At 52.1% G+C, this 57671-nt stretch carries 59 protein-coding genes (2 of these 59 running past the window's edge); 7 read left to right on the top strand and 52 right to left on the bottom strand.

Annotated features, from left to right (window positions below; all coding sequences use genetic code 11):
- The 5 genes from L2W48_RS08740 to L2W48_RS08720 all read right to left on the bottom strand — a co-directional run.
- On the bottom strand, positions 1-169 hold the 5' portion of the coding sequence (locus L2W48_RS08740) for a tripartite tricarboxylate transporter permease (RefSeq protein ID WP_236099623.1). It extends 1310 nt beyond the left edge of the window; 169 of the gene's 1479 nt are visible here — the first part of the coding sequence; it begins with the start codon at positions 167-169; the stop codon falls past the left edge of the window.
- 3 nt (positions 170-172) lie between these two features.
- On the bottom strand, positions 173-619 hold the full coding sequence (locus tag L2W48_RS08735; RefSeq protein ID WP_236099624.1) for a tripartite tricarboxylate transporter TctB family protein: 447 nt from the start codon (positions 617-619) through the stop codon (positions 173-175).
- A 17-nt stretch (positions 620-636) separates the two neighbouring features.
- Positions 637-1581 (bottom strand): tripartite tricarboxylate transporter substrate binding protein, encoded by a 945-nt coding sequence (locus tag L2W48_RS08730; RefSeq protein ID WP_236099625.1) that lies wholly within the window; start codon positions 1579-1581, stop codon positions 637-639.
- Between the two features lie 71 nt (positions 1582-1652).
- Complete coding sequence (locus tag L2W48_RS08725) at positions 1653-2573, bottom strand: Ppx/GppA phosphatase family protein (RefSeq protein WP_236099626.1); 921 nt, start codon at positions 2571-2573, stop codon at positions 1653-1655.
- Positions 2570-4267: a DEAD/DEAH box helicase gene (locus tag L2W48_RS08720; protein ID WP_236099717.1), complete on the bottom strand. Its 1698-nt coding sequence runs from the start codon at positions 4265-4267 to the stop codon at positions 2570-2572. The genes L2W48_RS08725 and L2W48_RS08720 overlap by 4 nt, the downstream gene beginning before the upstream one ends.
- A 203-nt stretch (positions 4268-4470) precedes the next feature.
- On the opposite strand from L2W48_RS08720, the gene L2W48_RS08715 reads away from it, so the two are divergent.
- Entirely contained in the window at positions 4471-5658 is a 1188-nt protein-coding gene (locus tag L2W48_RS08715) for a type III PLP-dependent enzyme (RefSeq protein ID WP_236099627.1), read from the top strand.
- 74 nt (positions 5659-5732) lie between these two features.
- On the opposite strand, the gene L2W48_RS08710 is transcribed toward L2W48_RS08715, so the two are convergent.
- The 3 genes from L2W48_RS08710 to L2W48_RS08700 form a co-directional block, all read right to left on the bottom strand.
- Positions 5733-6182, bottom strand: a complete 450-nt coding sequence (locus tag L2W48_RS08710; RefSeq protein ID WP_236099628.1) for a hypothetical protein — start codon at positions 6180-6182, stop codon at positions 5733-5735.
- Positions 6183-6237: 55 nt separating this feature from the next.
- Positions 6238-7680 carry a proline--tRNA ligase gene (gene proS, locus L2W48_RS08705; RefSeq protein ID WP_236099629.1) on the bottom strand — a complete coding sequence of 481 codons (1443 nt, stop codon included), beginning with the start codon at positions 7678-7680 and terminating at the stop codon, positions 6238-6240.
- 78 nt (positions 7681-7758) lie between these two features.
- Positions 7759-9840 carry a patatin-like phospholipase family protein gene (locus tag L2W48_RS08700; protein ID WP_236099630.1) on the bottom strand — a complete coding sequence of 694 codons (2082 nt, stop codon included), beginning with the start codon at positions 9838-9840 and terminating at the stop codon, positions 7759-7761.
- A 163-nt stretch (positions 9841-10003) separates the two neighbouring features.
- Between L2W48_RS08700 and L2W48_RS08695 the strand changes: the two genes are divergently transcribed.
- Entirely contained in the window at positions 10004-11209 is a 1206-nt protein-coding gene (locus L2W48_RS08695) for a dicarboxylate/amino acid:cation symporter (RefSeq protein ID WP_236099631.1), read from the top strand.
- Between the two features lie 43 nt (positions 11210-11252).
- Here L2W48_RS08695 and L2W48_RS08690 read toward each other — a convergent pair whose 3' ends face one another.
- The 4 genes from L2W48_RS08690 to L2W48_RS08675 all read right to left on the bottom strand — a co-directional run bounded on the left by L2W48_RS08690 (position 11253) and on the right by L2W48_RS08675 (position 14626).
- The gene (locus tag L2W48_RS08690; protein WP_236099632.1) at positions 11253-12680 is read right to left on the bottom strand and encodes a chloride channel protein; all 1428 of its coding nucleotides are present in this window, start codon (positions 12678-12680) and stop codon (positions 11253-11255) included.
- A gap of 115 nt (positions 12681-12795) precedes the next feature.
- Positions 12796-13284, bottom strand: coding sequence for a chemotaxis protein CheX (locus tag L2W48_RS08685; protein ID WP_236099633.1), 489 nt, complete (start codon positions 13282-13284; stop codon positions 12796-12798).
- Positions 13284-13661, bottom strand: a complete 378-nt coding sequence (locus tag L2W48_RS08680; protein ID WP_236099634.1) for a hypothetical protein — start codon at positions 13659-13661, stop codon at positions 13284-13286. Before L2W48_RS08680 ends, L2W48_RS08685 begins: the two co-directional genes overlap by 1 nt.
- A gap of 86 nt (positions 13662-13747) precedes the next feature.
- A complete protein-coding gene (locus L2W48_RS08675) occupies positions 13748-14626 on the bottom strand; it encodes a lysophospholipid acyltransferase family protein (protein ID WP_236099635.1) in 879 nt (292 codons plus the stop codon).
- 103 nt (positions 14627-14729) lie between these two features.
- Between L2W48_RS08675 and L2W48_RS08670 the strand changes: the two genes are divergently transcribed.
- A complete protein-coding gene (locus tag L2W48_RS08670; RefSeq protein WP_236099636.1) occupies positions 14730-15536 on the top strand; it encodes a universal stress protein in 807 nt (268 codons plus the stop codon).
- Positions 15537-15561: 25 nt separating this feature from the next.
- Here L2W48_RS08670 and L2W48_RS08665 read toward each other — a convergent pair whose 3' ends face one another.
- The 18 genes from L2W48_RS08665 to L2W48_RS08580 all read right to left on the bottom strand — a co-directional run bounded on the left by L2W48_RS08665 (position 15562) and on the right by L2W48_RS08580 (position 32907).
- Entirely contained in the window at positions 15562-16182 is a 621-nt protein-coding gene (locus tag L2W48_RS08665) for a lysozyme family protein (RefSeq protein WP_236099637.1), read from the bottom strand.
- Positions 16183-16187: 5 nt separating this feature from the next.
- Entirely contained in the window at positions 16188-16934 is a 747-nt protein-coding gene (gpmA, locus tag L2W48_RS08660; protein ID WP_236099638.1) for a 2,3-diphosphoglycerate-dependent phosphoglycerate mutase, read from the bottom strand.
- Positions 16935-16991: 57 nt separating this feature from the next.
- Positions 16992-17807 (bottom strand): ATP-dependent sacrificial sulfur transferase LarE, encoded by an 816-nt coding sequence (gene larE / locus L2W48_RS08655; protein ID WP_236099639.1) that lies wholly within the window; start codon positions 17805-17807, stop codon positions 16992-16994.
- Entirely contained in the window at positions 17804-18559 is a 756-nt protein-coding gene (larB, locus tag L2W48_RS08650) for a nickel pincer cofactor biosynthesis protein LarB (protein WP_236099640.1), read from the bottom strand. Before larB ends, larE begins: the two co-directional genes overlap by 4 nt.
- A gap of 105 nt (positions 18560-18664) precedes the next feature.
- Positions 18665-19282 carry a 30S ribosomal protein S4 gene (gene rpsD, locus L2W48_RS08645; RefSeq protein ID WP_236099641.1) on the bottom strand — a complete coding sequence of 206 codons (618 nt, stop codon included), beginning with the start codon at positions 19280-19282 and terminating at the stop codon, positions 18665-18667.
- 96 nt (positions 19283-19378) lie between these two features.
- A complete protein-coding gene (locus L2W48_RS08640; protein WP_236099642.1) occupies positions 19379-19939 on the bottom strand; it encodes a hypothetical protein in 561 nt (186 codons plus the stop codon).
- 88 nt (positions 19940-20027) lie between these two features.
- Positions 20028-20807, bottom strand: a complete 780-nt coding sequence (locus tag L2W48_RS08635) for a ParA family protein (RefSeq protein WP_236099643.1) — start codon at positions 20805-20807, stop codon at positions 20028-20030.
- A gap of 7 nt (positions 20808-20814) precedes the next feature.
- On the bottom strand, positions 20815-21600 hold the full coding sequence (locus L2W48_RS08630) for a hypothetical protein (protein WP_236099644.1): 786 nt from the start codon (positions 21598-21600) through the stop codon (positions 20815-20817).
- 103 nt (positions 21601-21703) lie between these two features.
- Positions 21704-22093: a DUF6672 family protein gene (locus tag L2W48_RS08625; protein ID WP_236099645.1), complete on the bottom strand. Its 390-nt coding sequence runs from the start codon at positions 22091-22093 to the stop codon at positions 21704-21706.
- A gap of 14 nt (positions 22094-22107) precedes the next feature.
- A complete protein-coding gene (locus L2W48_RS08620; protein WP_236099646.1) occupies positions 22108-23208 on the bottom strand; it encodes an ABC transporter permease in 1101 nt (366 codons plus the stop codon).
- A complete protein-coding gene (locus L2W48_RS08615; RefSeq protein ID WP_005661192.1) occupies positions 23205-24248 on the bottom strand; it encodes an ABC transporter permease subunit in 1044 nt (347 codons plus the stop codon). Before L2W48_RS08615 ends, L2W48_RS08620 begins: the two co-directional genes overlap by 4 nt.
- Complete coding sequence (locus L2W48_RS08610) at positions 24248-25852, bottom strand: sugar ABC transporter ATP-binding protein (RefSeq protein WP_236099647.1); 1605 nt, start codon at positions 25850-25852, stop codon at positions 24248-24250. Before L2W48_RS08610 ends, L2W48_RS08615 begins: the two co-directional genes overlap by 1 nt.
- Positions 25853-26020: 168 nt before the next feature.
- A complete protein-coding gene (locus tag L2W48_RS08605; RefSeq protein ID WP_236099648.1) occupies positions 26021-27229 on the bottom strand; it encodes a DUF3798 domain-containing protein in 1209 nt (402 codons plus the stop codon).
- 206 nt (positions 27230-27435) lie between these two features.
- Positions 27436-27978 carry a biotin transporter BioY gene (locus L2W48_RS08600; protein WP_236099649.1) on the bottom strand — a complete coding sequence of 181 codons (543 nt, stop codon included), beginning with the start codon at positions 27976-27978 and terminating at the stop codon, positions 27436-27438.
- Positions 27979-28070: 92 nt separating this feature from the next.
- Positions 28071-28925: an ABC transporter permease gene (locus tag L2W48_RS08595; protein ID WP_236099650.1), complete on the bottom strand. Its 855-nt coding sequence runs from the start codon at positions 28923-28925 to the stop codon at positions 28071-28073.
- A complete protein-coding gene (locus L2W48_RS08590) occupies positions 28915-29784 on the bottom strand; it encodes a betaine/proline/choline family ABC transporter ATP-binding protein (RefSeq protein WP_236099651.1) in 870 nt (289 codons plus the stop codon). Before L2W48_RS08590 ends, L2W48_RS08595 begins: the two co-directional genes overlap by 11 nt.
- 104 nt (positions 29785-29888) lie before the next feature.
- Positions 29889-31415 carry a flagellar assembly protein A gene (locus tag L2W48_RS08585; protein WP_236099652.1) on the bottom strand — a complete coding sequence of 509 codons (1527 nt, stop codon included), beginning with the start codon at positions 31413-31415 and terminating at the stop codon, positions 29889-29891.
- A complete protein-coding gene (locus tag L2W48_RS08580) occupies positions 31402-32907 on the bottom strand; it encodes a response regulator (protein ID WP_236099653.1) in 1506 nt (501 codons plus the stop codon). Before L2W48_RS08580 ends, L2W48_RS08585 begins: the two co-directional genes overlap by 14 nt.
- 159 nt (positions 32908-33066) lie before the next feature.
- On the opposite strand from L2W48_RS08580, the gene amrA reads away from it, so the two are divergent.
- From amrA to L2W48_RS08565, 3 genes are read left to right on the top strand one after another with little or no spacing between them, the layout of a single operon-like run.
- A complete protein-coding gene (amrA, locus tag L2W48_RS08575; protein ID WP_236099654.1) occupies positions 33067-34386 on the top strand; it encodes an AmmeMemoRadiSam system protein A in 1320 nt (439 codons plus the stop codon).
- The gene (gene amrS / locus L2W48_RS08570) at positions 34376-35365 is read left to right on the top strand and encodes an AmmeMemoRadiSam system radical SAM enzyme (RefSeq protein WP_236099655.1); all 990 of its coding nucleotides are present in this window, start codon (positions 34376-34378) and stop codon (positions 35363-35365) included. The genes amrA and amrS overlap by 11 nt, the downstream gene beginning before the upstream one ends.
- A 57-nt stretch (positions 35366-35422) precedes the next feature.
- Entirely contained in the window at positions 35423-36247 is an 825-nt protein-coding gene (locus L2W48_RS08565) for a MerR family transcriptional regulator (RefSeq protein WP_236099656.1), read from the top strand.
- On the opposite strand, the gene L2W48_RS08560 is transcribed toward L2W48_RS08565, so the two are convergent.
- From L2W48_RS08560 to L2W48_RS08485, 16 genes are all read right to left on the bottom strand, one after another.
- Positions 36244-37305: a M20/M25/M40 family metallo-hydrolase gene (locus L2W48_RS08560; protein ID WP_236099657.1), complete on the bottom strand. Its 1062-nt coding sequence runs from the start codon at positions 37303-37305 to the stop codon at positions 36244-36246. The two genes, L2W48_RS08565 and L2W48_RS08560, sit on opposite strands and share 4 nt — an antisense overlap.
- A complete protein-coding gene (locus L2W48_RS08555) occupies positions 37286-38410 on the bottom strand; it encodes an aspartate aminotransferase family protein (protein WP_236099658.1) in 1125 nt (374 codons plus the stop codon). The genes L2W48_RS08560 and L2W48_RS08555 overlap by 20 nt, the downstream gene beginning before the upstream one ends.
- Complete coding sequence (locus tag L2W48_RS08550) at positions 38380-39213, bottom strand: amino acid kinase family protein (RefSeq protein WP_236116534.1); 834 nt, start codon at positions 39211-39213, stop codon at positions 38380-38382. The genes L2W48_RS08555 and L2W48_RS08550 overlap by 31 nt, the downstream gene beginning before the upstream one ends.
- A 6-nt stretch (positions 39214-39219) precedes the next feature.
- On the bottom strand, positions 39220-40260 hold the full coding sequence (gene argC / locus L2W48_RS08545) for an N-acetyl-gamma-glutamyl-phosphate reductase (protein WP_236099660.1): 1041 nt from the start codon (positions 40258-40260) through the stop codon (positions 39220-39222).
- Between the two features lies 1 nt (position 40261).
- Entirely contained in the window at positions 40262-41107 is an 846-nt protein-coding gene (gene lysX, locus L2W48_RS08540; RefSeq protein WP_236099661.1) for a lysine biosynthesis protein LysX, read from the bottom strand.
- Positions 41108-41110: 3 nt separating this feature from the next.
- Complete coding sequence (gene lysW, locus L2W48_RS08535) at positions 41111-41278, bottom strand: lysine biosynthesis protein LysW (protein ID WP_005661171.1); 168 nt, start codon at positions 41276-41278, stop codon at positions 41111-41113.
- A 207-nt stretch (positions 41279-41485) separates the two neighbouring features.
- Complete coding sequence (gene rsgA / locus L2W48_RS08530; protein WP_236099662.1) at positions 41486-42565, bottom strand: ribosome small subunit-dependent GTPase A; 1080 nt, start codon at positions 42563-42565, stop codon at positions 41486-41488.
- A 352-nt stretch (positions 42566-42917) separates the two neighbouring features.
- A complete protein-coding gene (locus L2W48_RS08525) occupies positions 42918-43823 on the bottom strand; it encodes an isocitrate lyase/PEP mutase family protein (protein ID WP_236099718.1) in 906 nt (301 codons plus the stop codon).
- A 13-nt stretch (positions 43824-43836) separates the two neighbouring features.
- Positions 43837-44763 (bottom strand): hydroxymethylglutaryl-CoA lyase, encoded by a 927-nt coding sequence (locus L2W48_RS08520; protein ID WP_236099663.1) that lies wholly within the window; start codon positions 44761-44763, stop codon positions 43837-43839.
- Entirely contained in the window at positions 44763-45965 is a 1203-nt protein-coding gene (locus tag L2W48_RS08515) for a CaiB/BaiF CoA transferase family protein (RefSeq protein WP_329604257.1), read from the bottom strand. Before L2W48_RS08515 ends, L2W48_RS08520 begins: the two co-directional genes overlap by 1 nt.
- Positions 45966-46028: 63 nt before the next feature.
- A complete protein-coding gene (locus tag L2W48_RS08510) occupies positions 46029-47309 on the bottom strand; it encodes a TRAP transporter large permease (RefSeq protein ID WP_236099664.1) in 1281 nt (426 codons plus the stop codon).
- On the bottom strand, positions 47309-47836 hold the full coding sequence (locus tag L2W48_RS08505; RefSeq protein ID WP_005661162.1) for a TRAP transporter small permease subunit: 528 nt from the start codon (positions 47834-47836) through the stop codon (positions 47309-47311). The genes L2W48_RS08510 and L2W48_RS08505 overlap by 1 nt, the downstream gene beginning before the upstream one ends.
- A 69-nt stretch (positions 47837-47905) precedes the next feature.
- On the bottom strand, positions 47906-48898 hold the full coding sequence (locus L2W48_RS08500; RefSeq protein WP_236099665.1) for a DctP family TRAP transporter solute-binding subunit: 993 nt from the start codon (positions 48896-48898) through the stop codon (positions 47906-47908).
- Positions 48899-48964: 66 nt separating this feature from the next.
- The gene (locus tag L2W48_RS08495; protein ID WP_236099666.1) at positions 48965-49648 is read right to left on the bottom strand and encodes a GntR family transcriptional regulator; all 684 of its coding nucleotides are present in this window, start codon (positions 49646-49648) and stop codon (positions 48965-48967) included.
- A 154-nt stretch (positions 49649-49802) separates the two neighbouring features.
- Positions 49803-50282, bottom strand: a complete 480-nt coding sequence (locus L2W48_RS08490; protein WP_236099667.1) for a CBS domain-containing protein — start codon at positions 50280-50282, stop codon at positions 49803-49805.
- 63 nt (positions 50283-50345) lie between these two features.
- The gene (locus tag L2W48_RS08485; protein WP_236099668.1) at positions 50346-51635 is read right to left on the bottom strand and encodes an ArsB/NhaD family transporter; all 1290 of its coding nucleotides are present in this window, start codon (positions 51633-51635) and stop codon (positions 50346-50348) included.
- Between the two features lie 205 nt (positions 51636-51840).
- Between L2W48_RS08485 and L2W48_RS08480 the strand changes: the two genes are divergently transcribed.
- A complete protein-coding gene (locus L2W48_RS08480; protein ID WP_236099669.1) occupies positions 51841-52677 on the top strand; it encodes an endonuclease/exonuclease/phosphatase family protein in 837 nt (278 codons plus the stop codon).
- Here L2W48_RS08480 and L2W48_RS08475 read toward each other — a convergent pair.
- The 6 genes from L2W48_RS08475 to L2W48_RS08450 all read right to left on the bottom strand — a co-directional run.
- Positions 52649-54580, bottom strand: coding sequence for a SpoIIE family protein phosphatase (locus L2W48_RS08475; RefSeq protein WP_236099670.1), 1932 nt, complete (start codon positions 54578-54580; stop codon positions 52649-52651). The two genes, L2W48_RS08480 and L2W48_RS08475, sit on opposite strands and share 29 nt — an antisense overlap.
- A complete protein-coding gene (locus L2W48_RS08470; RefSeq protein WP_236099671.1) occupies positions 54570-55556 on the bottom strand; it encodes an ABC transporter substrate-binding protein in 987 nt (328 codons plus the stop codon). Before L2W48_RS08470 ends, L2W48_RS08475 begins: the two co-directional genes overlap by 11 nt.
- Entirely contained in the window at positions 55553-55957 is a 405-nt protein-coding gene (locus tag L2W48_RS08465) for an ATP-binding protein (RefSeq protein WP_236099672.1), read from the bottom strand. Before L2W48_RS08465 ends, L2W48_RS08470 begins: the two co-directional genes overlap by 4 nt.
- On the bottom strand, positions 55957-56289 hold the full coding sequence (locus tag L2W48_RS08460; protein WP_236099673.1) for an STAS domain-containing protein: 333 nt from the start codon (positions 56287-56289) through the stop codon (positions 55957-55959). The genes L2W48_RS08465 and L2W48_RS08460 overlap by 1 nt, the downstream gene beginning before the upstream one ends.
- A gap of 214 nt (positions 56290-56503) precedes the next feature.
- The gene (locus L2W48_RS08455; RefSeq protein WP_236099674.1) at positions 56504-56671 is read right to left on the bottom strand and encodes a hypothetical protein; all 168 of its coding nucleotides are present in this window, start codon (positions 56669-56671) and stop codon (positions 56504-56506) included.
- Positions 56668-57671 carry the 3' portion of an alanine racemase gene (locus L2W48_RS08450; RefSeq protein ID WP_236099675.1) on the bottom strand. The gene runs 118 nt beyond the window's last position, so only the last 1004 of its 1122 coding nucleotides appear in the window; its start codon lies off the right edge, out of view; its stop codon occupies positions 56668-56670. The genes L2W48_RS08455 and L2W48_RS08450 overlap by 4 nt, the downstream gene beginning before the upstream one ends.

Below are 57671 nucleotides of genomic sequence, written 5' to 3'. Positions count from 1 at the left end.
CCACCGGGTCCATGCCGAACGTGACCGGGATCAGGAGAGCCACCGCCATGGTCGCGGTCAGGCCGGGTATAGCACCTATAACCATCCCACCAGCGGTCCCTCCCAATACAGAGAGAAGCACCTCGGGACGAGCCAAAGAGGAAGCCGCTGACAAAAGCATATCGATCATGGATCAAGCCCCCCAGAGTCCGGCTGGAACAGGTACAGCCAGGAATCGGACAAAAACGATGTAGACGAATCCAAGTAATCCCAACGTACCGATCAGAAGCCACATCTTATCTCTAAATCCCAAGATCCACCCTAGAACAAACATATAAAATCCACTGGCCAGAAAAAAGCCGACGAAATTCAGCAGGAGAACGAACAGTACGGATGCCACGACAGTAAAGAGGAAGGTCCTTCTGTTCACCACCCACCGTATCCTCTCTCCACCGCTGTCCTTAAACGCAAACTGAGCCATCAGAGCCAGGGAAAGACAGGCCAGTAGGCCGGAGAGAAAAACGACATACCTCGTGGCTGCCTCCGCCCTATCCGGAAAACTACCGGCAGAAAAAAACATGGCTGCCGCCAGGACTAACCCGGCGGCGGCACAGAGAATATTTAAGAACTTTCTATTCATGTCCTAATCCAAGTCCCTTACCAGGGAGCCACCTTGAAAGCTTCGTCGGTGGTCTTCTGGAGGTTCTTGAGGTACATCGTATATTCGTCTGCGTTCAATATATCCAGCAAAAGCTGACCTTGAGATGCTGCGATAAATTCAGGGTCGTTGAGCACCTTATCGAACACTTCCATGAGCTTAGCCATGACATCTTTGGGAACTCCCGCTGGAGCGGCGAATCCCCTGGAGGAATCGGAGTATACCTCGTAGCCCATCTCCTTAAACGTCGGTAATTCTGGAAGGTAAGAGCGTCTTTTCACCGTCATTATCCCAAGCAGTCGGAGCTCTCCGGAATCGACCTGGGCCTCGACCTGAGAGGCGTTCATGAAAGCCAGATCAACGTGTCCGCCCATAACAGCGGCTTTCTGGCCGGAAGATCCCTTGGAGGGAACGGCGTTTATCGAGATTCCCGCGGCCTTCTCAAACTGCCGAAGGGCAAAATCGTCGTCGCCTCCGGGACCAGAGGTGGAACCGTTGAGTTTTCCCGGGTTCTCCTTGGCGAAAGCTATCAACTCCTCCACCGTATTGAAGGGACTGTCGGCTTTGACAACCAGGACACCGGGATCGGTAACAACGTTCGCTATAGGAGCAAAGCTATCGAGGGTATATTTAGCCCTACCGGCCGATACGTGAGCGGCCACGTGAGGCGTGTATATACAGCCAATCGTGTAGCCGTCTTTCTTGGCCCTTGCGATGGATTCGAATCCTATCTGGCCTCCTGCGCCGGGTTTGTTGACTATTACCATGGGCTGCCCCAAGTACTCTTCAGCAAATTTGGCAACCAGCCTGGCCATGGTGTCCGTTCCCCCTCCAGCGTTGGAAGGGACTATTACAGTCACCGGTTTCTCCGGATATGCAGCCCAAGCCGTTCCTGCCAGACACAAGATCCCCAATAAAACCCCTAAAGCTATTCCGCGTTTCACGTTACACCACTCCCATCTGAGATATGAAAAGTAACGACCATGTTACAATAATCATCTTACACGAAAAATCCCTAGTCGAAAAGCGTGTTCAGAAAGCCGTGACGTAAACCGAAGGACGAGACCAACATTTCCTTGACCTCCAGAACATTGAAGATGGATCGCACTATACATGCTCCCGCCAGTATTATCGGAGCTCTGTCGAAATCCATACCCGGGATGAGTCGTCGTTCCTGGAGAGAGACGGAACCGTAGAGATCTATCTGCCTATCTAGCTCGGATAAAGAGAGCCTGACTGTTTTCGAGGACGAAAATCTCTCCGGAGCTAGACTAACGGCAGCCATGGTGATCACGTTCCCCCCGGATCCGACCAAAAAACTCCCCCCTTTTTCGGAAGGGAGACCGCCCTCCTCGAGGGATCCCTCTATCCACCGGAGGGCCGCTTCGACGCCATTTCCACAACTATCCTGGGAAAGCATGAATTTTTCCGTAACGGAAACCGCCCCGACCTCCAGGCTAAAGGCACGAACCACCCTTCCATCCTCGAAGCAAACGAACTCGGTGCTTCCTCCCCCCGTATCGAAATACCATCCGTCGCTCCCCACTGGCAAAAGGGGAGCTATGCCGTAAAAAGAGTATATGGCCTCCTCCTCACCGGATAAAACCCTCAAGGACAACCCCGTTTTCGCCTTAAGACGATCCACGAATATTCTGGAATTCGACGCTCTTCTAAGTGCCATAGTCGCCACGGCCGAAACATCTCGAACCCCGAGAGCATCTGCCTTGGCGATAAATCGTCGAACGCAATCGAGAGTCCTGTCCATCGGAGGCTCCCCCAATCGACCTGATTCAGCCAGCCCCTCTCCTATTCTGGTTATCTCGTTGCTATCCTCTATATAGATCTGCTTGCCGAGACGATCATCTTTCTCGGCAAGCAGAAATTTGACCGAGTTAGTGCCTATCTCGATCAACGCCTTTCTGCAAACCGAGCTCACCGTCTCCGCCCTCTTTTTCCTAAATCCTTCCTGCGTCGTCTCCCGCTGCGTTTTTTCCCTACTTTCGATCTATCGGTAACCCTGTGCTTAAGAGCCGGAAGTTCCACCTTGGTTGTATCCATCTCGTAAATTTTTTCCTCGAATCCAAAAACAGTAGGGTCTATCTCCATTACGGCCGCGTCGACTTCGTCCATTCGGGAGAGCTTGTAATCTTCCGGCAGAGAGTTGTTGAACCTCTTCACCTTAAGCAACGATTGCAGCTCATTCCTTTCGTGTTTGAGAAGTAGCTCCGCCGCGGTCAAGCCGTCGGGATGAACGTAATCATCTTTACCTATTCCCCAGAAAAAGAGCTCCGCCATGTCCAGATTCTGCTCCACCTCCATCTCGCCGTACCATACATCGGCCAGAATGGCTCTGAACCTGGTTTTCTCGTCCGGAACGATTTTATCGAGACTTCCGTCTATTATATCCATGGCCTGTCGTATATCGGCCGACACCCTCCTGTAGCTGAGCTCGGGCAAAGATCCGGATGCCACTATATCTGCCTCGTTCTCGACCGAACTTCGGCCTTTCAGGATAGCTCCGAAATCGGGACGAAGCTCGACCCGGGCCTCCTCGGAGGGAGAGGAGACGAGAGAGCGAAATATCTCCTCGGTTCTAACCCCGAAAGCCTCCGCCGGAGATTTATCGATCCATGTCACATAGCCCTTTTCGAACAGCCCCTTTCTGCCCGCTCTTCCCGACATCTGAAGGAAAGCGTTCTTGGAGATGGGGCAACGATCGTGAAACTTCACCAGCTGGGCGAATACGGCCCGCTCTGCCGGTAGGTTTACTCCAAGGGCTAGAGCATCTGTACCGACGACCACGTCGATGATCCTTTCCCTGTAGGCCCTCTCGACCAGAAGCTTTTCCTTCGGTAGTAAGCTTCCATGATAGACCCCTACGCCCTTGAACATACATCGTCTGATACCGGAGACCTCTAAAATCCAGGCTAGATCCTCCAGTCTGCGTTTCCTGCTGTCGTCGAATCGAAGCCTCTCGTCGGCGATCATATCGGCGACCTGCTGAGCTCCTTTCTGAGAGAACACGAAGACCAATGCATCTCTGATCTCCCTGGGAGTCACCGGTTCGTCACAAAAAACCAGATCCGTCACCCTTTCGGACGACTCGAACAATACGAAGGGACGGCCTGTGATTCTCTCGAGATAAGCCTGGACCTTAGAGGCCCCTCCGAAAGTAGCCGACATCACCAACATAGGCACATCGGCAGAAGTTTTCCTTATTCCGTCTATATAGGCCCTGCTTCTGTCGTTTTCACCGAAGATATAGTGAAATTCGTCTATTACGAGCTTGATCCCCGATCGTCCAGCGTATTTAAGAGCGTAGATCTCCTGAGTGCAGCATATAACCGAAGCCTGGGGATTTTTCTTGAAATCACCGGTCTCTATGCCTACGTCGAATCCCATGGAAATCAGGTCCATGTATCTCTCGTTGCTCAACGCCTTTATGGGAGCGGTAAAAATCACCCTCTCTCCCGACGGAATGTCAAGCTTCTCGCCCTCCAGGTCGTAGAGACCTGCCCATATATAGGCAACCCACGTCTTACCGGATCCTGTAGGGGCGGAGAGGACGGCGCTCTCGCCTCCTATGCGATCTATAGCCTTTCTCTGCCAAGGATATAGGGAATCTCCCATCATGAATTCGTCTCTTCCTACCGTAACGTCGTTTATCTCGTTATCCAAGGTATGCTCCTCCCAGTGATATATATCGTATGTTCTAGAACATCTGATTTACATTATAATGTAGTTTGGAGGGTGCTATCGTATCGAGTAGAAATAAGGTACAATACCCCGGCCACGGTGAACAGCCGCGAATTCGCAAAAAAGAGGGTGATCCGATGTTAGGCGTACCAGCCAGTTACAGTTTCGACATGGAGAGATTCGTTACAAGAGAAAGATTCGAAAAAATAAAGAATTTTTTAAAGAACAAGAAGACTCCCTGCCTCCTGCTGGACCTCAAGAGCGTGGAACGGAACTTCGACGATCTCAACAGGACCATGCCATACGCCAAGATACACTATGCGGTTAAGGCCAATCCCCACGAGGCTATACTGAAAATGTTGATCCGCAAGGGATGCAACTTCGACTTCGCCTCCATAAACGAACTCGATACAATGCTGGCTCTCGGCGCATCGCCGGATAGGCTCAGTTACGGACATACGATCAAGAAATCAGAGCATATAGCCTACGCCTACGAAAAGGGCGTTCGTCTTTTCGCCACGGATTCGGAGGACGACCTCAGACGGATAGCCAAGAACGCTCCCGGCTCGCAGGTCTTCTTCAGGCTTTTCATGGAGTGCAGCGGAGCGGACTGGTCGCTATCTCGAAAGTTCGGTGCCCATCCCGATACTATATTCAAACTTATCCAACTGTCCAAAGAACTGGACATCGTTCCTTGGGGACTGTCGTTCCACGTAGGATCCCAACAACGAGACATCGGGCAGTGGGGAAACGCCATAGCCAGTTGCCGATATCTATTCGACTCGGCAAAGGAGCTGGGAATCCAGCTTAAGCTCATCAACCTAGGGGGCGGTTTCCCTGCCAAGTACATACAGCCGACGGTCCCTCTGGAGATATACGCAAAGGAGGTAACCCGTTTTCTCACCGAAGACTTTCCCGATGGTATGCCGGATATAATCATAGAACCGGGCCGTTCTCTGGTAGGTGATTGCGGGATCCTTGCCACCCAGGTGGTGCTGAAGTCGAAGAAGGAAAGCTATAACCCTTACAGCTGGCTTTACATAGACGCCGGCAAATTCGGAGGGCTCTACGAGACCATAGACGAATCGATCAAATACCCCATATACTCGGAAAAGCAGGGCCCGGTGGAGGAATATATCATCGCCGGACCGACCTGCGACAGCTTGGACGTTCTCTATGAGAGAGATAAATATATGCTGCCGAAAAATCTGGAAGAAGGGGACAGGCTCTACTTTTTCTCCACCGGAGCTTACGTCAATTCCTGCTCTCTGGAGAGCTTCAACGGTTTCAAACCTCCCAAGGTTTACGTATACGACGAAGATTAATAGAACATCCCACGATATGGGGAAGAACAGACGAGGCACCCCTCCTAGGAAGGGCGCCTCGTCTGTTCATCCCCTCAGAAATCTAACATCTCGTCAAAGAAAGACAGAATTGATCTTAAAAAATCACGGAGATTCCAGCCGGATGTCTCCAGAGAAACAACTCTACTCTCCAGATGGAGGACCCTTCTCCTCAAAGAGGACGATTCTCGCCTCATCGAAGATAGTTGTCCCTTTAAAAAGGCAATCTCTCCCTCAAGACGTTCTATAGCCTCTTTTAGATCTTCGAGACCATGTCCCGATCCGCTTTCCAGGAGTTCGTCGAGGACCGCTCTTCCCCTCTTCCCCTGTTTTTCAAGCTCGTCCGCTCTGGATAGCACGGATGCAGCAGACTCGGAATAACGACGACTTCGTCCCTCCCCTACGAAGGGAACGGCTTTTAAGTATCGTTCCCTCAGGGTTCTAGCCCTGGACTCACTTAAACCCGCTTTGGTAGCTACCTCCTTGAAAGATAACAGTTTTTCCACCACGGAGAAATCCCTCCCCATCTAAGCGAAGAGCCGCCTTAAAGGCGGCCCTTTTTCAGTAGGACTTGGCGAATATGGCCATTCGGGCGTCGTCCTTTCCGGTAAAGAAACACTTTCCTCTGGTGTCTTTGTCCTCCAGGGGAAAGCAACGGACGGTTGCCCCGGTGGCTTCCTTTATTGCTTTTTCGTCCTCCTTGGTTCCAGCGAAGTAGGCTTTTATAAACCCGCCTTTTTTCTCCAAAGTTTTTTTAAAACCATCGAGATCGGAGACTTCGTGGGTGTTCACCTCTCGGAAGGATCTGGCCTTATTCAAGAGATCCTCCTGTATGGTCTCCAAAAGATCGTTAACCTTGGTCTCTATTCCGTCCCAAGGCAGATCGATCTTCTCTCCCGTGTCTCTTCTGACAGCCCTTACTGTGCCTTTCTCGAACTCCTTCTCGCCCAGCTCCAGTCTCAGAGGAACTCCTTTTTGAAGATGATAGAAAAACCTGTCTCCCGGCCTCATATGAAACTGATCGTCGACTGCGACCGTTCTGGCCCCTATTACCGATTCGATCTTCCCCGCCAGTTCTTTGGCCTTTGAAAGTAGCGGACCGGTCGCCATGGTTTCGTCCTTGCTTATGGACAGCAACGCCACCTTGGTGGGAGCTATTCGGGGAGGAAGAATCAAGCCATCGTCGTCGGAATGGGTCATTATCACCGCACCGATAAGTCTGGTAGAGACACCCCAGCTTGTCGTCCAGGCGTACTCCATGGCCTCTTCCTTGTTCTGAAACTGTATGTTGAAGGCCTTCGAAAAGTTCTGGCCGAGGAAATGGCTGGTTCCGGCCTGAAGGGCCTTCATGTCGCTCATCATGGTCTCGGTGGTGTAGGTCTCCTCCGCTCCGGGAAAACGCTCGCCCTCGGACTTCACCCCGGGGACGACAGGAAGAGCCAGATAATCCGTCATGATGCGACGATAGACTTCCAACATCCTCTCGGTCTCCTCGATCGCCTCTTCCTTGGAGGCATGGGCCGTATGCCCCTCCTGCCATAGAAACTCGGAGGTCCTTAAAAACAGCCTGGGGCGCTTTTCCCATCTCATAACGTTGGCCCACTGGTTTATCAGGAGAGGAAGATCCCTCCAAGACTGAATCCATTTACTGTACATATGGCCTATAACGGTCTCGGAGGTAGGACGAACAACTAGAGGTTCCTCCAGTTCCTCACCTCCGGCGTGGGTTACCACTGCACATTCGGGGGAAAATCCCTCGACGTGCTCCGCCTCTTTCTCCAGAAAGGAGTTGGGAATGAGAACCGGAAAGTATGCGTTGACGTGACCGGTTTCCTTGAAAGCCCTGTCGAAAACCTGCTGTATCTCCTCCCAGACGGAATATCCGGTGGGTCTTATGACCATACACCCTCTTACAGGAGCGTAATCGGCCAACTCGGCGACCTTGATCACGTCCAGATACCACTGAGAATAATCCTGCTGCCGTGACGTTATGTTTCTAGCCATATCTCATGCCTCCAACCGCTGCAAAAAGTGTCCCGTTTAAAAAGGATCGACTAATTCTAGCATATCCGGCCCTTTCCATCAGGGGAAGGGGTAACGAAGAGTCCACATAGGATCCCCTATGGAGAATCCGAAGGTCCAGTCGTTATCGTCATCGTAAATGGCTAAAAACCGGGCTTTCAAAAGTCTGGAAGGAACTGTCAAAGCTACGCCGACCTCCCATGGTTCGTCGAACAGTTCTCCTCCGTTGTCCCAGACATATCCTTGACCTCCAAAAAGCTCTCCTTCCCATGGAGAGTCTCCGCTCTCGCCAAGCCTTCGTCGAAATCCCAGACGCCACCAGGCGAATCTCTCACCAAGTATAGGTCGGTCAGCCAAGCTGTAAAGCTCTTCACGAGCGCCGAGATAAGCACCTTGGCCGATATAACGTCCGTCGCTGTTCCCCTCCATCAGGCCGGCTTTGAGATATCCTCTCCAGCGGGAGGAAAGAGGTTTATCCACCCCTCCCTCTATACGAAATAGCATTTCCTCTCCTTCGCTTGGATACCACGCACCGAAAGAAAGATAGGATTCGTCCTCGGGAGCATCCTGCCCCTTTATGCCCGATGAGTACCACTTTACTATAGGACCCCAGGCTTCCACGGTCTGACCCGATCCCTCCATTTGGCTGCCCAGAGCACCTACGGTGAGACTGGATCCATCCGTATCGAAGGTCCTACCGATGGAGAGGCTGAGCATATCCCATTTTCCATATGGTTTCATCGAGACTCTACCGGCCCTTAAACCCATCTCGTAGGAACCTTTATCCACGGCAAAGTGATAATCCGCTTTAGCTGCCCAGTCATCCCCTAAAATAGCGTCCACGTTGAGGTAGTCTCCATCGTAAGCAAGATCCATCATCCTGCTTCTTATCCCTATCCAGCTTCCTCCCGAAAGGTTGGTCGCATGGCCGTCGAGGGCAATACGATAGGCTGGTTGTCGCTGAATTTTAAGTACTACCTCCACCCCATCTGTCTTCTCAACGAGCTGATAATCAACTGTCTTTACGTCCTCTCTGGAACGAATCCACTCGGCAGCGGAGACGATATCCTCCGGATGAACCGGGCGACCGATCCAGTCGGAGAATTTTCCTTTTATATTATCGGCAAAATCCTCCGGTACTCCCTCGACGGAAATACGTCTAACCAGCCTTAATATAGTAGGTCTATGTTCCGGTGCCGATGGAGCCTGAGCGGCAAGAGACTTTATTGCAGCCATTTTGCTCTCGGCGGCTATGACTCCAAGCCTTACCATATCCCCTATCTCTACGTTACCCAAGGTAGCCATGTTCCCCACCTTGGGCTTTATTATCACGTCCGCCTTCGACTCCTCTCTGTCCACGTTCTGACTGGTCAATATGGTTATGGTCTGATCTATTACGTCTACCATAGTCTTCATCTCGTCCGACTTCCTGAGGTCGCTACAGACGTTTACCGCAACGATAGGATAATCGGGAAACATCTCCTTGGCGGTTGTAACAGGCATATTGGAGACCAATCCACCGTCTACAAGCAACCTTCCCTCTATCGGCCAGGGCTCGAACAGTCCAGGAATCGACATGGAGGCCCTCATCGCCGAGGCCAGAGATCCGTGTCTAAGGACTACCTTTTCACCGGTCTCCAGGTCGGTTGCGACCGCTGCGAAAGGTATAGGCAACTCGTTAAATTGAACTACTGAAACCCTGGATGTCAATTTTTGAAAGAGGTTTAACGCGCTTGCTCCTGATAGAGGTCCCTTAGGACCTATCACCTGTCCATGCGCGTTCAGTTCCAATTTGGGCATAAGAGGAGAAATCTCTCTGTTCTTTGGTTCGGAGTTTCTGTTCTCTCCGTTGCCTAGAATAACTCCTCCTATGTCGACCTTTTCCAGAACATCCTCCAACTCCTGAGGGGAATATCCAGCCGCCGAAAGCCCCCCTATAATTGCCCCCATACTGGTTCCGACTATCCCGGCTACCGGTATCCCCTCTGCCTTGAGGGCTTTCAAAACCCCGACATGTGCCAATCCCTTGGTTCCTCCACCGGAAAGAGCTAACACTATAGCTCCGGTCTTGGCCATGGAGGACGAGGACATTGAAATACAAAAACACATCGCTAAAAATAAAGCCAACCCTTTTTTCTTCATCGTAGACCTCCCTGTGCCAGCTACAATAGCCACGTAAACCTGAGATTCATTATACTAAAGATAGAGCCTATACAATAGCCCGTAGAGGAACTCATGGGGTATACTGTTACTGAGTGGCGAAAAATTCCGCCATATCAAATATTTTTTCAAGGAGGATTGTCTAATGAGTCAGACCAGGAAAAAAATACCGTTGATATGGAAGATCACCATTGGCTTTGTATTAGGTATCGTGGCAGGGGTGATGATAGGCCCCAAGGTGGCAGTCGTCGAACCGATCGGCAAAATTTTCATCACATTGTTGAAAATGTTGATAGTTCCTCTAGTATTCTCCAGTTTGGTGGTAGGAGTCTCCTCGATAGGAGATCCGAAAACCCTGGGTAGAATAGGGATAAAGACCATTCTACTCTATCTGGGGACGACTGCAGTCGCCATAGTTATCGGCCTATCCATGGGACACTTCTTTCAGCCTGGAGCAGGAATGAACATCGAAAACGTAACTGCCGTCAGCGGCAAGACCGCCCCAACACTGGCCCAGGTAGTCATCGGGATGTTCCCGAGCAACCCCGTCCAGGCTCTGGCTCAGGGACACATGCTGCAGATAATAGTTTTCTCTCTCTTCTTCGGCATAGCGGCGGTTTTGGCCGGGGAAAAGGGAAAACCGATCCTATCCGTTATGGACTCCATCGCTGAAACAATGTACAAGGTCACCGAGTTAGTCATGTCCTTGGCACCATACGGGGTATTCGCTCTAATCGCCGTAACCGTATCCAAATACGGAATTTCCGTGTTGGCTCCTTTTGCCAAGGTCATAGGAGCGGTCTATCTGGGATGTATCGCCCACGCAATAATCGTATACTCCGGATTGGTAAGCTTAGTTACGAAAAAATCACCGACATGGTTTTTCAGCGGGATCAAGGAGGCCAGTATAACGGCCTTCGTAACTAGGTCCAGCTCTGCCACTCTTCCGGTCACCATGACCTGCACTCAGGAAAACATGGGGGTTTCAGAAAAAATATCCTCCTTTGTCCTTCCTCTGGGAGCGACCATCAACATGGACGGGACAGCCCTCTATCAAGGCGTATGTGCCCTATTCATAGCTCAGGCCTTCGGTATAGACCTCTCCTTGGGAGCCCAGGTCGGAATAATAGTGACGGCCACTTTGGCCTCGATCGGAACGGCAGGAGTCCCCGGAGCGGGGCTTATAATGTTGACTCTAGTGGTCACCCAGGCGGGGCTTCCAATGGAGGGAGTTGCCCTGGTGGCGGGAATAGACGCAGTCCTAGATATGGCCCGTACCTCCTTAAACGTAACCGGCGATGCCTGTATAACGACGGTAGTAGCGAAGACAGAGGGAGAACTGTCCCTTTAAAGCTCGAAGATGGGCCGGAGTTTAAAAAAACTCCGGCCCATCTTTATTTTTCCTTTCTAGGACGATCCTTTCGGAAAGGCTTTCTGAAGCGACAAGGAGCCTTTATACCAAAAGTTCTTTGCATGGCCATAGCTATCTTTTTTATAAGAGGGGAGAAGAGAGAGTCCTCAGGTTTCGGAAGGCTCCTGGCCAAATCGACTCTGCTCGGCTTGGCACTGATCAGTATCAAGGGAGATTTGGATCTGGCCAAAATCTGACTTGGATATACGCTTCTATGCCCAACCAACAGAAAAGACGTTATGCAGGCTATGGCAGCGAAAGAAGCGACGGAGGATCCGAAAAGCTCCACCGCCATTATGCTCGCGGATATAGGAGCATTGGCACAACCGGCAAGTACCGCTACGAAACCGATGGGACCGAAAAGAGCTCCGTTAAGGCCGAAAAGAGAGGCAAAGGTTACGCCTGCAGTAGCCCCTATGAAAAAGATAGGAGTCACTACCCCTCCGCTGCCTCCGCAACTCAAGGTTATAGCGGTAAAAATAGACTTCCAGAGGAAAGCCAGTCCCGGCAGCTTTTCTCCGTGTAAAGCCCTGTCTATCACGTCGGTACCGAGACCGAAATACTCCCCTCCTACGGCTTGAGCCAAGAAAAGTATCAACACAGCTCCAAGGATAGCCTTTACGACCAAACCACCTCTGACCTTAGAAAAGACCCTCTCGAAAAAGGACATTATTTCGATATGAAGAAAAGAGACAAAACCGAAAAAAGCCCCTGCTACGACCATCCACAGAAAAATCCCCCCGGACATGGCCGGGATATCGCAAAGGGGATAATACCCGTAAGACATCCCCAAAGAGGTCGCGACAAGATGGGAGACAACCCCACTGATAAACGATGGGAACAGCACGTCGTAGAACACCTGGCCTATATAAAGTACCTCCAAACCAAAGATGGCCCCTGCCACGGGAGTTCCGAAAACCGCAGCGAAGCCGGCAGAGATACCGCATATCACGAGTTTTTTTCTGTCTAGATCGCTGAATCTCAATAGACTCGCCAAGGAGGATGTAAGACCGGCACCGATCTGAGCCGCTGGTCCTTCCTTACCGGCCGATCCTCCGGCTGCCACCGTAATGACCGTGGTTATTAGCTTTATGGGAATAACCTTCACGGAGATTTTTCCGGAATGTTCGTGAATGGCCTCTATTACCTTCTCCGTGCCGTGACCTCTGGCATCGGGAGCAAAACATCTGATTATAAGGGTACTGGCCACGATACCGAGAGGCAAAAGATACCACAAGAAGGTCGGAGGTGATTTAGCGGTCCACGATATAGCCCATTCGAGAGAATTAACGAAAAACGTAGTTACCGATCCGACCACGGCACCAGCTAGAACAGCCAGTAAAAACCACTTTGCCAGGGCATAGACAAGTATGGACTCTTCCCATACGACCCTAAATCCGCGACTCTTCACCAAAAACCACTCCAAATCGATGATAAAGTTTAAATATACGAAAAAAGAGGCTGCTCCATCCTTGGATATGAACAGCCCTAACTCGCGCTACGCTGGCTTACGACGCCGAACAGAATTATATGCTATTGAAAGAAAGAACCAGATAGGCCCATCCTCCTCCTATCACGGAGAAAGGAAGGGTGAAGCTTATTATATCCGACGACTGAGACGGCACGGTTTTTATGCTCGCTCCAGTAATGAGCTGCGGCGGGGTGACATCCACCCCAGGCAGGGATGCCTGGGTCAAAGCCCTCCCGCTAACCATGTTCGACAACTCTCCTACGACACTCATTGCTATGGAGTCCTCCAAGTTAGGCTGAATCATTCCTCCGGACATGGCCGTCACGGTGGAGATAAAACCACCTTCGTCCAACATTATCACTATGGTGCCCTGAATGCCGTCCCCAACTATACCTATAAGAGAGGCACAGCAGGCATTCTCGACCTTGACCCCTCTGGATATCTGGGATTTCTGAAGTTCTACGGACACACCGACCTCTCCTGCCACAGATATCAACGACGTTCCAAATGTATTTACCAGGGTAGTAAGTTTCTGGTTGGACATTATCTTATCTCCTTATCGTAAATCTCTCTTATCCCTCTCATGGCGATACAATAAGCTGCCAAATCGTCGACCGCTCTAGGTGGAATCTGGAGCGACAAAGGCAAAAGACGTCTCCACCCCGTAGGAGGGTGAAAAGTCCAATATATCTCCCTGGCCTCCAAGGTCGAATTGCGTTCGTCTATCAAACGATACCAAGGGAAAGAACGCTCTACCTTTTCGATAAATAGCTCCCTTCCGGTTCCGTTTCCTATGAAAACCCCGTCTATCTTAGATCTCGAGGTTGTTTCAAGTTTACCCTCTAACGGAATCTCGTCAAGGGAAAGAGGGAGCCTTTTTACCAGTTTCGACAGAAAACTCTCTAACATAGAGAGACCCATGATACCTGAACAAAGAAATTGTCCATTATCTTCTACCAAGGCCCAACCGAACTTGGACCGCCCCGGATCGATGGAGAGATACAAGCTTATTTTTCCCCTAAGGTGCTCGCCCAACGGGGATACAACCACATCCACTGCTCCGGATTTTTCGATATTCCCTGACTGAGACAGTCGTTACATCTAGTGACGGCTTCCAAAAAAGACTCTTCCGAGGCATCCGATCCAGGCATCTCTATGGGAGGCAGTATCCTAAGGTCGAACAAAGAGGACTTACCCATTCGAATCGAGAAAACTGGAACCACCGAGGCACCAAGCTTAGAGGCTATCTTGACCGGACCGTAGGGGGTGCTGGCAGGAGCTCCCAGAAAAGGAACGACGACCCCTTTGTCCTTCGCATCCTGATCCAACAATATGCAGAGAACCTCCCCCTTTCTGAGACAGGACAGAGCCGATTTCAGGCTGAATCCCTTACTTATTCCCTTTATTCCACACCGGGCCCTGGTTGACACTATCAGATCGGTCACCCTTGGATCTCGTTGCTCCGCTCCTATGGCGTTCATAGGAAATCCTCTCCGAGCAAGTAAAGCAGCAGCAACTTCCCAATTCCCGATATGGGCTGAAAGGAGAATGACGCCCTTGCCCCTTGAAAAAGCTCTCTCGAGATTCTCCATGCCGGTTACGGTAACCAACTTTTCTAATCTATGCTCCAGAAGAGGCAATCTCACGAACTCCGCGACACATCTACCGTGATTAATATAGGATTCCCGAACTATGCGCCTAGCGTCGGTCGGTCCAACCCCCATAGCCCTGACACAACGGGCTTCAGCCCTGTCCACCCTCGATTTACTGAAAAACCACAACAGCCACCCCAGGGAAGCTCCTATACGAAGCGCCATTCCATGGGGCAGCCACTTAAAGACCCTACTCAGAAATTCGATTGCCATCCACTGTCTGTCCCTATCCACTGCAAACACTCCCGTCGTTCGTCACATCCAAGATGGACAAGACTCATTATTTCGATATTATGGAAATAGATACCCTAGCCTAAAGACGGAAGGAGCGATCTTCATGTTTAGAAAGATACTGTACCCCTCCGACCTATCGGAAAGATCCGAAAGGGATTTAAAATGGGTGGCGACACATCTAACAGAGAGATCGGAAGAGATAGTAGCGGTACACGTCGTGAGCACGTCGATAGGCGTAGAGACCCCGTCTGTCGTCTCCGGAGCTCAAGAAATACTGAAGGAAATGTGCGAGAGATCCATCCCGAACGGCGTGCCTTTTCGCTTCTACGTGGAAGCAGGAGAAAAAGACGAGGTATTTTCCGCAATAGTGCGAAGAGAGGACTTCTCCGTAGCGGTGATAACCGTTTCCCCCGACACCGCTATAGTCCCTCTCGTTCAATCTCTGGGCCTGCCTCAATTGATACTCCGATGGAACACCCCTCCGACCATACCAGGAGATATACTGAAAAACGTCGTAGTGGCTACCGATCTGGAGGTAAACAGGACACAGGACATCCTGGACGGAGTGAAAAAGGTTCTGGACAAACGACAGAAGGAGACGAGGATAACCTTATTACACGGAGTTCCCATGGAAGACGCCTCCATGGCACATGGCCTTTTCAACCAGGCCTCCAAAGCTATGGAAGCCGCAAAAGAGGAGGTCGAAATGTGGAACGATCTAGTCGAGACCAAACTGGTAGGAGGTCAGACGGAGGAGGAGCTACCCAAGGCGATAGTCGACCTAAGCACATCTCTCCTGGTCCTTGGTTTACCTCTTAAGACGGACATATGGCAACTGATACTCGGCAACACAGCGGAAGCCCTCGTTGAAAGGACCAGATGTCCGATACTTATAATACCTACGGAGTAAGCTGCAATTCACATGCAGCAGAACATTAAAACCTATCGTCCTCAATTCTTTCCCTGAAAAGGCGGGCCATGTTTCTGTAGTGTTCCCATATGACCTCGTACGCTCCGGGAAAATCATCATATTCGTTCCTTATCATAACATCGTAGTTCATGCCACTTCGTTTCAGATTGCGAGACATCAGATCTGCACCGATCCTGACGTTTATGACGGGTTTACAGAGGACCCTCCTGGACTGAACCCTAGGATGGTCCTCCGTGATCCATCTCCTGTGTTTCTCCCAATCTATAGCCATCAAACCATAGTACCCTCCCTCCTCCAAAACCCAGGAGAGCCCGGACCTTTGGATCATGACTGAAGCTAGGATAAAGGGATCCACTCCGTATTTTATAGAAGAACGAGAGACGTAGATGGAATACAACCTCTGCCTTTTAGACGACATGCTGTCGTCTAAAACGTCAAAATAATCCCTAAGGACTTGCTGCACCACAGGAGCCTTGTCTTCATCGAAACAGTGTATCTGGACAAAGCCCCCATCCCGGATAAGGCCGGAAGGATACCCGGGATCTCCGTAGGCGGGAGTCAGGCAAAGCCACAGGGAACAGATTACCAAAAGGATTGGACTGCTTTTTCCGAGACGGAGTCTCATAATCTCTATTTCGCTTTCCCCTGATTCGCCACGGCCTGTTGAGCTTTGAGGACAGAGTCAGCATCCCCCAGATAATAATGGTTCTGAGGTTTAAGTTCCTCGTCCAACTCGTAAACCAGAGGTATCCCCGTCGGAATGTTCACCCCCGGGATCTCATCGTCGGGAATACGATCCAGATATTTGACAAGGGCCCTAAGACTGTTGCCATGTGCGACTACGAGGACCTTCTCTCCCGATCTTATAGCCGGAGCGATCACCTCGTTCCAGTAGGGAAGAAAGCGATCGACCGTATCCTTAAGACACTCGGAACGAGGGATATCGTCCTTGGACAGACCAGAGTATTTTGGGTCTTTACCGGGGTATCTGGGATCGTCATCCTGAAGAGGAGGAGGTGGAACATCGTAGCTCCTTCGCCACAGCTTAACCTGGGCCTCACCTCTCTCCGCCGCCATCTCCGCCTTGTTATATCCCTGAAGCGCTCCGTAGTGCCTCTCGTTTAATCTCCACGACCTGTAGACGGGAAGCCACATCAAATCCATCTCTTCCATCACTATCCACAGGGTCTTTATGGCCCTTTTCAACGTCGATGTATAGGCCGAATCGAAGGAATAGCCCTCTCCAGTCAAAAGCCTTCCAGCCCGATGAGCTTCCTTCACGCCATCCTCCGACAGAGGGACGTCGGTCCAACCGGTAAAGCGATTTTCCTTGTTCCATACGCTCTCGCCGTGACGAAGCAAAACCAACTTATGCACCAGCGATCTCCCCTTTCCTCGTTCGAAAATAACTGATATCACGTCGATATTATACACCTAAGGCCATGTACGACCGGTACTGTAGCCCTCGAGATCGATCATTATCCTGCGGAATCCTAGACTCTTGAGACCTTTGACTATCGGCTCCCTGAAGGCTACCATCGTCTCGTCTCTATATGGAGACAACTCCAGACATATGGAGTCATTCCAAACCCTCACCCTGACCTCAAGCCCCAGCTCTTTTAAACACTCCTCCGCATCGAACGCCCGTTTGGCTTCATCAGCTCTTAAGGCAGTGCCAAGAGGGAACCTAGTCGCCATACAGGCAGTGGCGGTTTCGTTCCACCATGGAATATCCAGAGCCTTCGCCAACTCCCTGACTCTCCGCTTTGAAAGCCCCGCCTCGGCAAGAGGGCTGAAGACGGGATATCTATTCAGGACGGAGTTTCCCAACCTAGTAGGATCCTGAAGATCATCGTGATTCGTACCGTCTACTATTGCGTTTATTCCCATCTCCTTCTTCAATCGGAGGATCTCGCGTATCCGAAGTTCCTTGCAGAAAGCACAACGTCCCTCGAGGTTTCCCATAACACGGTCGTCCGACAACTCGGGTCCCGGGGTTATTCTAAGATCGACCCCAAGATCTCGACACATGGAAACGGCTCTCCTTCTCTCCCTCTCAGGATGTAAAAAGGAATCGAAAAGAACGGAGTGAACCGTTCTTTCAGGCATGATGCCGGCCAGCAAAGCCAGTATGGCCGAGCTGTCCACCCCTCCAGAGAAGGAGACCAAAACGGAGGACAGCTTTAAAAGCCTGTCGGCTACCTCGGGGGGGAAGAACTCCCTAAGTAAGGACTCGTCTCCTCGTCTCATCTGGACTGCCTGGCGATAGTGCCTGCGGTGTACCCCGCCCCCAGACCGTTATCTATATTCACGACCGTAACACCTGTGGCACAGGTGTTTATCATGGTCAGGAGAGCGGAAAGCCCCCCGAAGTTGGCCCCATATCCGATACTTGTAGGAACCGCTATTACCGGACATCCGACCAACCCGGCGACCACTCCGGGGAGAGCCCCTTCCATCCCAGCTACCGCGACTATAACCTTGGACGACATCAGAACATCCGCGTAGGACAGCAGACGATGTATCCCCGCAACTCCGACATCGAAAATACGACGCACCTCACAGCCAAGGTATTCGGCGGTAACCGCAGCCTCCTCCGCTACCGGAACATCGCTGCTACCGGCAGCCACCACTGTGACGCCCGAGTAAAGCCCCCTCTTTTCATCTCCATCGACTATCGCTGCGATCCTGGCCCTCTCGTGATGGACTACTTCAGGAAAAAGTGATCTTATGAGATCAACTTGAAAAGCGCTTATCCTGGAAAAGATAAAAGTTCCCTTTCTACCGTCTAAAGCCGTCGCTATGGCCCTCAGCTGCTCATCGCTCTTACCGGGACAGTATATTATCTCCGGAACCCCTCTCCTTAGAGCCCTGTGATGGTCCAGCTTGACCTCGCCCAGATCCTGAAAAGGCTCCAACTTTACCTGTTCCACAAAACTCTCCGGGGTCATATCGCCGGATTTCACAGCCCTGAGGGCCTCTAAAAGCTCTCGCTCAGTCATTTACTCTCCCCTCCCAAACTGTATTGCGAAGAAGGACCAGAACCCTCCATAAAAGCTTACGAAAAAAGCCCGTCCTTCTGGACGGGCTTTTACCGTACGAAAAGACTACCTGGAGTAGTACTCGACGACGATCTGCTCGTCGGCGATGGTAGGTATCTCCTGACGCTCGGGCAGACGCTCCACCTTACCGGACATCCCGTTTAGAGACAGCCAGCCTGGCTTGGAAACGGCAGATGCCACCTCGGCGTTCTCCCGAAGCACCTTCATCTCCCTGCTCTTCTCGGTCACAGCGATCACGTCGCCGGGCTTGACCAAAGCACTGGGAATGTCGACCTTCCTGTCGTTGAGGGTGAAGTGACCGTGACGAACAAGCTGTCTGGCCTGGGGCCTAGTAGAGCAAAGTCCCAAACGGTAGACCACGTTATCGAGACGGGACTCGAGAAGTATCAACATATTGTGACCAGCGACACCGCCCTGATTCTTGGCCTTGGCGTAGGCCGCACGGAGCTGCTTCTCGCTGACGCCGTATGCGAAACGAATCTTCTGCTTCTCAAGCAACTGCTGACCGTAGATCGACTGCTTTGCAGGACGTCTGTTCTTTTTGTTCGCACCGCTCTTCTTGGCCAAAAGCCTGTCGTACTTGGTGTTACCGAAAACGTTGACGCCGAAACGGCGTACCATCTTGCCCTTAGGGGCGGTTTTTCTGTTCGTGTTCTTTGACATACCGAGCTCTCCTTATAGATGGATTGCGTGACGGCATTGTCCAGCAGCCTGATGCATCCTGCACAAGTTACGGGATTTTTGCCCTTTTGTCAAGCATCAAAAGTCAAGGTAAAAATCGGCTCCCTCTCCCTCCGACCAGATCAACATAGCTTTAATCGGAGGTCTTATCTGACTTGCCCTGGTGACGGGAACCAGCCTCTCCTCGACTTTCCTCAGGACGAAAAACTGGGTCACCACCGGATCGGCCTCGTCGAATCGTTTTTTCATCTCCGAAAGAACCAGAGGCAATGGTTCTAAGGACCTCAACATCGGAGCCCAAAGAGACCGATCCTCCTCTTTGAGCATGTTCATAGGATCTACATCGATCCGATCGTCCTCTTCTGGGATCTCATTGGACTCCCCACTATCGCAAGCAAGCCATAAAGATGGATCCGTAACGGTCAAAACCCCGTCCTCTAAGGAAAATACATTCCGATCGATAAGAGCCTCGACCGACGAGAGGACCGATTTCCTATCGTCGGATCGGAACAGTCCGGTCAACAGATCCACGGTAGGCTCTCTTTCCTCAAATTTTAAAAGAACACATCTCACCGCCACCGCCCATTCGCTTGAGGACAACGACTCAGAAGGACATGATTCAAGCAAAGTTTCCGTCATATCCTCCGATGGCAACTCGACGGGAGGAGGAACGTCGAGGATATCGAGATCTCTGGCGTCATCGCCTTCTGTGAGGTAATTACGTAGACTAGGTCGTTTCCTGCCCATTGTTCCCCTGCCTCTCCATGAACTCTTTCGCCAGAAGACGGTAATCCCTGGCACCGTTACAACCAGCATCATAGCTCAGGACTGACATACCCGCTCCGCTTGCCTCTACCACGCTGATATTCTGCCTTATATATCTACGGTAGAGCGACCCCCCAAAGTAAGAGGAGACTTCTCTATGAACCTCTCTGTTCATTATCACCTTGGGATTATGTCTAGTCAGAACCACACCACCGACGGAAAGATTCCGGTTGAGCCTCTTTTGAAATAACTTAACCGTGGAATCGAGCAGGCGGACTCCCGCCAGGCTATAGAACTCGCTCTCCAGGGGGACCATGATCTCGTCCGCAGCAGCCAAAACGTTCCTGGTAAATAAACCTAGCTGCGGCGGGCTATCGCAGAATATATAGTCGTATTCACGCACCTCGTCGCTGTCCAAAGCGGACTTCAAAAGAGTATCCCTGCCGGGCTCCCGCTCCAGCTGCAACTCGGCAACGGCAAGGTCCAGGCTACTGGGAACTACGTCGACCCCCTCTCTTCGAACCGCCAGATCAGAGATAGACGCCTCACCTATAAGATAATCGTATACGTAAGGAGCTCCCTCCTGAACCTCAATACCCCACCCCGCTGATAGATTACTTTGAGGATCCAGATCTATAGCCGCAACTCTATAGCCTATGGAGGACACTGCTGCAGCCAGGTTCTGACACAAAGTCGTCTTACCGACACCACCCTTGAGATTACAAAAACCAATAATCTTCACGCTTGAGCTACCTCGCTTTGTAGGAAAGAGAAATCCCATCGAATGGAGCGGGGATCACTCTGGTGGCGAGACGCATCCGTCCCTTCCTCAGATCCAGGGTCTTCAGATGGACCGGAAAGACGAAGTCCTCCATATCCACTATAGGCTGGACGTCTTTCAGGGCTTTTTCCACCACAGACGACTGATCATCGTTGTTTATCTTGAACATGTAGCGGTCTATCCATATCTCCCGCCCTTCCTTCAACGTCAACTCTCCCTGAAGGTCGACCTTGACTCTCAGAGATACAGGATCCTCTACCCTGTAATACCCTTTAGCCGAGATACCCGATGGAGAGAACTCGACGGAGAGCCCTTCCCATCTTCCAGAATCGTCCTCCACGACGAGTCCTTTGAGAAAATCGTTGACGTCCGAATCGGTTATGACCGCATCGAAATATCCCATAACGATCTCATCGACATCGGCTGGACCTCCGTCACCCCAGGACTCTAAGGGGCCGAAGTCGTTAAACACCGTCTCCACCTTGACCGATGCCACTTTAAAACCATCCAGAGACGGGCCAATCGCCTCGAAGTAGAGATGACGTACCTTGCCATCTTTCTCAATAGGACCGTCTAAGACCATCAAAGCACTCTCGGGAGATACCCTGTCAACGAGCCAACGAAAAAGCCGAACCTCGGGGGCACTTCCCTCTATATCGCCAACAAAGGGTCTTGTATCGGCATGTGCCGTGGCAGAGAGAAGAAGAACCGCCGTCAAAAGAACTATACCCGCTATCGAGAACCTAGATTTCAAGGGAGCGACCTCCTTTTTTCGTTCTGTCTTCGGTCATTCTACTATGAAAGAACAGAAGATAAAAACACGGCACAAAAAAAGGGGCCCGAAGGCCCCCTAAAAGTTATTTGAGCGGGTAACTCCATCCCGGAAGTTTACCGTTAGCTAAAGGGACTACGTTCACTACGTTGCCTTTCATCTCCTTGTTCTTAAAGGAAAGTTTATGGGATTTAACCACGTTGTCGTCTATGTCCAGTTCCTCGACGAGAAGAACGTGTTTCTTCCCGGCGATTGTCGCGGCACCTCTATCGCCCTCTACAAGATAAAGCGGCTCTCCTTCTCCGTCCACCGTTACCAAGATGGCCTCGTACGCCTCATAGGTAGTACCTTCATGGGTAAAAGCCGCATTGTCTATCAATATATCGTAGGCTTTCCCCTCGTTGTAACAATATATACCGAGTCCTACGAAAGCAGCCAAAAGCAGTATGTTGACCACTATCTGTCTAGGCTTCATCTCTTCACCTCCATCTATTCCGCTACGGTTCCACGGAGGCCTCTACGGGATCTGTCCTTCTCTTTCTGACGTCGCCATGCATGGAGCACCAGAGCAAGGGAGATTATGCCGTAAGAGACGAAGACCCGGAAATACTCGCCCAGCTGGGCCTGTCCGATCAAATATTTCCCGGCCATAGGAGACACGACGAACATCAGATGGAACAGGACGACCCCTAAAAACACGTTAAAGATGGACGCCTTGCTCACGCTGGCTCCTCCGACCAACAGAGCAGCTATGGCGAACATACCGGCCTGCTCGTGGCTATTGTAGGTGTTCATGGTCCCTATGTTCTGGAGGAATATTATCTGACCGTAACAGGCCAAGACCGTTGAGATTACTATGGATAGGAGCCTGGTTCTCTCCACCGGTATTCCGGCGGCTCTGGCCACGTCCATATCCTGACCCACCGCTCTCATATCCTGACCCAGCTTCGTTTTACGGAACCAGACCACGAAAGTGCAGAACAACGCTATTACGATAAAGGTCGCCAAAGGGATATCTATCCCCTGGATAGAGAAAGGAAGCAGGCTATCCAGACACTTTCTTATCCCCTCCAGGTTGGTGACGTTTCTGATCCCGTATCCTCTGGAGAGCACCATCTTGGGATTGGTTATGGGAACGACGCTACCGAAACCGTAGAGCACTATCAGCTGATAGACACCGTTCATGAAAAAGCCCAAGATGAAGGAAGTCACCATCTCTCTGCCTTTGGCCTTATTCAGGACGACTCCGCAAAGCCACCCCAGAAATATGGCTAAAGGTGTAGAGATTATGGCAGCCAGAAGCATTCCCGGGACGCCCACCACGTTCCAGTCGTTGATGAAAATCAGCCCTATCTGACCTGCCATGGCTCCTAAGACCATACCGAAGTTCAGCCCCATACCGGCCATTATGGGAATGAGGAGAGAAAGGACCAGGAAAGAGTTACGGGAAAGACGGATCAGCATCTCCTGAATAAGATAGGATCCGGAAAACTGGGAGATCGGTATGGCGAAAGCGCTGACCACCAGGAACACTATCGGAACCGCGTTTTGAACGAGGATATGTTTCAGATTATCGGTTTTCTTATTCATGACTTCACCTTCACTACTCGGGTCAGAGCGTATAGGATCATACCGTTGGAGACTATTATACGGATAACCTCGGACATGTCGGTCTGTATCATGCTGTTTATGACCGACGGAGTCATCGTAAGTATACCCTGGAACAGTATGGTTCCCACTATAACGTTCATTATGGTAGCCTTATGCACCGAGGCTCCACCTATGAGAATGGCCGAGACCGCAGGGAAGGCCATGTAGAACGGTCCCATGTAGAGCTGAATAAAGCCAAAACTCTGCTCGTACACTATAATGCCGATCGCTCCGAGGACCGTGGACAAAATCACGGACACTACTCTCATCCTGTCTATATTGACCCCGGAGGCCCTGGCGTATTCCGGGTTGGACCCCACTGTCGTCATGGCAGTGCCGGTCCTGGTCCTCATGAACACCCACATGAAGAAGCAAAGAAGGGCAAAAAAGAGGAACATTCCGGTGGGAATGTAGAAAAAATCACCTATCCGGAAGGAGGCAATGTCGCTTATGGCCTGATGCCAGAAGCCCTCTACCGATATTGTCGTGCGCAACCCCTTTCCGGCGTAGCCCCACACCATGTTGGAGCTTCTGTAGGGAAGCACCAACCACATTATGCACATGAAGGCGACCGAGGAGAAACCAACGTAGGTGGCGATCATCATCTCGCTGCCCTTGACCTTGTTAAGCAACAACCCGTAGGCACCACCGAGAACAGTAGCCACGGGAATGGCTACTGCCATGGCTATCAATGCACCGAAAAGTCCCGACACGCCCATCTCTATGCTGGTTACGGCTCCCAGAAGACCGGCTATGATGCCGAGAGGAAGGCCGAAATTTAGGCCGCAACCGGCCTGTATCATAGGAACCATAGCCAGAACCATGACTCCATTCATCCCGAAACGGACCAGAGTATCGCTGATCGAGGCATCCAAGCGAACCCCTACGAAGGGAGCCAGGACGAAAAGAAAGAGCAGAAAAAGACCTATTATTATCCTGGGCCACCCGGCGCGCTCGATAAAATCGTTGACCTTATTCACTACGAACCCACCTTCTCTTCTTCTTTAGCCACACCCAGCATCAGGACTCCGAACTCGGTGGACGGCGTGGTAGCCGGGAGGGTTCCGACGATACGCCCAGAATCGACGATGGCGATCCTGTCGCAGATCGATCGAAGCTCCTCCAATTCGGAGGAAACCATTACGACGGTGGTCCCGTATTTTTTGTTGTAAAGCTTCAATGTATCGAGAACCACCTTTTTGGCCCCTACATCTATACCTCTGGTAGGCTCCGCCACGAAAAGCAACTTTGGCCTGGTCTCGAAGGCCTTGGCTAGACAGACCTTCTGCTGATTACCGCCGGATAGCTCCTGGACCCTCTGCCTCTCGTTCACACATCTTATCTCCAGGGATTTTACGTATTCCCTGGCACATTCCGCTATGGCTTCCTCGTCCCTGATCTTGGTGATACCTCCGAGAAGAGGTTTGAGGAATCGACCCTGCATCTGAAGAGCGGTGAAGATTATATTCCAGGAGATCGGTTCCTCCAGCAGCAGCCCCACGCCACGGCGATCCTCGTAGACAGCGGACATCCCCGCCACCAGAGCGCTTGTGGGATCGTTCAACACGATAGGCTTCCCCTGGAAGACGACCTTCCCGCCAGCGGGAAACATACCCATGATGCCGTTGGCTATGCCAAGTTTGCCCTGTCCGGCCAAACCACCTATTCCGAAAATCTCGCCCTTTTTGATCTCCATGGAGACATCTCGAACCGTCTCTCCAGGCATATCCACCCAAAGGTGTTCCACAGAGAGTAGGGTATCGCCGAAGCTGCGCTCCTCATCATCTCGGGCAAATGCGGTCGCCACGTCCCTGCCGACCATGTGGGAGGCTATGGACATGACGTCGGTCTGATCGGGAGTCGTATCGTAGACTACCTCGCCATCCCTTAAGATGACGATCTTGTCACAGACATCAAGAACTTCCTGAAGTCTGTGGGATATGAATATTATTGATATTCCTAAAGACGCCAGCCTCTTCATGGAAGCCAACAATATATCCGCCTCGGACTCGGTCAACACGGCGGTGGGCTCGTCCAGGACCAATAGCCTGGTATTTTCCTTATCTATTTCTCTGGCTATCTCGGTAAACTGTTTATAGCCTACAGGTAGCTCCGATATCAAAGTATCGGGGTCCAGGGAAACGTTCAGCTTATCGATGGCCTTTCTGCCTCTTTCCACCATCGTCGCCCTGTCCAAAGTTCTGAGCCTATCGCCGAATGCCTCCACTAACGGGTTGTACTTAGTGGTCTCACGGTTCAAGACCACGTTCTCCGAGACGGAAAAACCTGGGATCAAGGAGAACTCCTGATGGACCATTCCTATCCCTGCTTTGAGGGCATCGAAGGAAGAGTTAAAGTCGATCTTCTCTCCGTCTATGAATATATCCCCCTCGTATCCTCCGGTCTCACGAATCACTGTCATACCAAAAAGGATATTCATCAGCGTGGACTTGCCTGCTCCGTTCTCGCCGACAAGCCCTAGGATCTGGCCTTTTTCCAGGGTAAAATTGACGTTCTTCAAAACCCTGTTGCTGAAGTAGGCCTTGCCGACTCCCTCCATTTTCAAGAGCGGTTCTGATGCCATATAACTCACCTCGTCAATCGGGCACATACCATCTGTCAGCCAGTCATCTGCCCGAAAAAATAACAAAAATATAAATCCAAGTAGATAAAATTCGGGAACAACGGGAAAGGACCTTAAAAACCGGGAGGGGCGAATGTCCGCTCCCCTCCCGTTCTATCGCAATAGCGGTTACTTAACGGAGAAATACTTCTCGGGAACCTCCACGCTGGTCATGTCAAGGTATCCTCTGCCGAACATATAGGTGTCCTGATACATGAGGACGTGGTTCTTTTTCTGGACGCCGGTCTGGATATCGGTGTAGAAGTTACCGTTCCACTGAGATCCGGGAGTAGCCTCGGAGTAAGCGGCGGAAAGATCGGCCAGCTTGAACTTCCTGCGGAAGTGCTTATGGTCGATTCCGTTATCCGCACACTGACGGCCGAACTCCACCAAGGCCACCGAGTTGGTGTAGCCGTAGGAATAGGCCCAGGTTCCCATACGTCCTTTGCCGCCCTGATCGATAACGGCTTCCTCTACCCTCTTGAGGATAGCGGGGAAATCGCCCTTGACGTCGGCAAGCTCTACTCCCAATGCTCCGGGATAACCCATGAGAGGAGAGGGAAGGTCCGCTTCGATGAAGAAACCTCCGCCCTCGGCTATCCTCTTGAGGAGGGGCTCGGTGTGGGCATCGTTGGTGCAGAAGAAAGCGGTCTTGGTGCCGTACTTATCGAGCCAGGCAGGAACCTTCTCGAGGATGAACTGCTGGGCTCCCGCCACTCCTACGTCGCTGGTCGGGTCCGGAGCGGTCTCGAAGTGGAATTTGATCCCCAGATCGTTACAGGCGGCCTCCATGATGTTGCGACGACGGGATAGTAGCTCGTAGCTCATATGACGGGGGAAAGAGATATGAACGAAATCGGTAGCTCCCAGCTTCTGGGCGGCAGCTATGATGAGGTAGCCGCGAGCTATGTTATCCGCGTTTATGGCGAGGTCCGCCACGGACTCGATGACGCCGGGGTCTTCGTGAGCCTCACCGGCAAAGAGAAGGATATCGTCCCTCTTCTCCCTTATGCGACGGAAGGCCTCGGTGGTCCCGGGGATAGCCTGATTTACAACTACGACCTTCATCAAAGGATCGTCGGAGAAGGAAGCTATCTGGGATATCGTCGTCTCCATCTCCTGCATAAAGTTATCCGGATAGGTGATATGCTTGATCATTCCACCGTTTGCCACATCGCCGTATTTGGCGATCATGGCCTCGGCTCCTCTGAGGTCGTCCTCGGACTGAGACACCGTTCCGGTACAGATACCGATGTGGAAAGCGGCATCGGCGAGAGCGGTCGAGGCTAAGACCGCAACCATAAAGACGCTGAGCAATAAACTGATGTACCTCTTCATAAACTTGCCCCCTTAACGATAGTTTGGTGCCAAGCACCATATTCACCTTATTACACTGCACACAAGGTTGTCAAATCTCACACTCACCAGAAAGACGACAAGATAGGCATTTTTTCGTTAATATCACATACGAAGGCTTATGTCATATTTTGAACTAAAAAAATAAACCGGATCACTCTTTTGAGCAATCCGGTGAACCGTAATATCTACCCTCTAGCTATCAAAGGCACTATTCTACTGGACAGCCAAGAGACCAAGGCTATCTTTACCAGATCTCCGGGTATAAATACCAGGCAACCTACCTTTAAAGCCTTCATAAACGTTATATCCACTCCGGACACCTTGGTCAATATAACGTAAAGCCATGGCACCCCTACAGCATAAACAACCAAGGAACCCGCTACGGAAGCAAGAAAAAAAACGGCCACCGATGGCTTTTTTCCCTCCGTCAACCTTCCTATTATCCAGGCACAGAGGATGAACCCCATTAAAAAGCCGAAGGTTGGGTTAAGCAGATAGGACGGACCTCCTCCGGAGGTAAAAACGGGAACCCCTATCAACCCCAGAGAGACGTACAACCCTTGGGAGACCGCCCCAAGCCTAGAGCCCAAGAGACATCCGGACATCACCGTAAAAAAATTCTGCATCGAGATAGGAGCGGGACCTATGGGAATTCTTAGGAAAGCACCTACTGCGGTAAGCCCGGCAAAAAGAGCAACCAGAACCATATCCCTCGTTTTGATCTTCATAAAAAAATCCTCTCGTCGTAGTTTTGTTTACTACGACGAGAGGATACACGGCTACGTCAGAACTGTCAACCTAAAAAAACAGAGGGTTGACGTTACTGTCTTTTCTTGGGCTCCCATCTCTTGCCCAATCCTTGGGTAATCCGATCTATGACTATCGCCATTATGACGATGCTTATGCCCGATTCGAACCCTCTACCGATATCGATCCTGTTTATCGATAGCAACACTTCCTGCCCAAGTCCCCTAGCGCCAATCATGGCACACACAACTACCATGGCCAACGCCATCATGGTAGTCTGGTTTATTCCGGCCATTATCCCAGGCATGGCCAAGGGAAGACGAACCTCCTTGAGCAATTGCCACCTAGTGGCACCATAAGCGATAGCGGCTTCCTGCGCAGGTTTGGGAACCTGTCGAAGTCCGAGGGTGGTCAGTCGTATGACAGGAGGCATCGAATATATCAACGTAGCGAAGACAGCGGGGACCTTTCCCAGGCCGAAGAACATCATAGCCGGTATTAGATAGACGAAACTGGGCATGGTCTGCATGCCGTCGAGAAGGGGCTTCATAAAGGCGGTTCCCCTAGGGAACTCCGCCGTCATTACTCCGAGGGGAATTCCCAACAAAAGGGAGATCAAAACGGACGTTATTATTATCGAGAGGGTCTCGAGAGCCAACCCCCAAAGGCCGAAAAGACCGATACAGAAGGTAAAAGCAGCCAGTATAACCGCAGACTTCTTCTTGCCCGTTGCCAACCATACGCCTAGAGCCACCGCGATGATATAGGCCCACCAGGGTACCATCTCCAGAGAGCTCTGTATTCCCGAAAGTACGGAGGAGATGAACACGGAGATACTGTCGAAAGCAGGGGCAAACCGAACCAGAAGCCAGTCGACTCCGTCGTTTACGTATTGAGCTACGTGAAATTCCCATGCATCAGGAAACATCGGAAATCACCTCCTCGGAAACAGGGCAATTCTTGGCGTCGGCCATCCTGAGCTGCTCTCTTTTGTCGTGGACAAAGCGAGCCACGTATTCGTCGGCAGGGTTGGCCAGAATCTCCGAAGGATGCCCCATCTGGACTATGTCGCCGTTTTTCATTACAGCCATACGATCTCCGAGACGCATAGCCTCGTCCAAATCATGGGTGACGAAGAATATAGTCTTGTGCATCTCCTCCTGCAAACGGATGAGCTCATCCTGCATCTCCCTGCGGATAAGGGGATCCAGTCCACTGAAAGGCTCGTCCATTAGGAGGATGGGGGAATCCATGACCACGGCTCTGGCGATACCGACCCTCTGTCTCATCCCGCCGCTCAACGAGGAAGGATAGTAATTCTCCCATCCCTTAAGCCCAACTCGCTCGATAGCTGCCATGGCCCTATCGAGTCTCTCCTTTTGAGGGATTCCCTTCAACTTGAGACCAAAAGCAACGTTTTGAAGGACCGTCCTATGGGGAAGCAGGCCGTAATGCTGGAACACCATAGCTACATGATCACGTCTGAACTGGACCAATCCATCACGATCAAGCTGAGTTACGTCCTCACCATCGACCACTATGGATCCAGAGGAGGGATCGATAAGACGCAGGATACTCCTTATCAGGGTAGATTTACCGCTGCCAGAAAGCCCCATGACCACGAAAACCTCTCCCCGCTGGACCTCGAAGGAAATTCCTCTTATAGCGACTACCGTATCCTCCGACTCGTCAAATTCGGTTATGAGATCCTCGTCCTCGACGTCGACGTCGACGGCGTCCTTGCCGTAGACCTTCCAAAGGTCTTTCACCTCTATAATCGCTGTCAACTTTCCATCACTCTCCTTGATTTTTAATTTACATCATCTCCAAAAGGAGACTACTATCTCAGTCCTATCTTATAATTATAGCACACATTATACGAAACACATTTCTATCGCGAACATGGGCTCTCCTTTATTCGATTATTGTCGACATCTCTAGAGAACGTGATAAATCGCAACTCTTCCCGGATTGATTTTCTGACGTTATATATGACGATCTCCACTCCGGGATACACCTTTTGTCTCACTGAGACCGTAGGAAAAGCACCTGACATCTGAGCCATCTGGCGCCTTATGACCATCTCACGGCCTTTCCAGCCCTGAATCGCATCGGTCAAGGCCTCTTTTTTATCCTGGACTATTCTCAACCTCTCCTTCATGGAGGAAGGAACCGGATACCCTGCTTTGAACCTGGGCAATATGGCCTTCACCACCTGGTATATCTTGTTCAGCACATCCTGCCCCTTATCTATCCTAGACTCGAGATCCGCAAGCTCTGCCTTTAGATGGGCCATCACCCCTACTTCCAGAACCGTGACGGTTCCCATCGGTGCACCTGCCACCGTCGTGTCTATTTTATCGAGAGCGACGACATGTCCGCCGATAATGCCCTTACGTCCTCTAACGGTTACCGCGCCCCCGGCCTGTAGGTCGGAGTGAAGCACGTAGGAGCCCACGACGACGTCCTCTCCTACCTTTATCTCTCCGCCCTGAATGAAACGCGCTTCGAGACTCCCCTTAACGTCTATTTTGGAGTTTTCACCTATTATGGAGTTGATCCTGGCGTTACCAGCGACCGATATACACGCCGACTCAGCCGTGCCCCTGATTTCAAGATCGCCTCCGCATACGATGGAAAAGCCTTCCGCTACGTTTCCACCAACCATGACAGATCCGAAAAAATCCACGTTGCCGGTCGTTAAATTAACGTCACCGGGAATTACATATACCTCTCGTACCGATATTTCCTGGCCTCGCAGTACCGGCTGTCCTTGAACGATAGCCTTAAAGATCCTTCCGTCAACACATTCGACCCCTTTACCGGCAGATAGCGAAAATCGTTTTGGAGGCTTTACAGGAATCTGCCTGCCATAGACATCCTTACCGGGTTCTCCCTCTTCCGGCGGATCGACATAGGCCAATTCCTCTCCGACATCGACGAAGATTATAGTTCCTCTATCTTTGTAGTCCACTTTCTTTTCTTCGTCTACCATCTCCGAGCCTTTTTCTCGAAAGGGAAGGTTATATCTTATGGATCCGTCCTTGGAAGGTTTAGGGGGAACTCCTTGAGCTGCCACCACTCTCTGCAAGGTCTTTCTCTCTCGGTTGCACTCGGACACGGCGGAAATGACGTTCTCCTCCAAAACTTCGTCTATACCATGCTCCCTCAGGGCCTGGAATATAGACAAAGACTCCAGAGGCTCCCCCCCTTCCGACGGAGGGAAAAGGTCCAAAAAAACCGTTAACCTGTCTACCGACACCCTATAGGAAAAGGATCCGTGCAAAACCTCATCGTCGGGCAGCTCCCCTTTCTCCACCAGCTTACCCAGATCGGCCAGAAGCTTATCTAAAGACGACTCGGCCATGGCGACACCAAGCTCCAGCCTTCTTTCCTCCATATCGTCACGAGATGTCATTGCAGCACCTCCCGGAGACGGGAAATAAAATCATCACACCTGAGACGAGCCCCATGTTCAAAGTCGGTCTGATCTCCACTGGAGATTCCTCCCAATGAATCCTCTCCGCCACCCCGGATTCCAAGACCCTGGCCGATACGGGGGAGAGCTTCCTCGCGATGTCGGAAGGGATTCTGTCCAAAGACAGGGACAAAAGTTCTTCCCTCCCCATGTCCAGCAGTTCCTCCATAGATCCGTTAAGGTGAACTATCCGTCCCACTCTGTCCAGACACAGAACCGGCACGTTAAAAGAATCCAGAACATCCTGAAGGATTCCTATACGCCCTCGTAGCTCCCTCTCTCTCAGACTATCCTCTACCAGATGGGAGATAACCTGCACCAATGACTCGAAAAGATCTATCTCTTCTCTCGAGAAAGGTCCCTCGAATAAATCCGCCCTCTCCTCCGAGTACCCCCACTCGACGGAACCTATCTTTCGCCGCCCTCTGAACAGAGGGCGGGAGAAAAGCCACCTCATGCCCTGAAATCCGGAGTTTCTAACCTCCTTGTCCTCCCAGACGATCCTGACCGACATTCTATCTGGATCGCTCACTGCCTTAGCCATGAAATCGGCGATGTAGGATATCCTCTGAGCTACCGAAAGATCGCTCTCCAGAGCCACGTCCAGAGAAGCCCTGAGAGCTTCCAGATGTTCTATGCTATACATCATGTCGCTGGCCCTCAGTTTCAGGGTTTCCTCCAGCCGTTTCCTCTCCGTCACGTCCTGAAAGACGAAAGTCACCTCGTCCTTGGAGGACCTGTACACGAAATATTCTCTCCATCCAAAAATCGAATCGTCTCTTATGGAGGTCAAAGTGTATGGCTCCGATACGCCGGTCTTCCATACCCGATAGACCGTCTCTACAAGACCAAAACAACCGCTTCCCTCCAGATCGTAACAGACGGACCTCATGAGGTAGGCGGAAAGAGGTCTTCCCACCATATCTTCCTCGACTCTATCCATCTTCATCGCCGCCGGGTTTACCGACTCGACGATCAGATCGTGAGCACTCTCGTCGTATCGCAACACCATAACCCCGTTCGGTATGTTGTGGAAAAGTTTATGCAGCTGCCCCTCGGTATGGTGTTTGTGCATCGCCATAGAGATAGTCACCTGAAGCTCTCGATCCTTCACCGGTTTTATGAGATAACCGTAAGGGTCGGTACGGCCCGCTCTATCCAGGGTCAGACTATCGGAGTGAGCCGTTACGAAAATAACGGGGATATCCAGATCTCTCCTTATCTCTCCGGCAAGAGAGATACCGTCTACCCCCTCCCCCAGTCGGATATCCATCAAAACTACGTCCGGATCGTGAGAAGCGACGGATCCAAGAGAGATATCCAAGACATCGCTCAACTCGACGGCCTCGTATCCCATTCGCTCCAACCTAGCCCTGAGATCCATCGCTATGATGATCTCGTCCTCGACTATCAAGATCTTCGTTTTGGACATTGTCAGCCTCCGTCTTCTATCGTCCTCCACCGTATGAACGGCAGAGTCTTTTTTTAATTGTAACACCCTTATCGACTCAGCCCTAAACTCCCAATCTCATGGCCTTTGGCGTATAGTAAATACAGAGCTTCAAAATTCATCCAAGAGGAGGTCCTGTACATGTGGCTCTGGGGATGTCTTACCCCTCATCCACCTATAATAGTGGATAACATAGGCGAAGGCAGGCAGATGGAGGCTATCGACACGATCGAAGCGATGGAAGATCTGGCCAAAAGGCTCTCGAGTAACTTGCCGGATACGATCTTAATCCTCTCGCCCCACTCGTTCTCGTTCAGGGGATTGACCATATCGACCGGATCTATCTATGAAGGAGACATGGGGGGATTCGGCCATCCGGAGATCTCGATGAACCTGAACGGGAATATGGAAGCCGCAGAAGATCTGATCTCATTCCTAGACGGGAAGATACCCATACGTACATATCACAACAAAATTACCTCTCTCGACCACGGAGCATTCGTCCCCTTCTGGTTTTTCAGAAAGAGATGGACCAGGATGCCTTCGGTAATTCTGGCAAATCCTATAGGACTGACTCGGGAAGAGGCCTACGAGATGGGAAAAGCTCTTTCGACTATGACGGGAAAAAGAAGCTGGGGATTGGTAGCAAGTGGCGACCTCTCTCACCGTCTGACACCGGACGCCCCTGCGGGATACTCCCCGGACGGCAGAATACTGGACGAACGTATCGTCGAAGCCCTTATAAAGGGAAAATCCGATCCCATAGCTCGGATGGATCCAGAGACCATATCACGAGCGGGAGAATGCGGCCTCCGTTCCGCCATGGCCCTCATAGGACTTATAGGAGCTCCTATGGACGTACTCTCATACGAAGGCCCCTACGGCGTCGGCTACTGCATCGCATTGGGAACGGTCGATAAGCCAAAATCCGGTACGACGAAAACTCACCCTGCGGTAAGATTGGCAAGATCTACCCTCGAGTACTTTCTCGACGGGAAAAACAGACAAAGGGATGAAACGACAAACAAGGAACTGTCGCGACCAAGGGCTTGTTTTGTGTCGCTCAAAAAGAGAGGACAGTTGAGAGGATGTATCGGAACCCTCTCTCCCGTGAGAGCTTCCCTGGCGGAGGAAATAGAGTCCAACGCCATAGCCGCCGCCACATCGGACCCGAGGTTTCCCCCGGTCACCTCAAAGGAGCTCAAAGAGATAACCATATCGGTGGACATACTCTCCGAACCCGAAAGGGTTCCGGATAAAGAGCAGCTGAACCCTAGAATCTACGGCGTCATAGTCTCCAAGGGTTCCAGACGGGGGGTTCTGCTTCCGGATCTAGAAGGAGTGGATTCAATCGACGATCAACTATCCATAGCCGCGGCCAAGGCCGGGTTGGCATACACCGACGACCTGGAGATAGAGAGGTTCACCGTCGAGAGGCACGGGGAATCCGATGAAGACTGAGGCTCTATGGTGGCATCCAGAGGGGGATGGCATCATATGCGATCTATGTCCCCACAGCTGTTTCCTGAAACCAGGCGACAGCGGGTTCTGCTCCGTCAGAAAAAACGAGGGCGGAGTACTGATGGTACTGAATTACGGAGAAATCTCCTCCGTAGCGATCGATCCGGTGGAGAAGAAGCCCCTGTTCCATTGGCACCCGGGAGAACCGATACTCTCTCTGGGAAGCGTGGGATGCTCCATGAACTGCCCGTTCTGTCAGAACTGGCGACTCACTAGGTTTGACGGCGCCCCCCCTACGACCGACATGTCTCCCTCCGACATATCGGACCTGACGGATCGAAGCGGGACCGACCTGGTGGCCTTCACCTACAACGAACCGCTTGTCTCCTACGAGTTCCTCATCGACGTCCTGCCCATGCTCAGGAAAAAGGGCAAGAGAACGGTCCTGGTGACAAACGGACAGATCGCCCAAGCTCCCTTGAAAGACCTCCTGCCATCGATCGACTGTGCCAACGTTGACCTGAAGACCTTCGATGATGACACGTACACCAAGATAGGCGGAAATCTCGACGCTACGAAATCTACGATAAAAGCTATACACGAAAAGGGGATACACCTGGAGATCTCCTGGCTGGCGGTTCCCGGGATCTCCGACGATCTGGAAGAATTCGCGAGAATGCTTCGATGGCTGAATAACCTGGACCCAGCGATCCCCCTCCATATAAACAGGTACTATCCGGCTCACAGATGGAACGCCCCTCCCACCGACGAAAGGCTGATGGACCATATGGCAGACCTAGCCTCCTCGGAACTCATGAGGGTCTACCAGGGAAACAGGGGGCTTGGCTCCATCACCAGATGCATGAGCTGCGGAGCACCTCTGGTCACGAGGGGGGGCTATCGGGTCGACGCGATGGGGCTACTTGAGGACGGAAGATGTTCCGAATGCGGTGCTCAGTCGGACATAATCGTTCACTAGGCTTGACCTTACCCTTAGGGAAAGGTCTAACATACTGTATAAACGGGAGGGCGCTGTATGAGCTACAGAATGACCATAGGAGAGTTTTCCAGGTTGAGCCGGCTGTCGAAAAAAGCCCTCAGGATATATGACGAGCAAGGATTGCTTAACCCCGTCTCGGTGGATCCCATGACCGGATACCGATATTACGCTCCTATACAGGTAGTCGAATCGGAGCGAATAAGGGTCCTGAGACTTCTCGACATGCCGCTGGACGAGATCCGGGGATTTCTGGCCGAGAGAAACCCCGAGATTCTAGCCGAAAGACTCGACAACTACCGGGGAAGACTTGAAAGAAAGGTATCTTCCATGAGGAGGACGCTGGACATGCTGGACATGCTTACCATGAAAAAGGAGGAGATTTTCGTGGACTACAAGGTTATAGTCAAGGAAATGGAGGAAATGATCGTGATATCCAAGAGACTCATGACGGCTCTTCCAAGAATAGGGGAGGATATGATGGCCGCCTATGGGGAAGTGTGCTCCTATATGGACTCCCTCGGGTTATCGACCGAAGGCATAGGAGTGGCCCTCTACCACTGCAAGGAATTCGACCCGGAACACATGGACGTGGAGGTGGCCATGACGACGGACCGGATCGTGGAGACCGCCCAGCCCTTCGAGTGCAGAAAACTAGAGGGGTGCACCGCGGCGAGCGTCCTTCACTGCGGACCCTACGAGGGGATTCAGACGGCCTACGGAGCACTGTACGACTGGATAGGAGAGAACGGCTACGAGAAGACGGGGCCGGACCGGGAGATATACCTGAATTGCCCCGATACGGTGCCGTCTCCTGCGGATCTCCGAACGGAAATAGCCGTTCCTGTGATAAAAAAAGCCTAACCACTGAGAAACAGACAGGCCCTCGGCAGCGCCCTCTCCAACACCCTTATCGCCGTCTTCAGTTCGCCGATCGAAAGCCTCTCGTCCGGACCGTGATCCAGTCCTGAATCTCCCGGACCGTAGGCCGCCATCGGAACTCCCCACGGGGCCACCACGTTAAAGTCGGCGGTTCCCCCCTTGGCAAGTAGTCTGGGAGATAGTCCTTCCTCTCTGACGGAGGTAGATAAAGCCCTTACCACGAGATCCCTCCTGTCGGACATATGGGCCGATACCGATTGCCGTACCGACATATCCACCGCTTTGACAGAGCAGATCTCTTGAAAACTCCGAGCAAGCGACGATGGGTCGGCTCCCAATGGAAGGCGAACGTCAAGGTCTATAGAGGCGTGCCTTTCACCTTTCTCCACCCCATACATGGAGGCCACGGTGGCTGAGTATCTTCGAACGATCGGACCATCCTCTTCCATCGACTCGACCATCCTGAGGATCTCCGACGCCGCCGAGAGGGTCTCGGTGAGAGGGCCGGAGCCTCCGCTCCTATGGGCTCCGCCGTCGGAGGCCTCCAGTCTGAGGAAAAGGCAGCCTCGGTAAGCCAACGTGACACCATCCCCTCCGGAGGGCTCTCCTATGATGCAACCCAGAGGAGCTTTTCTGCTCTCCATTACGTATCTGGCACCTCTGGAATCCATTTCCTCTCCGACCGCTGCTATCAACGTGTACCGCCAACCGTCTGGAACGATGGCCCGACCTCCCGCCAAGGAGAACGACGCCAGAGGTCCCTTTGCGTCGACCGAGCCCCTCCCCCACAGGACGTCCCCTTCTACCTCGGTTTTCGGACCTCCAGGCACTGTGTCTATATGACCCATCATCAACAGCTCCCTGGGACCGGTGCCCCTGGACGCCACGACGTTGCCGACCTCGTCCCGTACCACCGACTCCCAGCCCAATGCAGGAAGTCGAGAGGAGAGAAGAACGCAGCAGCTCTCTTCATCTCCGCTCTCGCTTCTGCACTCGACCAACTCCCTGAGAAAGCCTCCGTCACCTTCTATCCAACTCATGACAGACCTCCTCCAAAGCATGGACAACTTCGTCGAAATGGCTCCCCTCCGCCACGAACGGAGGCAAAAAACGAAGCACCTTGGGACCGGCGGGAAGAGCCAGGACCCCTCGGTCCTGAAGCATTCTGACAAACTCGGTGGAACGCCTGGCAGTCTCGACCCCCACTAAAAGCCCCAGTCCCCGAACCTCTCTGAGTTGGGGGGAATTTATACTCTTGAGAGCCTCCATAAAACCGGCTCCCTTGGTCTCGGCCTGAAGGGGGTATTTTCGTTCCTCCAGAAGATTCCAGGCGGCCAAACCAACCGCCGAGATGAAGGGATTGCCACCGTATGTCGTGCCATGTCCCCCGGAGGTAAAATCCCCGACCGATCCTTTCCATATTGTCGCCCCAGCGGGAAGACCTCCCGCCAACCCCTTAGCGAGACACACGACGTCCGGATCTAGCCCCACCAAGGTGGAGGCCAGGACAGAGCCGCAACGCCCCCATCCGGATTGAATCTCATCCGCCACGAGCAGGACCCCGTTTTCCTTGCATAGATCGCTCAAAGCCCTGCCGTAATCGGGGTCCATCGGATATACTCCTCCCTCCCCCTGGACCGGCTCGACGAAGACCGCCGCCGTCCTTAGATCGACGGAGTCCAGAAGCTCCTCGGCGGAAAGATGCTCCACCGGAAGCAGCGAAGACATCCAGGGTTTTCTGTACTTGGGGTTGAAGGTCAGCCCCAGGGCCCCCAGTGTCCTACCGTGAAAACCCATCTTCAAGGCCAATATTCTGGGCCTGTCCGAATGGGCCAGCACCAGCTTCAAGGCCGCTTCGACTGCCTCGGTTCCGCTGTTGCACATAAAGACCCGCCCATCGGGGAGCAGAGACCTCAGAACCGACAGAAAACGGTCCCTGGAATGGGAGTCGATCCCTAGCCCTATCGACCAGGGACTTCGAGAGGCACTTTCGACCGCCGCGATCAAATCTGGATGACAGTGTCCGAAAAGAGACGATCCGTGACCGGCCATGAAATCCACATACCTTTTGCCCCCGTCGTCGAAGAGCTCCGCCCCCTTGCCGGAGGCCATCTTCAATCCTCTTCCGCCGTAAAGGCCCGACATACGGTCGTCCCCCTTCCCTCCAAAGCTCCGGACAAAGGGGATTCTACCCGGCTGTCCGATAGGATTACCTTGTCCACTCCGCCCTCCAGGGCCTCCTGGACTGCGACCATTTTTCTCTTCATGTTACCCTTCGACAGGGACATCAACTCCTCCAAGGTTCCCCAGCGCATCAAAGACGAGGGATCTTCGACGTCCTTGAGAACCCCAGGAACGTTGCTCAGTATCACGAGAACGGAAGCTTCCAGAGACGCCGCGGCAAGAGCGGCTAAACGATCGCCATCCACGTTCAGCAGACCTCCGTTATCCTCGTCCACCGCCAAAGGGGGCATCACCGGTATCGCCCGAGCTCTCCAGGTTGCATCCACGGCATGGCCGAAGAATCGTCTTACCGAACCGCTCCTGTTTCCCCGCAACACCATTACTCGACCGTCCTCCACGCTTCTCAAGGCGTCCTTCGCCTTTGCAGTGGCACCGGAACCATCGCTGGGCCACACGGGACAAGCGGGGGTTCCCATGGACCAGAGGGACGAGATCAAATCAATGGAGACGGAAGAACAGGCTCCCTCGAAAAGCGCCATCTCCCTCTTACCGGTGAAACGGCTCCTGAATCCGCTTGGACTGTACACGTATTTGGGTTCTATGCCCGACGACAGACACAGTTCCTCCATCTTTCCGCTGCCTCCGTGAACGAGCAGCCATTTTTCCCCCAAAACCGCCCGTTCGGAAAGCTCCCGCAGGAGCGGCGTAGGGTCGTTTCCCCTGGCACCACCGATCTTGACAACTCCTTTGAAGTTCAACCTCATCGCCTCCTAGGCGGGATAGAGGGGAGATGTAAGCAACCCCGTCGTCTCGTCGAGCCCCAACATCAGGTTGGCCGCCTGCACCGCCGTGCCGGAGGCTCCCTTCATCAGGTTGTCCAGAGCGGACACGATCAGGAGTCTCTTGCCGTCCTCGTGGAGGACGAACCCCACCGACGCGGAGTTGCTGCCCAACACGAATCTGGGATCGGGAAGACGAAGATGACTGGGTCTGGCGGGACAAAGAGACCAAAAGGGATGTCCTTCGATCGCCTTTCTGTAGGCCTTCCACAAAACAGCTTCCTTGATCGGTTCGGTCAGGAAAACCTGGGCCAGCATCTGAACTCCTCTCACCATCTCGACGGCTGTCATGGTCATGGAAAGCCTTTCCTCCGGCAATCCGGTCTCCTGAATCACCTCCGCCAGGTGTCTGTGTCTGAAGGGCTCGAACACCCTCATGGTCCTGGTCCTATAGGGGTGATGAGATCCCTTACTGGGAGAGGCCCCGGCCTCGGAGGAACCGACCCTCATCTCCATCCGAACCGACTCGATGAGACCTGTGGAGGCAAGAGGTGCCAGGCCGAGAATTGCACATGACGCATTGCATCCTACGCCGCTGGCCAGGGACGCCCCGGCCAAAGCATCTCTATGCAGCTCGGGAAGACCGTAAACGGCTTCCTGAAGGTACTCGGGAGCCCCGTGCTCCAACCCATACCACCGAAAGTAATCCGCAGGATCCTTGAGCCTGAAATCTCCGGACAGATCGACGACAGGCACACCCCTTTCACGATAGTCAACCGCAACTCTCCAGGCCCCTCCGTGAGGCAGAGCAAGAAAAACCAAGTCGCTCTTAATCTTCAACGCCTCCTCCGGAGACGAGTAGACCATGTCGGGATAACAACCTCTGAGATGAGGATGGTCATGCCAGACCGTCTTCCCTGGAGACCTTCTGGACACGGCGGCGACCACCGTCATCCCGTCGTGACCGGAGAGAATCCTCAAAAGCTCTCCTCCGGCCATTCCGCTGGCCCCCCATACGATCACCTCGAACATGTCAGAAGCTCCCTTCCATAAGTGAGATGCAGTAATCCACCAACATCCCGGCGACGTCTACCTCGGTACCCTCGACCGACCCGTGAAACTCGGCCTGCCCGTTGACCTCGTTTACCGACCATCCCTGATCGTCGTGAAACAGATCCACGGCCAAAAGATCGCCTTTGAAAACGTCGTGGACCCTTTTCAACACATCCGCCATGGCTTGATCGATCTCTATTCCCTCTACGTTTCCGCCTCTTGCGGTGTTCGTTATCCAGTGACGGCTCTTTCGCTTAATGGCCGTTATGGGCTTTCCTCCCAACACCAGAGCCCTGACATCGTATCCATCCTTTTCCACGTATTCCTGAATGAAGAAAGTCTGATGCTGAGGCCCCATGAAGGACTTATGTTCCACTATAGTCTCAGCCGAATCCACGTCGTTGACCTTGGAAAGAAGTCTGCCCCAGCTCCCTACGGGCGGCTTGAAAACAACGGGAAACCCCATGGACTCGGACGTATTCACCGCTTCTTCCGGAGAGAAAGCCACTGAATAGCGAGGCTGTCTTAAACCGGCCATATCGAGAAGTCCGGCGGTAAAGACCTTGTCGCCACAGGCCTCTATAACCGAGGAATGGTTGACCGTACGGACACCTCGAGATTCTAGAAGGCGTGCGATCGCGAGGTTGTGGGCCTGAGAGACGCAACGGCAGAGGACGACGTCGTTATCACCGACCTTAAGTCCCTCCGGCCAGGAGATTCCTCTCAAATCCACAAAATTACACCGCACTCCCGTTTTATCCGCCGCCTTTTTGAGAAGTTTCTCCTCCGTTCTCAGACGACTGTACAGAATCCAAAGCTCGTTCATAGGCTATTCGCCCCAGTCCTCCTGGATCTCAGGAGCCTCCTCCACCTTGAGGGGATCCAGACTCACCAGCTCGAGCTCCGTTCCACAGTCGTCGCATATAAGCAACTCACCTATCATGGCATCGTCGGGAAGAGCCACGCTGCCTTCGCACACTACGCAAGATACCTTCATTTCAGTTCCCTCCTTCTGAGAAATATAAAATATTGTTTAACATGGCAGGTATAATACACTCCAGATAATGCACTGTCAAGCACTAGAACCCAACAAAAGAAACTTATGTTCCTTAAGTCAACGTCCATTAGATAGACGAAAGGCCTCCATCCGCCATTAGAAAGAGCGAATGGAGGCCTACTTCAACCCGCATCAACAAACGGGCAATTAACCTCTAAACTTATTTTTGGACTTGGCCAATTTTCGGGCGTTCTTTATCCCTCCGACCTCCTTATACATGGAGGAATTTTTCTCCGCCTCGATCTGCTTGGAATTCAAACCTTCGTATTTTGCTTCTCTCTTCAGTTTCATGTAACTGGCAAATCGATCGGGAGAAAGAGAGCCTTCGTCCATGGCCTTACGAACGGCACATCCTGGCTCTCCGTTATGACTACAGTCTCTAAATCTACATTTTACGGCAAGACCCTCCACGTCCTCGAAAGCCCTGGAAAGATCGAGACCATCTAAGCCAAGCTCCCTCATCCCAGGGGTATCTATCACGATACCTCCACCGGGCAAGATCACCAATTCTCGTCTGGTCGTAGTATGTCTGCCCTTGTGGTCTCCTCTTACACCCTGAGTCCGGAGGAGTTCGCTACCGGCCAACCCATTTATCAAGGTGGACTTTCCCACTCCCGACGATCCTATCAAGGCTACGGTCTTGCCCGGTGCCATATATCCCTTCAGCGATTCGAGACCGTCCTCGGTCAATCCGGACGAGACCAAAACATCGCAGCCACATACGACCGAGCTCAAATCGGAAAGCCTTCCTGGGAGATCTTCACAAAGATCCGCCTTGGTCAACACGACCACCGGAATCGCGCCACTATCCCATGCTACGCTCAGATAGCGTTCAAGGCGTCTCAGGTTATAGTCGTTGTTCAAGGACATACACACGAATACGATATCGATATTCGAGGCCACTACCTGCTCCTGATTGGACGTTCCGGCAGCTCTTCTTATGAAGACGCTCTTTCTTGCCAATACGGCGTGGATAATTCCGTTTCCGGCGTCGTCGTTATCACGATCGACCATGACGAAGTCCCCCACCGCCGGGTAATCTCTCGGAGATCTAACCTCGAAGCGAAACTTCCCGGAGACTTCCCCTTTGATATCTCCTCTTTCCGTGATTACTCTGTAAAGATCCCTGTATTGCGATATCACTCTACCGACGCAAAGCTCAGGGTAATTCGACGCTTCCTCTATCAGGCTCGATGTGAGCCCTAGCTCTTTCATATTTATTTTCATATTTACTACCTCCTCGGATTCAATCTGAAAGGAGGCGAATAGGCTTCTATATTTTATTCACCTCCTTAAACAGAACAATCTCCATGGTTTTATTATCGAACATAAAGACAACCTCTCCTTGTTTTTAGTCTTAACCTGTCCCTGTACCCATCAGAAGCATATCGATAGGCCAGGCAGAAAAATATCATAGCATATCAAGGGACCTCACAGACAAAGAAGAGGAGGGACTCGAGGATAAACTCGAGTCCCTCCCAAAAGGACGCATGACTTTCAACCAATCACAGGGTATCTCTAAAGGACACCTCTAAAAACGCCGGTCCTCGGACGTGAGTTTTTAGAGGTACCCTAGAGCCTACAGTATTCCCCTATTGTCTCCGTATCTGTTCAGGCTTTCTTCTGGCAAAAAATCGTTTTCGATCTCCCTTATATGGTCAAGCCGGACCACTTCGGCGAATTCGGCAAAGTCCATGGACAGGGAAACCGTGGAGTCGGACAGCCCGTTATTTCTCACATCGGACATGACGTCCAACATAGCCTTAGCCCCTGCAAAAAGGGGGGTAACAGGATACATGAGATACTTGAAACCCATCTGCTCGGCCACTGAAGGACTGACGAGAGGGGTGCGGCCTCCCTCCACAAGGTTCAGCATAAGGGGAACAGGGACTTCCTTTACCGCCGTCTCCATCTGATCCAGCGATTCCAAGGCCTCCACGAAGACCATGTCCACACCGAGATCGGCCGCCCTTTTGGCACGACTAAGCGCATCCTCAAGACCATTGACCGCCACGGCATCGGTTCTGTAGACGATCAGTGCCGATCTATCCTCCTGGTCTCGGGCCGACATGGCTGCTCGCAGCTTGCCCATCATCTCATCCTTCGAGATGACCGCTTTTCCGGACATATGCCCGCATCGCTTCGGTATAACCTGATCCTCCACGAACAGCCCGGCCGCTCCAGCCCAGATATACTCTCTAACGGTCCTGTCCACGTTTACGGCGTTGCCGAAACCGTTATCTCCGTCGCCTATTACTGGGATATCCACCGCATGGACCATCCTATAAAGCTGGTCTCTCATCTCACCGAAGCTAAGGAGCCCGACGTCCGGTTTAGCAAGAAGAGAGGCCGCAGTTCCATAGCCGGTATGCTGTAAGACCTCGAAACCAGCTATCTCGCAGATACGGGCGCTCAATGCGTCGAACACCCCGGGAGCTACTATGATACCGGGACGTTCCAGCCTTTCTCTGAGCCTTTTTCCCATTCCCAAGATTCTCTCACCCTTCGCAGGAAAGGCTGCTGCATCCGGCCCTGTAAGAGGACATGTGGCTGTTCACCGGAAGCCCCATGGTCTTCATTCTATCGGCTATGGCAAGGACCCTTTCCAGGTCCACTCCACTGGAGACACCTACACGGTCGAAGAAATTGACCATGTCCTCGGTGGCAGAGTTTCCCGCCGCTCCAGGTGCGAAGGGACATCCACCAAGACCGCCGGTAGCCGAGTCGAACCGGTAAAACCCCATCTCCATAGCGATCATAGTGTTAACCATAGCCATGCCGTGGGTATCGTGGAGGTGGAGAAAGAAAGGATAGTCCCCGAAGACCTTTTTTATCTGCGACAGAGTCGAACTCAGATAGACCGGATCACAGGTACCTATGGTGTCGGCAAGGGTAACCGTACCCACTCCGATCTCCATAGCCTTCTCGACTATATTCACTACGGCATCAGGAGAGATAGCGCCCTCGAAGGGACACTGAAAGGAGGTAGCCACCGAAAGTCCGAGCTCCACATCTCCGCAAAGAGATTTGACTTCTTTCAACTCGGCCAGAGACTCCTCTATGGTCCTCCTGGTGTTTGCCCTGTTGTGAGAGGCGCTGGCGGAGAGCACGAAGTTCAGTGAATCGGGAGAGACCTTCAGTGCGTTCTCGGCTCCTTTGACGTTGGGAACCAAGACGACGGACTTTACCTTCCCACTCCATCTCTCGTTGAAATGGGTCATGACCTCCGAGGCATCGGACATCTGAGGAATGGCCTTGGGACTTACGAAGGAAGTCACCTCCATAACGGATACGCCGGTCTCGGCCATAGCGTCGATCAGGGCGATCTTGTCCTTCGTGAAGATCTTTTCCTTTACGCTCTGGAAACCGTCTCTCGGACAGACCTCTCTTATCTCCACCCTGGACGGTAGACTCCCTCTGGTCATCACAGAACCCCCTCGGAACGAAGCAGCTGAAGATCCGTATCGCCTATTCCAAGCATCTCGCCGAATACCTCCCGGTTGTGCTCTCCGAGGGTCGGGGATGCGGTCCTTATACCGGCGGGCGTCCCAGAAAGCTTTATGTGGTTGCCTGTCAGGGTAGTCTTTCCAGCCACCGGATGCTCCACAGGCACGAACATCTCCCTATCTCCCGCTATGTGCGGATCGCTGGTCACCTGGTCGATGGACATTATCGGAGCACAGGGTATCCCCGCCTGATCGATCAGCCGACAGGCGTCCTCCACCGTGTGCTTTTCGGTCCACTCTTCGACTACTGGTTTTATCTCCTCATGATGCGACACCCTGTCCCGAACCCTCAGATATCTGGGATCCTCCGCCAGTTCGGGGCGCTCCATGACCTCGCACAGACTCTGCCACAGCTTGTCGTTAGCGGCTCCTATCACCAAACCTCCGTCCATAGCCTTGAAGGAATCGTAGGGATAGGTCGATTCATAGCGGTTTCCGATCCTCTGGGGAACCCTTCCCTCCACGAGATAGATCATGTTTATTATCTCCAGGCTGGCAACGGCCGAGTCTACCAGAGCGACATCCACCTTCTGCCCCACACCGGTCAATTCCCTGGAGTTGACCGCCGCCAAGATACCTATGGCGCAGGAAAGCCCGGCCAGCACGTCTCCCATAGCGGTTCCGGTTCTAGTGGGCTCCCCTCCGGGCCATCCGGTAGTGCTCATCAGGCCGCTCATGGCCTGAGCTATTATGTCGTAGCCCGGTTTCATCTTATAGGGACCGGTGTGGCCGAACCCGGAGACCGCCGCGTATATTATCCTGTCGTTGACCTTTCTCAGCTCTTCGTATCCAAGGCCCAGTTTCTCCATGGTACCGGGACGATAATTTTCGACCACGAGATCGGCTTTTTTCACCATGTCCAGAAATATCTTCTTGCCTTTCTCGGACTTGAGATTTAAGGTTACACCTCGCTTGTTGCGATTCAGGTTCATGTAGTAGGCGCTTTCGCCGTTTACGAACGGCCCCATCTGTCTGGTATCGTCCCCCGTATCGGGACGCTCTATCTTGACGACGTCGGCCCCCATATCGGCCAACAACATGGTACAGAAAGGACCAGCCAAGACCCTAGTAAGATCGAGGACCACCAAATTGGACAAGGCACCTTTATTCAAAACCGTCACATCTCCTTTTCAGCAAAAAACTTTATATCGGCAACGGACTTTCTCCCCACTCGCTAAGGGGGATCAGTGCATCACGGAAGGTAACCAGGTACTCAAAGACGGAAAAGCCATTACCACGACGAGCATAAAGACCAGAAGCAGCATGAAAGGCAGCACGCCGGAAATGATCTCTCCCATCGTTATATCCTTTCTCAACCCGTTTATTACGTAGAGATTCATCCCTACAGGAGGGGTTATCAGGGCCATGGTCATATTAACCGTCAATATGATGGCATACCATATGGGATCTATATGAAGGGCCATCAGAATAGGGGTGACCAGAGGCATGGTCAACAGTACGATGGACACCGTCTCCAGCACCATACCGAGGATTATCATCAGAAAGTTCATCGCGATAATGAACATCATCGGAGAGAGATTGTTCTCTATGATCAGCTCAGTAAGCTTTTGGGGAATCATAAGCAAGGTCATGACCCTGCCGAACAATATGGCTCCTGCTATAACCATGGCTATCATGCAGGAAGTCCCAAGAGCCTTCATGCAGATGGAGGGAATATCCTTGAACTTGATGGTCCTGTATATAACCAGCGTTATAAAGAGACTGTAGACCAAACCTACCGCAGCGGCCTCGGTCGGTGTAAAGGCTCCGGAATAGATTCCGCCTACCACCAAGATAGGAAGTATGATGCCCCATATATTTCTGGCCGTTATGGAAAGACGTTCTTTCCAGGAAGCCTTAGGCATAGGGGTGAAACCGCCGTTTTTGCTTTTTATGACCGAATAGACCACGAAAATAGCCGTCAGTATCAACCCCGGGATTATTCCGGCTATGAACAGCTTACCCACCGACTCCTCTGTGATGGCTCCGTAGAGGATGAGAGGTATGCTGGGAGGAATGAGAATACCAAGGGTTCCACCTGCCGCCAACAAACCGAGGGTGAACTTTTTATCGTAACCCCTGTCCAGCATGGCCGGATAGGCAACCATCCCTATGGTCGCCGCCGTGGCGGCGCTGGATCCGGTTATTGCGGCGAAGAAGGCACAGGCGAGTATGGTCGCAATGGCCAATCCTCCAGGAAGATGTCTAACCCAGGCGTTCATAACCTCGAAGAGATCGTCCCCTATCCGCCCGTCCAAAAGAACCTGACTCATAAGCACGAATAGAGGGATCGACAGAAGGACGAACCCTTCCAAAGAAGTGAATATCGACTGAGACAGAATTTTCATGGGAAGATCGTATATCAGGGTCAGCAACACCGATGTAGCTCCCAGGGAAAAGGCGACCGGCATCCCCATGAAAAGTACCACCAATAAAAGCAGGATCACAAACATGAAGGAGCCCATCAGTGATTTACCTCCTGAACCGAATCTCTCTCGCCGGTCCTGATGAAAGCGATCTCCTCTATGATCAGGACGACGAACTGAAGAGCGAGCAAGGTGAATCCGAGAAACAACGCGGATTGAGGAATCCAGAGGGGCACGTGCAGAGGCGTAGGAGAATGTTTCTGGTACTTGACCGCACTCTCTATCATGTCCCATCCCTGAACGGCTATCTCCGAACAAAACAGGGCTCCGAAAAAGCTTGTGAGGACTTTAAGCTTGCTCTGAGCTTTGGGAGAAAGCTTGACGGTAAGAAGATCGATGTTGACGTGCTTGCCCTTCTGAAGGGCATAGGAAGCTCCGCCGAACATACACCACATGAAGATATAGACCGAGACCTCCTGTGTCCATATGGTCGGAGAGTTGAAGAAATATCTCCTCACGACCTCGTAGAAGAGGATCAATCCCATCACCAACGTCCCTATTCCGCAAAGCCACCCCATCGCGGCGCTGAGACCGTTGATGGTCTTTTTATATAATGTTATCATCATAAATCCCTCCAAAGGATATTTCGAAGTAAGGCGGGAAGCAAACTTCCCGCCTTACCTCTAAACAACCACCTAATTAGATCCCAAGGCGATCTCGACGAGCTTTTTACAAAGAGGGGTCTTCTCCATGAATCCGGATCTTACCGGCTCGGTAGCTTCAACAAAGGCCTTTCTCTGGTCGGCGTTTAACACGGTAATCTCCAGTCCCGCATCGGCTATAACCTTCTGAGCGTCCTTTTCCGACTGGGCTATCTGTCCGCGAAGCCAAGCCTCGGCCTCGGCACCGGCCTTCTGGAGCATCTCCTTTTCATCCTTGCCGAGCTCGTCCCACCACTCAAGGTTACACTGGATTACGAACTGAGCCGTCGTGTAGTTACACACGGTTAGATAGTTCTGGACCTCGAAGATCTTTCTGGAAACCGCCGCAGGCATACCGGTAGTAGCCCCATCCACCGTCTTACGCTGAAGGGCCATATACATCTCGGAAGAGCTCATAACAACCGGAGTTCCACCGAGGGCGGAGACCGTCTCGGCCGTTCCGTTGCTGAAGGTCCTTATCTTGAGCCCCTCAAAATCGGCGGGAGTCACAAGGGGCCGCTTGCTGTTGAAAAACTGCACGAAACCATAATCGGCCCAAAATAGATCGGCAACTCCCTTTTTCTTGAACTCTTCGTTTAGCAGCTCTCCTGCTCCTGCCTCTATAAATTTCTTTATAGAATCAAGTTCCTCAAAGACGAAGGGCATCTCGAAAACGTCGGTAGCGGGGATCATACCGGACCACTTATTTACCGGAACTAGGGCTATAGGTACCAGATTCTCCTGAAGGGCTTCGACAACCTCGGTATCCTTGAATAGCTGGGCTGAATGGAAAACTTTCACCGTTGTCTTACCTCCGGAATATTCCTTTACCTTGTCGGCAAAGAAATCCAATGCCTTCGATATGTGATGTGAAGGCGGTAGCTGGTTGGACAGTTTGATATTGTCCGCAACAGCGGACGATACGGGCATAGCTAGAATAACCGCGGTGACTGCGAGACACAGGGTTGTACGTATCCGTACATTCATAGTATTACCTCCGTCGAATTAACGTCCACAAAACCTAAGACCTAGGGCGCCGTTTGCTCTATCCTCTCACCTCCCTTTTTTACTGTTAAGAACCGTATTTCTACGGGCGAAATAACTGTATCTACGATCGACGGTCAGTTTTTCCAGATCTCCAGCCGCGAGATTATCCACTATGGAATAATGTAGTCTCACCAGATCCGCCAAAGTCTCCGCTTCCTCCAATTCTCTGAGAAGAGCCAGATGAAGTTGACAGTAAAGGGTCTCGAGAACCTTAGCGGTCCAGACCCTTCCGGAAAGCTCGGCGAGAGATCTATGAAAATCGAGATCCTTATCGCAGAAGGCCTTTATCTTCTCCTCTCGACTTCCATCTCCCTCGCATATCTCTAGCAATTTTTCCAGTTTTTCCTGGAAGGACTCTCTCTCATCCGAGGTAAAAAGGCCTTTATCGATTATGTCCCTGAAGACTAGCTCTTCCAGGACCACCCTCATCTCGTAGAGTTCGTCCAGCTCTTCCTTTGAGAAAAGCCTGACCTTGACACCCTTTCTAGGCATGGAGACAACCAATCCCATCATCTCCATCTGTTTCAAGGCCTCTCTGACCGGAGCTCTGCTCACCCCTAAACGCTCGGCGATCTCCGCCTCTCTTATAAAGACCTCGTCTTTAAATTCGTCTGAAACGACGACCTCTCTCCTGAGATAATCAAACATCTGACTGCTCAAGGTCACGTATTTCAAAGATTCCGCTGCCATATCGAGCCTCCTAGCATCCCGTATCCTGTCGACCAGATAATTAAAGTATATTCACATCTATCGATCTGTCAAGCCCAAAAAATCCGACATCTATAAATTCCCAAAAAAGAGGACGAGTCCGGCAGGACTCGTCCTCTTTTTTCCTTATGTACCGTCATTTCCGTGAATCGTCCTCCAGGGCATCCTCGATCTCCTCCGGATGAAGCAGAAGATGCCTCACCAAGTGGGACCTGCTCACTATGCCTATAAGCTGGCCATCTCGCAAAACCGGAGCTATTTTTATGTTTTCCTTTATAACCCTATTTGCCACGTAAAAATCGCTGTCGTCTTCGTTGAAGGTTATCACGTTCTCCTTCATGTACTTACTCACCGGATCGTCGGCTATATCCCTCAGGCGGGAGCTAAACTGGCCGTAATCGGGAAGGAAGGAAGAATCGTGAAGCATATGGGCGTAGCCCGGAAGAGCGGCCTTTATTATGTCTTTTTCGCTTATGAAGCCTATCACCCTGTTGTCCTCATCCAAAACGGGAAGCCCCGAGGCATTGTGATGATAGAGGATCTCTATGGCCTCCGAAACGGGACAGTCCCCCGACAGGGCCGTCAGATCCCTGTCCACCAACTCTCCTACCTTCATGGTACCCCCTCCTACTAGGAGCGAAAGCCCCTTTTATAAATATACTCTCCCTTAGGTTCTTTCTCAATAAGTGACCACGTTTCTGTACGTGACGAACAGGAACGCGCTGGCCACTACGAGGGAGATGAAGACCGTCTTTATACCAACCACGAAAAAAGAACCAAAGGAAATATGAAATCCGCTTCTGCCGGCAAAATCAGCCATGACAGCATTTGCCGCAGCACCTAGATAGCTGCCATTGCCTCCTAGACAAGAACCCAGCGCCAAGGACCAAAAGAGTGGATCCGGAGGCATTCCGGCACTCTTGGCCATCTCGCTCACTACGTGTACGAACATGGCGGAGAAGGCCACGTTGTTTATAAAAACACAGGATAGTCCTGAGATCCAGAGAATACCCAATATCATCGCCATAGGGCTGTAGCTCAGTAAATCGGTCAATATATCCGCCAGGGCCAGGATCACCCCGTTTTCCTGGAGTCCTCCGACGAGTATAAAAAGGGAGACAAAGTAAACTATGGTGGGCCATTCCACCTCTTGATGAACTATCTCTCCATCGTCCAGATGAGACGTAGCCAGGAGAACCCCTGCTGCGAACAGAGCCACGACCGAGGCGTTGAGTCCCAGGTGGTGATGAAACAGAAAACCCAAAAGAACCATGAACATGACGAATCCAGCCCGGACCATCAGTTTCTTATCCTTTATGAGCTTGGACTCATCGACCTCCTTCAGACGATTCGTAGCGGCAGGATCGGGGTTCAGATCCTTTCTGTAATGCCAACAGAGGAAAACCATCGATATCACCCAGATAACAAAGACCACCGGACTCAGATGAAGAAGAAAATCGTTGAAGGAAAACCCCGCATAAGATCCTATAATCATGTTCGGAGGGTCACCTATCAGGGTAGCAGTGCCTCCGATGTTGGACGCGATGACCTCGCTCATCAAAAGAGGCATAGGGTTCATCTTTATCAGATCCGCCAAGGACACCACTACAGGACTGACCAGAAGTACCGTCGTTACGTTGTCGAGAAAGGCGGATAGAACCGCCGTTATCAGGGAGATGGACAGCAATATCAAGATACCGTTTCCCTTGGTAACCTTTATTGCCTTGACGGCGATGTACTGAAAGAGCCCGGTCTTGGATAGTATACCGACCACTATCATCATACCGACCAAAAGGCCCACCGTGTTGGAATCTATATACTGACTGGCAGCCGAACCGGGGACCAGCCGAAACAACATCATGGCCGAGGCTCCGAGAAGAGTGGCTGTGCTGGCTTTCATCCATCCTCGAGCTATCGACAGGATCGTAACGGCGAACAGAGCCACCGCTATCCAAGCCTTTAACTCCATAGACAACTCCCCCTTTTCACGATAGGAACGATTTGAAAGTATACGCCCCAAATGAAAAACCTTCAAGGAAAAGCAAGAAACACGAACGACGGGAGTTTTAAAGGACAAAAGCCTCGAAAACCATGGGAATAAAGCCAAAAGATGGTAACATGATGACCAGCCTACAGCACAAGGAGTGAAAGACGGTTTGAAAAGAAACGGAACGATGGCGATAACGCTCGGGATCATGGCTCTTCTTATCCTAGCCGAACCATCTTGGAGTCTTACGATAGCGACATTCAACATGGAGTACTTTTCAATCTCCGGCCCAAGGGGTTATTCCCGATCGGAACGATCCCTGTTGGCCCAAAAAATAGAGGCATCCGGAGCGGAGATAGTGGCGCTCCAGGAGATAGAGGGAGACGAGACGATGAGGACCTTCGTCTCCGAGGATCTGCCGGGATGGAGCTACGGAGGAAACGATACGCAAGGCAAACAGGATCTGTATTTTATATGGAAAACGGACAAAATAAGATCGATAAAAACTCCCCGACCACGCATGGTCGACGAGAGGATAAATTGGAAGGGAAGCATACATAAACTATTCCAGAGACCTCCTCTCGAGGGGACCTTCGAGGAGATAACCACCGGGACTACCTTCTCCGCCATAAACGTCCACCTCCAGAGCCTCGGCACCAGGGGAAATGAAAATAGGCTCGAAGCGGTAGCGACAAACAACGGCATACGTCAGGCTCAGATACTCAGTCTGGGTGTCCTATCGGAAGGACACGACGATCCCCTCTTTATATTGGGAGATTTCAACACGACCGAACCGACCCCGGCACCGTTCCCCACGTTAAAGCTCGAGGAAGGCCACAGCTACGACGACCTGCAATGCACCATAGACCACATAGGCTATGTAAATATCTCGCCGGAATCGAACTGGAAACTGAAGGAGCTGGAGACTTCTATCCCCGAAAGATCGAGAGCGGGACGTCAACATCCGGACCACGACATGGTGATCCTGTCCATGCCTAGTTTCCCCGACGGCTCGGACCTCTGAAACGAAAGGCCAGCAAGGTTATGTCGTCCGACTGTTCTGCTCCATCGACGAACGATGCTGTTCTGTCCCTCATGGCCAGGACCATATCCTTGCTGGAGATGCCGTCCATCTCCTCCAACCATAGGATCGACTTCTCCTCCCCCAGAAGCCTTCCGTATCCGTCCATCGCCTCGGTAAGACCGTCTGTGTACAGAAAAAGCGTCTCTCCAGCCTCGATTTTGGACCTCCCCTCTTGGAAGACCATTCCAGACATTGGCCCTACCAGAGGTCCTTTGACCTTAGGAAGGAAGCCCACGGATCCGTCACCTAGAAGAAATGGAGGGTTGTGACCGCCGGAAGCGTATAGAAAATCCCCGTTTTCCAGGTCTATAACCGCACAGAAAACAGTGACGAACATACAGGACTCGTTGTCCACAGATATCTCGTCGTTCAACCTCGATAAAATGGCTCCGGGCCCCAACCCCTCCTTGGCGAAGGCCCTTATAAAGGTCCTCGTCACCGCCATGAAAAGAGCTGCAGGAACACCTTTCCCAGAAACGTCCCCTACCGTTATCAATATGTGTCCGGGATCGACCATGAAGAAATCGTAGAAATCCCCTCCGACCTCCTTAGCAGGGTCCAAAAGGGCATAAAGGTCGAATTCCTCCATTTCGGGAAAGGGCGGAAAGGTCCTGGGAACAAGGCTCAACTGAATCGAATGGGCGATGTTCAGCTCGCTCTCCATCTTTTCCCTGGCGGCGGTAGTCTCCTGAAGCTCCTCAACATAGGCGAGAAGATCCTCCCTCATGGAGGCGAAGGACCGGGCCAGCTGAGCAACCTCATCGTCTCCGGTCACGGATGGCAGATACGACTCGAGATCGCCCGATGCGGTCAGTTTCGTGGCGACGCTCAGGCTTTTTATAGGACCGGTTATCGACCTTGCGATAACGAAGGATACAATGAACAACAACGCTAAACCGACAAGTCCCAGCATAAGCTGCGACTTACTTAGGTCGTGAAGGGGTTCGATGAGGGCCCTACGGGGAAAGACTATCCCGATGGACCACCCCATATCGCCGACTGGACGATAGGCAATCCAGCTGGGCTCTCCAGTGGTAAAATCCACCATTTCGACAAGCCCATACTCACCCTTTCTCATGCTGTCTCCGATATTCCAAAGTCGATCACTATCTTCGGCATCGGCGATGCTGAAGATAGTCTCGTTCATGATGAGATCCCTGTCGGGATGAGAGACCACCGTCCCTGCAGAGGTGATCAGAAAAGCGTATCCGTCGTCATAGGACCGAAGTCCGGTCATCGTATCCGTGAGCCAGTCCAGTGAGACATCGCAGGCCAGAGAGGCCATAAAGGAACCGTCGGAATCGTAGAGGGGAATACAGTAGGATATCAGCAACCTATCGCTACCACCGACACCGAAATAGGGCTCGGTCCATACCGGACGCCCAAGTTCTTTAGGCAATTGATACCAATCCCAGATTTCCCTATCGTAACCGTTTCCTCCCAGGTTTTTTCTGTGGATACCACCGTCGTCCCTGTAGGCGAATGGGGCCCAATTCCTCAATCGAGAGTTCTTCAACTGAGGGAAAAATGCAAGACATACCCCCGATACCTCGGGGTGTACCCTCAAGGTCCCTTCCAATATCGAGTATACGTCGTCTTCTGACAGGTCGGAAAGAGAAAGACCGACGGCCAGATCCCGCCCCACCGTTTCGACCACCAGAGGAATCCGACCTACTTTAAATGAAGTTCCCTCAGCGAGTCCCTCCACCCTGGAGATAATCTCCTGTTTCAACGTAGACCTAGCATGGACGAAACCATAGCCGACTATCGCCAACAGCACGCATCCCGCCCCTATAAGGGTCGAAAGGATCAGCCTAGAGGCGATACTCCCCTTAATCTTCATCTTCGAACACCGTCTTCACGAAATCTTCGAAAGGGACAACCTCTCCGATAAGGCCTCTCTCCTCCATCATGAAAGCCGTGTCAAGGTAATCGGACATGGACAGTCGGCCGAAGGACCAAAGGTCGGACGAATCAGGCACTATGGACGGCAGGATCGCATCCAGCATCCGCCTCATATGAACCCTGTTAACCGGGACCTTGGCTCTTTTCGCATATTTCATCACTATATCCACAGCTTCCTCCGGATGTTCCGCGGCGTATCTCCACCCCTCCAAAGAGGCCCTTACAAAATCACGACAGACGGTAGGATGATCCTTCAAGGTGGACTCGAGACAGTATATGCCGTCCTCGGGGAATCCGAATCCCTCGTCTTTTAAGGATATGACCGTCAGGTCCTCCTGGCGATATCCGGCCTGAAGGATCTTGCCGTATTCGTTGTAGCTCATGGCGGAACAGGCGACGACCCCTCCCCGGAGGAACAGGTCTATCGAATAGAACTGAGGAACTATCTCGGGAGATATGCAGTGAGCGGTGAAAAATCCCCTGTAGGCGCCGGAAAAGTGGTCTCCCCACATGCTTATCCTCTTTTCATCCAGATCGAAGATCTCGGAGATGCCGTCTTTCTTTTGGGCCACGAGCAGTAGATTGCCCTCGTTGACCACCTGTGCCAAATTGACGAGAGGAAGCCCCCCTTCCCGATAGACCATGGCACCGGTGAGAAAGGCTGTCACAAAATCGGCCTCTCTGCGCCTCAACGCCTCCATGGGGTCTCTGTCCGGACCTCCTCTGTAGACGAAGACGTTCAGCCCTCTTCGGAGGTACATCCCCTTCTCGTAGGCCACGTAATACCCCGCGAACTGGGACTGAGGGTACCATTGAAGATCGAGTCTTACTCCGGTCATGAAGAATTCGCTGCCCCAACATAGCGAGGGCAGAAGGATCAGGCAGAAAAAGGACGAAAGGATACGCAGCATCATGTCTTTTTAACTACCAATCTGAGTCTATTGACGCCGTTTTCCCGGCTATAGTGGGCCTCGTCCATCACCCTGCGAATCAACAGTATGCCAAGCCCTCCCTGCCCCCTTTCCTCCATAGGAGCACTTACGTCTGGATCGCCGGAAGAGAGAGGATCGAAGGGAACCCCTCGATCCTCGAACTCCAGAAAATAACGGTCTCCTTCGTCCGATATCCTGACAATAAGCTCCCCCGGCGGAACCTCGTAAGCATAGGAACAGATGTTGACGACCGTCTCCTCCAACGCCAGCTCTACGTGCATTTTCCGCTTCTTCGGTATGTCGGCAAGACAGGGCAGAACGAACGCCCTTATGTCCTCCAGACTGCCCGCCTCAGCGGCAAAACGACGCTCTCGCCATTCCATCACATGGCCTCTAAAGCTTCGTCTCTGGTGGAATATACCGGTAGAAAACTGTCGAAACCGGATATAGAGAAGACCTCCTCGACCACTCCCTTCATGGCACAGAGGGACACGGTGGTCCCATCCGTTGAGGCTTTTTTAGCTACAGCAAGGATGCTACGGAGTCCGGCACTGCTGATATACTCCAACTCCGACAGATCTATGACCATGGCCCCGATACCATCGCCCAACAGGGCCAAGGCGGAACTCTCGAAACCGGGTGCGGTAAGGGTATCCAATCTTCCAGACACCTCTACCACCCTTCCCTTCGGGACATCCACGCAATCGACCTTCATAGAAAAAACCTCCTTCTGCTCACTGCTCCGAAACTGAGGAGCACAACACCACGACTACGCCCTTGTATTCCTGCATCTCCAATACGACCACGTCGTCTTGGAATTTCATCTCTCGATCGATCCACAGGGTCACACCCATATCCTCGATCGGCTCGTAACGATCCCGATTGTAGAGAGGCTCGACGTCCTGAACCAGGACGGATGGAACCTCGCATCAGAAACCTCTGTATGTCCCCCATCGAAGATAAAGATCGCCATCCATGGCGGAGAGGAAATCCCTTACCTTCGTAGACATGCTGAAGGACAGAGCCTCCGCCGACGAGGACATAAAGAGAATTGCCACCAAAAAGACCGCCATCAAAGAAATTTTCATCGCCTTCATCTGGAACACCCCCTGCATGAAACCGGCCACAGGGCGACGACCTCGCCACCCTTGACACCGTAGATGGAATCGTAGAGATTGACCGTGGGACAGGCGTGATTAGGTATTATCTCCAGTCTTTCCCCTATGTGGAAATCGACGTCCATATCGGAGGGTATATCGAATGAGCTGTGTTCGTCGGACTTCCTGTTCAGGTGGATCGAGGGATACCTTTTCAACACTCCATGTCCCGGAGTCCTGCATATTCCCTTATCTTGGACATAATAGGTCAGGGCCTTCGTACCCGCATCCAGAACCACTCGATCCCTGGTTGGACGACTTATCACGGTGGCGAATACCGAGAGAGCACAGCGATCGTAGGATCCCAAGACGTTGGCCTGATCGGCGTCCATAAATATATAGGTTCCGGGCCTTATCTCCGTCACCCCGGGCAGTATCTCCCCCAGCAGCAACGAGGGAGTGGATCCGACGCTGACCTCCTCGCAGGAGATCCCATGATCCTTGATGGTCTTGGCCAGATCGATCACGGCCTGCTGGCTGTTCCGGTTGACCTCTATTATCCCTTCCCACCCTTCCACATCGTAGCTCTGACCGTCATGGGTATATATACCCCTGAGAGAGAGGCCTGGGCTCTCCCACACGGATCTCGCCAAGTCCAAGGCCTCAGGTCCTGGCTCAACTCCTGTTCTGGGATCACCCGTATTTACGTCCAGCAGGACCTCCAATGGACGGTCGGGGTCTTTGAACCTGCCGTTCAGTATCGATATATGATCCATGTGATCCACCGCCACGGCCATTCTACGGACCTTTCTCCGAATTTCAGCCAGTCGCTCCAGCTTGATATTCCCCACTATCTCGTTGGCCACAAAGATATCGTCCACACCTCCTTCGGCCATCACATCCGCCTCCGTAAGCTTCGCCACAGTTATCCCCGAAGCCCCTCTTTCGATCTGCATCTTTGCCAGAGCCACAGACCTATGAGTCTTGACGTGAGGTCTCA

Source organism: Dethiosulfovibrio russensis (assembly GCF_021568855.1).
Lineage (GTDB): Bacteria > Synergistota > Synergistia > Synergistales > Dethiosulfovibrionaceae > Dethiosulfovibrio > Dethiosulfovibrio russensis.
Note: the sequence above shows the minus strand (reverse complement) of the source record. Positions and strands in the feature narration are given on the sequence as shown.

Excerpts from the sequence above, each read along its gene's own strand:
- L2W48_RS08700 (WP_236099630.1), bottom strand. The coding sequence starts at position 9,840 with ATGAAGAAAAAAGGGTTGGCTTTATTTTTAGCGATGTGTTTTTGTATT.
- L2W48_RS08600 (WP_236099649.1), bottom strand. The coding sequence starts at position 27,978 with ATGAAGATCAAAACGAGGGATATGGTTCTGGTTGCTCTTTTTGCCGGG.
- lysW (WP_005661171.1), bottom strand. The coding sequence starts at position 41,278 with ATGAAGGTATCTTGCGTAGTGTGCGAAGGCAGCGTGGCTCTTCCCGAC.
- L2W48_RS08685 (WP_236099633.1), bottom strand. The coding sequence starts at position 13,284 with ATGTCCAACCAGAAACTTACTACCCTGGTAAATACATTTGGAACGTCG.
- L2W48_RS08610 (WP_236099647.1), bottom strand. The coding sequence starts at position 25,852 with ATGGCATCAGAACCGCTCTTGAAAATGGAGGGAGTCGGCAAGGCCTAC.
- L2W48_RS08565 (WP_236099656.1), top strand. The coding sequence starts at position 35,423 with ATGAGCTACAGAATGACCATAGGAGAGTTTTCCAGGTTGAGCCGGCTG.
- amrA (WP_236099654.1), top strand. The coding sequence starts at position 33,067 with ATGTGGCTCTGGGGATGTCTTACCCCTCATCCACCTATAATAGTGGAT.
- argC (WP_236099660.1), bottom strand. The coding sequence starts at position 40,260 with ATGTTCGAGGTGATCGTATGGGGGGCCAGCGGAATGGCCGGAGGAGAG.
- L2W48_RS08510 (WP_236099664.1), bottom strand. The coding sequence starts at position 47,309 with ATGGGCTCCTTCATGTTTGTGATCCTGCTTTTATTGGTGGTACTTTTC.
- L2W48_RS08580 (WP_236099653.1), bottom strand. The coding sequence starts at position 32,907 with ATGTCCAAAACGAAGATCTTGATAGTCGAGGACGAGATCATCATAGCG.
- L2W48_RS08735 (WP_236099624.1), bottom strand. The coding sequence starts at position 619 with ATGAATAGAAAGTTCTTAAATATTCTCTGTGCCGCCGCCGGGTTAGTC.
- L2W48_RS08625 (WP_236099645.1), bottom strand. The coding sequence starts at position 22,093 with ATGAAGCCTAGACAGATAGTGGTCAACATACTGCTTTTGGCTGCTTTC.
- rpsD (WP_236099641.1), bottom strand. The coding sequence starts at position 19,282 with ATGTCAAAGAACACGAACAGAAAAACCGCCCCTAAGGGCAAGATGGTA.
- L2W48_RS08715 (WP_236099627.1), top strand. The coding sequence starts at position 4,471 with ATGTTAGGCGTACCAGCCAGTTACAGTTTCGACATGGAGAGATTCGTT.
- larE (WP_236099639.1), bottom strand. The coding sequence starts at position 17,807 with ATGAGACGAGGAGACGAGTCCTTACTTAGGGAGTTCTTCCCCCCCGAG.
- L2W48_RS08505 (WP_005661162.1), bottom strand. The coding sequence starts at position 47,836 with ATGATGATAACATTATATAAAAAGACCATCAACGGTCTCAGCGCCGCG.
- L2W48_RS08560 (WP_236099657.1), bottom strand. The coding sequence starts at position 37,305 with ATGAGTTGGATAGAAGGTGACGGAGGCTTTCTCAGGGAGTTGGTCGAG.
- L2W48_RS08595 (WP_236099650.1), bottom strand. The coding sequence starts at position 28,925 with ATGTTTCCTGATGCATGGGAATTTCACGTAGCTCAATACGTAAACGAC.
- L2W48_RS08640 (WP_236099642.1), bottom strand. The coding sequence starts at position 19,939 with ATGACGGAAACTTTGCTTGAATCATGTCCTTCTGAGTCGTTGTCCTCA.
- L2W48_RS08480 (WP_236099669.1), top strand. The coding sequence starts at position 51,841 with ATGGCGATAACGCTCGGGATCATGGCTCTTCTTATCCTAGCCGAACCA.
- L2W48_RS08465 (WP_236099672.1), bottom strand. The coding sequence starts at position 55,957 with ATGGAATGGCGAGAGCGTCGTTTTGCCGCTGAGGCGGGCAGTCTGGAG.
- L2W48_RS08485 (WP_236099668.1), bottom strand. The coding sequence starts at position 51,635 with ATGGAGTTAAAGGCTTGGATAGCGGTGGCTCTGTTCGCCGTTACGATC.
- L2W48_RS08525 (WP_236099718.1), bottom strand. The coding sequence starts at position 43,823 with ATGGGAAAAAGGCTCAGAGAAAGGCTGGAACGTCCCGGTATCATAGTA.
- L2W48_RS08680 (WP_236099634.1), bottom strand. The coding sequence starts at position 13,661 with ATGGGTCTCTCTATGTTAGAGAGTTTTCTGTCGAAACTGGTAAAAAGG.
- rsgA (WP_236099662.1), bottom strand. The coding sequence starts at position 42,565 with ATGAAAATAAATATGAAAGAGCTAGGGCTCACATCGAGCCTGATAGAG.
- L2W48_RS08720 (WP_236099717.1), bottom strand. The coding sequence starts at position 4,267 with ATGGGAGATTCCCTATATCCTTGGCAGAGAAAGGCTATAGATCGCATA.
- larB (WP_236099640.1), bottom strand. The coding sequence starts at position 18,559 with ATGACTGAGCGAGAGCTTTTAGAGGCCCTCAGGGCTGTGAAATCCGGC.
- amrS (WP_236099655.1), top strand. The coding sequence starts at position 34,376 with ATGAAGACTGAGGCTCTATGGTGGCATCCAGAGGGGGATGGCATCATA.
- L2W48_RS08460 (WP_236099673.1), bottom strand. The coding sequence starts at position 56,289 with ATGAAGGTCGATTGCGTGGATGTCCCGAAGGGAAGGGTGGTAGAGGTG.
- L2W48_RS08470 (WP_236099671.1), bottom strand. The coding sequence starts at position 55,556 with ATGATGCTGCGTATCCTTTCGTCCTTTTTCTGCCTGATCCTTCTGCCC.
- L2W48_RS08620 (WP_236099646.1), bottom strand. The coding sequence starts at position 23,208 with ATGAATAAGAAAACCGATAATCTGAAACATATCCTCGTTCAAAACGCG.
- L2W48_RS08490 (WP_236099667.1), bottom strand. The coding sequence starts at position 50,282 with ATGAAGGTAGGAGAGTTGGTGGACAGGGATCTGACGGCCCTGTCGGGG.
- L2W48_RS08555 (WP_236099658.1), bottom strand. The coding sequence starts at position 38,410 with ATGTCGGGCCTTTACGGCGGAAGAGGATTGAAGATGGCCTCCGGCAAG.
- proS (WP_236099629.1), bottom strand. The coding sequence starts at position 7,680 with ATGGCTAGAAACATAACGTCACGGCAGCAGGATTATTCTCAGTGGTAT.
- L2W48_RS08665 (WP_236099637.1), bottom strand. The coding sequence starts at position 16,182 with ATGAGACTCCGTCTCGGAAAAAGCAGTCCAATCCTTTTGGTAATCTGT.
- L2W48_RS08495 (WP_236099666.1), bottom strand. The coding sequence starts at position 49,648 with ATGGCAGCGGAATCTTTGAAATACGTGACCTTGAGCAGTCAGATGTTT.
- L2W48_RS08500 (WP_236099665.1), bottom strand. The coding sequence starts at position 48,898 with ATGAATGTACGGATACGTACAACCCTGTGTCTCGCAGTCACCGCGGTT.
- L2W48_RS08475 (WP_236099670.1), bottom strand. The coding sequence starts at position 54,580 with ATGAAGATTAAGGGGAGTATCGCCTCTAGGCTGATCCTTTCGACCCTT.
- L2W48_RS08455 (WP_236099674.1), bottom strand. The coding sequence starts at position 56,671 with ATGAAGGCGATGAAAATTTCTTTGATGGCGGTCTTTTTGGTGGCAATT.
- lysX (WP_236099661.1), bottom strand. The coding sequence starts at position 41,107 with ATGAACGAGCTTTGGATTCTGTACAGTCGTCTGAGAACGGAGGAGAAA.
- L2W48_RS08550 (WP_236116534.1), bottom strand. The coding sequence starts at position 39,213 with ATGAGGTTGAACTTCAAAGGAGTTGTCAAGATCGGTGGTGCCAGGGGA.
- L2W48_RS08670 (WP_236099636.1), top strand. The coding sequence starts at position 14,730 with ATGTTTAGAAAGATACTGTACCCCTCCGACCTATCGGAAAGATCCGAA.
- L2W48_RS08605 (WP_236099648.1), bottom strand. The coding sequence starts at position 27,229 with ATGAAGAGGTACATCAGTTTATTGCTCAGCGTCTTTATGGTTGCGGTC.
- L2W48_RS08695 (WP_236099631.1), top strand. The coding sequence starts at position 10,004 with ATGAGTCAGACCAGGAAAAAAATACCGTTGATATGGAAGATCACCATT.
- L2W48_RS08585 (WP_236099652.1), bottom strand. The coding sequence starts at position 31,415 with ATGACATCTCGTGACGATATGGAGGAAAGAAGGCTGGAGCTTGGTGTC.
- L2W48_RS08520 (WP_236099663.1), bottom strand. The coding sequence starts at position 44,763 with ATGACCAGAGGGAGTCTACCGTCCAGGGTGGAGATAAGAGAGGTCTGT.